The organism is Streptomyces sp. 4F14, assembly GCF_048159485.1.
Classification (GTDB): Bacteria; Actinomycetota; Actinomycetes; order Streptomycetales; family Streptomycetaceae; genus Streptomyces.
Genome location: NZ_JBLRVY010000031.1, coordinates 1 through 57,671 on the forward strand (window position 1 = coordinate 1; position 57,671 = coordinate 57,671).

Here is a 57,671-nt window from a genome sequence, read left to right on the forward strand (position 1 = left end):
CGACACCCGCGGCCTCGGCATCAGGATCGCGGCACGGGGCTCGGCAGCCGGGTCGCTGGCCATGCACCTGCTGGACACGGGCCACTCCGCGTGAGGTGACGGTCGGGGTCGGTTTCCGCGGGCTGGGGCAGGCAAAGGCGCCTAGCGATCGGTCGCCCGGGAAGGCTCGTCCTCCCCGGAGCGGGACGCGGGCTGTGCAGTGGCCTCCTCCGGTGGGCGCAGGACAGGTGCCCGGCGTTGTCTGGCCGCGGCGACCGCGAGGCCGGCTGCGATGAGGGCGGCGCCCACGAGGTGGTAGCCGTGGATGCGTTCGTCGAGGAAGAAGAAGGCCAGCACGGCCCCGAACACCGGCATCAGGTGCAGGAACTGTCCGGCGCGGGCCGCGCCGAGGAGTTCGGCGCCGCGGTTGTAGCAGAAGTAGCAGAGCAGGGAGGGGACCAGGGCGACGTACACCACCGCGGCGACGGAGCCGGCGGTCAGGGGCAGGGAGCGTCCGGAGGCCGCTTCGGCGGCGGCCAGGGGGGCCAGCATGAGGGAGCCCAGGCCGAACAGGACGGTCAGCAGGCTCAGCGGGTGGACCGAGGGGCGCCGGCGCAGCAGTGCGGTGTACAGGGCGTAGCTGATCACGGCGAGGAGGATCCAGCCGAGTCCGCCGCCGAGCGCGAGCGCGCCGGTGTCGAAGGGGCTGCCCTGGGTCACGACCACCCACACGCCGGCCAGGGAGACGACGAGGCCCGCCAGTTGGAGGAGTTGGGGGCGTTCGTGGAAGAGGGCGAAGACGAAGACCAGGATGAGCAGGGGGACGACCGACTGCATGAGCAGGGCGCTGATCGCGGTGGTGGTCTGGAGGCCTTCGTAGACGAGCGTGTTGTAGGCGGCCACGCCGGTGGCCGCCAGCAGCAGTACGGTTCCTTTGTGCTGGACCAGCACCGGCAGGTCGCGCCGGAGCCGGGCGGCGGCGAAGGGGAGCAGGATGAGGGTGGCGGTGAGCCAGCGGAAGAACGCCAGGTTCACTGGGGGAACGGTGGCGTGCGTCAGCCGGCCGACCACGAAGTTGCCGGACCAGCCGGCCGAGGCGAGGCAGAGCAGCAGTACCGGAGACCGGTAGATCCAGGAGAACACCGAACGGACCCTCAGCACTGCCGCCCCTTCCTTGTTCCTTGCCCTGTGTTACGGCTGATCCTCCGCCGGGTCCCCGGGAGCGTCGGCGAGGATCCGTTCGAGTGCCGTAACGCTGTCCCAGACGTCAACATAGCGAACGAACAGCGGCGACAGTCCGAAGCGCAGCAGGTCGGGTACCCGGAGCTCGGCCATGTATCCCTCCGTGGCGAGCCTCTCGACCAGCCGCCGGGCGGCCCGGTGGCGCAGGGCGACGTGGCCTCCCCGGTGGGCCGGGGTGCGTGGGCTCAGTACGGAGCAGCCGTGCGGAGCCAGACGTTCACCGGCGAGTTCGATGAACAGTTCGGTGAGCGCGGAGGACTTGGCGCGTACGAGCGCCGGGTCCGCCCTGGCGGTGAGCGAGATGCCCTCGTCGAGGGCGACGAGGCTGAGCAGGGGTGGGCAGCCGGTGGTCAGCCGGCCGATGCCGGGGGCCGGACGGTAGTCGGCCTCGAAGGAGAACGGGGCCGCGTGCCCAAGCCATCCGGTGATCGGCTGTTGGATGTCGGGCAGGAGCCGGGTGGAGACGTACAGGTAACCCGGCGCCCCGGGGCCTCCGTTGAGGTACTTGTATCCGCAGCCCACGGCGAGGTCGGTGTCGTCGGTGTCCAGGGCGAGGGGGACCACACCGGCGCTGTGGGACAGGTCCCACAGGACGAGCGAGCCGACGGCGTGCGCCCGCTTGTTGATCTCGTTCATGGGCAGGATCCGGCCCGTGCGGTAGTCGACGTGGCTGAGCACCACGACGGCCACGTCCTCGTCGAGGGCGTCCGGGATCGTATCGGCGTCCACTCTGGTGACCTGGGCGCCGGGGTGGACATGGTGGGCGACCCCGTCCGCGATGTAGAGGTCGCTCGGGAAGTTGTCGTGGTCCGTCAGGACGGTTCTCCGGCCGGACTGGAGCTGGAGGGCTCCGCAGAGCAGTTTGAAGAGGTTGACGGAGGTGGACTCGCCGACCACGACCTGGCCCGGCGCCGCGCCGACGAGGTGTCCGATGCGGTCCCCGACCGTGGTGGGCAGGTCGAGCCAGCCGTGGGTCCACCAGGCGGCGTTCATGTCCTGGTGCCATTCCTGGCGCACCGTCCGGGAGAGGCGGTCCCAGGTGGACTTGGGGGGCGCCCCGAGCGAGTTGCCGTTGAGGAAGACCCGGTCGTCGGGGAGGTCGAACTCGTCGCGGAAGGCGGCGAGTTCGTCCTGTGCGTCCAGGGCCTCGTAGAACGGCCGGCCGCGAGTCGTCATGCCGTTCCCGTGAGTTGCTGCATCAGGTCGTACATGTCCTCGTTGTGCCACCACTCGACCAGGAGGTCGTGTTCGAAGCGCATGATGTCGATGCCGGTGAGGGTGACGCGGCGGCCGGTGCCCGGTATCCCCGAGAGCACGCCCAGGTGGGTGCCGGAGGAGTTGTAGCGGGCGACGATCTTGTCGCCCTCGATGATGATGTCCTCGATGACGAACTTGTAGTCGGGGAACGCCTGGTGCCAGTCGAGGGCCATGGAGATGTGGCCGCTCTTGGTGTTGGGGAACGCGTCGATGGGCCGGTGGTCGAAGAAGCCCTCGGCCAGTACCCGGCCTCCCGCGGGGTCGCCCGCGTTCCAGAGTTCTCCGATCCAGATGTCCTCGTAGACGCGCCGCATCAGCTCGTGTCGCGCGTCTTCACCGCGGGTGGGCATGTCTCACCTTTCGGTCAGGTCGGCGGCTTGCAGGGAAAGGGGGTCGGCGGGGTCCAGGGGCCAGCCCGCGGGAAGTTCCGGGCCGTAGTCGCCGGGGGTCGGGATCAGGGCGCCGCGGCCCCGGACGAGTTCCTGGGCGATGATCCGCTCGGGCTGGAACCCGGCCTGGAGCACCGGTATCGCCTTGTTCGGCTCGGCCGCTCCGCACATGAAGAGGTCGACCGCGGCGAACTGGTACTCGGGCCAGCTGTGCACGCTGATGTGGGACTCCGCGAGGACGGCGACGCCGGAGACGCCCCCGCCCCGGCCGAAGTGGTGCACGTGGACGTAGAGGAGGAGGGCCCCCGCCGCCTGTGCGCAGTCGCGCAGCACGGTCTCGGCGTGGGCGGGGTCGTCGAGCCGGCTGGCTCCGACGAGGTCGGCGAGGATGTGGGTGCCGGCGCCTTGTTCCCCGCCGGGAAACGGGGCGGGGGTCACCGGAGGCGGTCCGGGGGGAGTGTGAGGGCTCACCGAGACCTCCTTCGCAGGTCGGTGGTCGGCGCGGGCGTCATCGGGGGTTGAGCGAGAATCCGCAGACGTCGCGCGTGGCGCGGTCGGCGTTCTCGGCGACGAGGACGGGGGTGACGTCGTGCAGGCAGCGCGGGTCCTCGAAGACGACCGTGTCGAGCGGCTCCTCCAGTTCGAGTTCGCGGTAGACGTCGCCGTGGAGATCGGCGAACTTGCTGCGGCCGCCGGTCGCTTCGCTGCGGCGGATGAGCGTGATGGAGGTGAAGGCGTGGCCGTCGTGGTGCATGCCTTCTGGTGCCGGGTAGCCGGGCCGGTCCGGGCCGGCCAGGATCCGCATCAGGTGCACGCCGATCTCCCAGGAGCGGGCGGAGGCGACGCGGTCGGGCGGGAGGACCGCCAGGACGTCCCACATGAGCTGGATCAGGAACGGGTTGGCGCGGGTGCGGACGGCCAGCGGTTCGAACTTGCGGTGTACGCCGCCCGCGTAGGGGTTGAGTTCGGTGTCCTGGAAGAAGGCCCTGTCCTCCAGTGTCTCGACGCGTCGCTCCCGCATGTCCAGCGCGAAGAGACCGAGTCGCCGCTGCCGGAAGACGTAGTCCGTCTTCAGCCACTGGTCGTCGGCGAGGTCCTCGAAGTCCTCGGCGAGTTCGCGCAGGCCACGGCTCAGCGTCTCGCCGATCGCCGCCTGCCCGGACAGCAGGACCACCGGATCGTCGGTGAATCGGTCCGGCGCCAGGGCGCCGAAGAGTTCGGTGTGGGTCGTCATGCTCGTTTCCCCCGGTCGTCAGGGCGTGTAGTCGAGGTAGGTGTCGAAGTCCCATGAGGTGGTGGTGGCCAGGAACCGCTCCCATTCGTCGCTCTTGAGACCTGTGTACGTGGTGTACAGCCGACCCGGCAGAGCGCCGCGTACGACGGGGTCGGCCGCCAGGGCCGCCAGGGCGTCGCCCAGATGCGCGGGCAGCCGGGCCAGGGTGTGGGCACCGGTGCCGGAGGGGCTGTCCGCCACGTCGTAGGCATTCGCCGCGAGCGGCTCGCCGGCGTCCAGTTGCCTGGTCAGTCCGTCGTCCGCCGCCGCCAGGAGCCCCGCCGCCATGAGGTAGGGGTTCGTCATGGCGTCGGCGACCCGGAACTCGAAGCGGTCGGGCGCGGAGACCCTCAGGGCGCAGGTGCGGTTCTGGTAGCCCCAGTGGGCGGTGAACGGTGCCCACAGCCCGGCGTCCCACATCCGGCGGTAGGAGTTGACCGTCGAGCAGGCCAGCGCGGTCAGTGCGGGCAGGTGGGCCACGATGCCGCCGATGGTGTGCCGGCCCACGTCGCTCAGTCCTGTGCCGCCGGCCTCGCGCAGGAGGAGGTTGGTTCCGCCGGTGCGGTGGGTCCGTACCCCCGGTGCGGAGGTGCTCGTGCCGAGGTCGAGTTCCTCGTCCTGCCCGCCTTGCCAGACGGAGAGGTTGTGGTGGCATCCGGAGCCCGAGTAGCCCAGGAAGGGTTTGGCCATGAAGCAGGCGACGAGCCCGAGTTCCCGCGCCACCTGGCGGCAGATCTGCCGGTAGGTGGTCAGCCGGTCGGCGTTGCGCAGCGGGTCGTCGTAGGTGAAGTTGAGTTCGAGCTGTCCCGGGGCGTCCTCGTGATCGCCCTGGATCATGTCCAGTCCCAGCGCCCGGCCGTACTCGACGACGCGGAGCATCACCTCGCGCAGTTCCTCGAACTGGTCGATGTGGTAGCAGTTGGGCTTGGTGACACCGACCAGTGCGCCGTTCTCGCGGCGCAGCCACAGCATCTCCGGCTCGGTGCCGATCCGCAGGTGCATGCCGTGGTGTTCGGTGAACGCGGCATGGGACCTGGCCAGGTTCCCCCGGCAGTCGGCGTCCAGGTAGGCGCCCGGTTCCTCCTCCTCGTCCCTGTTGCGGAACAGGCGGGCGAAGACCCGCGCGGTCCTGCCGTCCCAGGGCAGTTGGGCGAACGTGTCCGGTTCGGGCAGGGCGATCAGTTCGGACGCCTCGGGTCCGTATCCGATGTACCGGCCGACGCGGTTCATCGCGACATTGGCGGTGGAGCCGTAGACGAGTTGTACGCCGCGCTCCGCGACCCTTTCCCAGTGCGCGGCGGGTATCCCCTTTCCGACGACACGGCCGGTGGCGGTGACGTACTGGACATAGATGTACTTGATGCCGAGCGAATCTATGAGTTTGCGTGCATGGCCAATCCCGTCGTCCCTTCCTGGAGCGTTCAGGAAGTCATCGATATCCACGTGGATCGCCTTCCAGGTTCTTCTGGACTCTCGCCGGAGCAGGACCCACTCGGCCGACCGGTGGGCATGGGGAACCGGCGTCTTCAGGCCAGGAGCAGGCTTACACATGACGCCGCTATGACGTGCCTGTGAGGCACTTGGAGACGGGAGCTTCTCGGTGCGTCCCTCTAATTTCGTACCACCAGCCACTCGGTTCCCGTCAACAGCGGTTCACCGGGCGATGCGAAGTTGGCCGGATCGCGTGACGCGGCGGAACGCCTTGACGCGCCGGGCGGGACGGGGCGCATGCAGGGGATTCATGGCGGCCGTGACGTGCGGGCAATAGTCGTTCATGGCCGGTTCTTTTCCCTGACCAGCCGCAGCGGGTTCACTGCCCGGTTTTATTGAACCAGGTACTCCGACCGGTTTTTCACTGTACGGACCGCTGGCCAATTTCGTGGTGCGATGTGAGCCATTCCGTTTCACGGCACCTGCGGGCGGAACAAGGGAATTCGATCTCCCGGCATTCAGCGCCCTTCCTGGGGAAACGCGGTAACTCGGCCGCCGACGGCCGGGAAGATCCAGGCCGGCTCATTCATGGCCGGAAACCCGCAGCCATGCGGAAGCCGATCGACCGGTTCTGCCGCGACAGGCCCCAGGGGCCTGCCTCGGGACCCACTTGTTCCACCAACACCCCGCCCGGGTGCGGTAACACCGCATTTCGGCAGTTCTTCGCACTCGGCAAGTGCCGCGCCGCAGGTGACGGAGCTTCACCGGGACATCGGGGAATGATCGGATTTACGGAAATCACGGCAGAGCCGGCGTGCGGTCGCCGACGGCAATCAGCCAAGGCGGACCTGCAATATTGTCCAAGCCTGACCCAAACACCTAGGCTCACCCCAGCGGGCAGTCCGGTCAAAACCCGAGACCCGCAAGGAAACCCGAAAGATCTGCGCTCAGACTCGGGAGACCCATGAAATCTGCCAATAAGATCACCTTACTCGATGTGACGCTCCGTGACGGCGGATACGTCAACAGCCATTCCTGGACCGTCGGACAAGCGCAAGGGGTGGTCCGTGCCTGCGAAGCGGCGGGGGTACCGTTCACAGAAGTGGGATATCTGCGTCCGTCCCGGCACGGAGATGACACCGCACCCTCCGCCTCCTGTTCTCCCCGGTATCTGGAGGCTCTCCAGAGCGAAGCCGAAACCGGCACCGGACTCGTCGTCATGGCCCACGCCAAGGACACCTCCCCTTCCGACTTGGCAGGGCTGGCACGCTTCGGCGTCCGACTGGTCAGAATGCCGGTCGCGCCCTACAGCGTCCAGGAACTCGCCCCGTACGCCGCAGCGGCACAGGACGCGGGAATGAGATTCTCCGTCAATCTGATCCGCATCAGCGAACTCTCCGAGCAGGACATTCTCTCCGCCGCACTGGAAGCAGAGAAAATATCGGCAGACGTCTTCTATCTCGCCGACTCAAACGGCAGCATGTTCCCGGACGGCGTCTCCGGGATCACCCGGCACGTACGGGACACCGTATCGATCAAACTGGGCTTCCACGCACACGACGGCCTCAGTCTGGGTTTCGCCAACGCTCTCGCCGCAATGGACAACGGCTTCGAGTACATAGACGCCTCCCTCTGCGGGATGGGCAAAGGCGGCGGCAACCTGGCCCTCGAACTCATCTCCGCGCACCTTCGTTTCCGCCAGCTCTGCGATGTCTCGGTCACCCCGCTCGTCGACTCCGCGGTCAGCCTCCTGACCCCATGGAAGGGTGATCAGATCCTGTCCCGATGCGAGTCGATCGTCAGCGGAATACTCGATCTCAATCTGGAGAATCTGGCCGAGATCAGGAGCGCAGGATCAAGCAGCACACTCTTTTCGATGCTCGACAGTGCGGCTGCCCCCTGCTGATTTCCTCCAGCACGGCCCTTCCATGAACACTGAATGCTCATCTCCGAGGAGCAACCATGTCCGACAGCGCATTCGTCGACGAACTCGAAAGCGTCATTGCCGAGCGAAAAAAAATGACCAGTCCGCTCTACCAGACGATCCTCGGTGGCAAAGCCACCCGGCGCCTGCTGGAGACTTTCGTCATCCAGCGCTGGCCGATCAAGAGCTGGTGGACCCGCAACCTCATGGGCGTCGGCATGCGCGCAGACGACCTGGACCTGCGCCGCTCCTTCATCGAGAACGCGTACGAGGAGGAGACCGGCGGCCTGACCCGCTCCAAGCGGCACGTCGAAACCTTCGAAGACTTCGGGAAGGCGGTCGGCGTCGACCCGGCCTCGCTGCCCGCGGCAGAGCTCTTTCCCGAGACTGTCGCGGTCATCGAGCACAACAAGAACGCCTGCAACAACACCAACGTCCACTTCACCGTAGGCGCCGCGTCGGTGCTTCTCCTGATGGAGGGCCAGCCGCCGATCACCAACCCCGCGGGCCACAGCATGATGGCCGTCATGCGGGACGTGTACAAACTTCCGCGCTGGGGCTACGAGTTCTTCGTCCACCACGCGTCCAGCGACGCCGACCAGGAAGGGGTGAGCGAGCTGGAGGACGAGCACACCGAGCCGTTGCGCGAACTGCTGATCCGCTACTGCGACACCCCGCAGCGCAGGCAGGACGCCAAGGACAGCCTGCGCCAGGCCATCGAACTGCGTCACCGTCACTTCGACGCGATCCTCAGCCACGCCTACGACCCCGGCGAGCCGGTCTTCGTCTACTCCGGCGACGAGGGCGACAGCCACTGACGGTCGACTCCCCCGGTACGGGGCGCGACGCCTGAATCCGCACAAGGGCCACAGGACACGTGCCCCGTACCGGGTCGCCCGAGACGCACGCCCGCGGACTTCCGAGCAAAGGCCAGGTGGTAGCAGTCTTTCCGCACGTATTCTTCCGCGACCAGTGGGTCACCCGAGACGAGGCCCAGGTACCGATCGGCAGCCTGGCGATGCGCTACGGCCTGTCCGTGTTCGAGGGCGTCCGTCTCTACGCCCCGGACGGCTCCGGCGCCCCCGAAGGACGTGCCCGGCCGTTTCTTCTCCAGGAACACCTGGACCGCATGGCGACGTCACTACGCCTCATGCGCTTCCCCGACCCCGGCCTGCACCAGCTCCCCGAAGTCATCGACGAGTTGATCGACCGCAACGGCATCGACAGGGACGCGTACGTACGGATCGCGGCCACCCCCCTCAACTCGGGTCAGCTCGCCGACCCGGCTCTGCCCGAACTGAGCGTGACGGCCTCTGCGATGGACCGCAAACGATGGCTGGCGAACAATCTGGGCATGGACCTGTCGATCAGCCGCCGGCAGCGAGGGTCGAGCGAGGTCCACCCGCCGAACGCCAAGAACATCGCCAACTACGCGGGCCCTCGGCTCGCCTGGCAGGAGGCGCGGGAGGCGGGCTTCGACGGCTGCGTCCTGACCAACCGCCATGGCCGGCTGTCCGAGGCACCGACCGCGGCCCTCTTCCTGGTTCACGACGGCGTGCTCAGCACCCCCGCCCTGTCGGAGGACGTGCTCCCCGGCATCACCCGCGCCTGGGTGCTGCGCACCGCATCGGCCCAAGGCGTACCGGTCCGCGAGACCACGCTGTCGGCCGAGGACGCCTACCGCGCGGACGAGGCGTTCCTGTGCGGCACGGGTCTGGAGTTCGCCCCCGTGCATTCCTTCGACCGCCGCTGGTTCTCCCCGCACGGACACCGGCCGGGCCCCATGACCCGGGAACTCGTCGCCGAGTACTTCCTCCAGGCACGCGAGCGGGCGCGGCGACCGCACCGGGAGGTGGCCGATGGCAGCCCCCGCTGAGCCCGGACCGGGGCTGATCGACTGGCGCACCACCCTGGACGTCGGCGCCCGCCTGGCCGCCGTGGCCGAGGACGGCCGGCTCACGGACGCGATCCGGCAGGCCGAGGACAGCATGCCGGTGTTCCGCAACCGCGCCTACCCGCTCTCCCCGTTGCCGCTCTTCGTCCGGGCCGAGGCGGCCACCCGCGTCGCCCGGCGATTGGAGGAGTACGTACACCTGCTGCGCAAGGCTGCCCTGCTGTACCTGGACGACGCCGGGGTGCGGCGCTGGTACGGTCTGCCGCCCGCCGTCGAGGCGCTGATCGACGCCGAGGCACACGGTCGCGGCCCGGAGCGGACCGAGGTGGGTGTCTGCCGGCTCGACGGCTACCTGGAACGCGACGGTGAGCGGCTGCGGATCCTGGAGAACAACGCCGACGCCCCCGCGGGCACGCTCTTCACGCCCCGTATCCACGAAGTCGTACGTTCCGTGCTGGACACGGTCGGGATCGCGGTCCCCGCGCACGCCGGCGGGGCCGTCCCGCGTGACGACGCGCTGCTCGACGCGGTCGCACCGGCGCTCACGGCCGCGCGCCGCCAAGGCCGTACTCCCGTGCTGGCCGTCCTCCAGCCGAGCGGGGCGGCGAACCGGGAGAGCGCGGAGATGGCCGCGGTCTTCCGGAAGCGGGGCATCGACGCCTTCGTCGCCGACCCCCGCCAGGTCTCACCCTCCGGCGGCCGGGCCCGGGTGGGGCAGCAGGCTGTGGATGCCTGCTGGAACAAGGTCAACACCGTCGGCTGGCAGCGCCTCGCGCAGGACGACCCCGGGTTCCTCGACCGCTGGGCGCGGATCCTGCGGGAGACGGACCTCCACCACGTCAACTCCTTCCTCGCCCGGTACGCCGCCGAGAGCAAGCTCACCCTGGCCCTGGTGCAGGAACCGGCCTTCGCCGCACTGTTCGACCCGGCCGAACGGCGGCTCGCCGCGGACCTGCTGCCCTGGAGCCGACGCCTGGAGCCCAGCGGTGGGCCGCTGCCGGAGCAACTCCTGGCCGAGCAGCACGCGTACGTGCTCAAGGAGCTGTACGACATCCGCGGTGACGGCGTGATCATCGGTGCCGCGGTGAGCCGGAGCACCTGGGCCGAAGCGGTCGGCCGGACGGTGAAGCAAGGCGGCGTCGCGCAGCGGTACGTTCCACCCGCCTCGTACCCGGTGATACGCGCCGGCACCGGCCCGCGGGTGGTCACCATGCCCGTCAGCTTCGACACGTACCTCATCCGCGGCACCGTCGCCTTCCACGGCTCGAAGGCGAGTCTCCAGCCGCGGGTCAACATCTTCCAGGGCGGCCAGAAACTGTCGGTCCACGTGACCGCGAGCGAGTAAGGGCTCCGATGAACGATTCGGGTACGAGGGCCACGACGGCAGAACCTCTGGCCATGACCATCGACAGAATCAGGCTCCGGCTGGTGACGGCCCGGCTGGCCCACCCTTTCGAGAACCGGTGGCAGCGCTACCACACCTGGACCAAGCTCCAGGTCGAGGTGGACGGCGGGGGCGAAGGCGCCCAGAGCACTGGGCGGTCCGAGTGCAGCGCGATGGAGACGCCGTTCTACAACTACGAGACGATCGAAACGGCCTGGTACGTCATCGAGCGATACCTCGGTCCGATGCTCCTGGCCGAGGGCGTCAGCGACCCTCGGGCCTGTCTGCGGGTGTGGCGGGAGGTCAACGGCCACGAGGAGGCCAAGGCCGCGGTCGAGACCGCGCTGTGGGACCTCCAGGCCCGGCTGAGGGGTCGTCCGCTCTGCGAGGAGGTGGGCGGAAGCGTGCGGCCGGTCCCGGCCGGCGCGACGGTCGGCATCGAACCGACCGTCGAGGAACTGGTCGAGAGCGTCGCGAGGTCGGCACGGGCCGGGTACCGCCGGGTCCGTCTGAAGATCAGGCCCGGCTGGGACCGGTTGCCGATCCGTGAGGTGGTCCGGGCCTTCCCCGGCCTGCCGGTGATCGCGGACGCGAACGCGGCGTACGACGAGACACACCTGGAGCATCTGACGAGTCTGGAGGAACTGGGCATGCACGCCCTGGAACAGCCCTTCCCACGCCATCTGCTACAGACCACGGCCGAGTTGCAGAAGCGCATGAACACCCCGATCTGCCTGGACGAACAGGTCCACTCGCTTCGAGAGGTACGGCAGGCGGCCGAAGCGGGCGCCTGCCGGATGGTGAACATCAAGGTCGGCCGGGTCGGTGGCATCGGCGAGGCCGTGCGCATCCACGACTTCTGCGCCTCGGCAGGCATCCCCGCCTTCGTCGGCGCCAAGTGGGACCAGGGTGTTGCCCGCTGGACCAACATCGCCGTGGCGACGCTGCCGAACATGACCGAGGCGAGCGACGTCGGCCCCAGTGAAACGTACTACCTCGACGACGGCGCCGAACCCCGGGTGGCCTTCCGCACGCCGGGCTTCGTCCTGCCGGGGACCGGCCCCGGAACGGCCGTCGAGCCGACCGGGACGCTCACGGTGGAACGGCAGACGGAACTGACAGGAGCCGGACGGTGACCGGGGTGGCCGGGGCGGACGTCGAAGCCCTGCGCGTTCACGGCACCAGCGCGGTCAGCGACGCTCTGGACACACTGGGCCAGGGCGGCACCGGACTGCCAGGACTCCTGAGGATGTCCGGCACGGGCCCGGTCGCGGGCCCCGCCTTCACGCTGCGGTACGAACCCGTCGAGCCCGGCGCACCGGGCCCGGCCGGGGAATTCATCGACGACGTCCCGCCTGGCGCGGTGGTCGTCGTGGCGAACGACGGGCGCACCGGCTGCACCGTCTGGGGCGACCTCCTCACCTCCGCGGCCCTGCGGCGCGAGATCGCCGGTACCGTCATCGACGGGGTGTGCCGGGATGTCGGAGCCATCAGGGAGAGCGGCTATCCGCTGTGGAGCCTGGGGAGTTACATGAAGTCCGGCAAGCACCGCGTGCGGCTCACCGCGGCGCAGGAGCCGGTCGTCCTGCGTGGGGTCCGGATCGCACCGGGCGACGTGGTGGTCGCCGACGACGCCGGCGCCCTGATCGTGCCGGCCGCGCTGGCGGGCCCTGTCGCGGAGAAGGCCCTCGGCGTGACGCTGGCCGAGGAGGGGATCCGCGCCGACATCGCGGCCGGCCTGCCTCTGGCCGAGGCCCGCAGGCGGCACCGCTACGACTCCTTCGGGCTGGCGTCCCGGTGAGCCGCCCCGAGCCGCGGGCGGCGGTCGGGGGACTGGTCCACGAGTCCAGCACCTTCATGGTCGACCATCTCGGCACCGCCGGCCTCGCCGACTTCTCCCGGCATCGCGGTGCGGACCTGCTCGCCGAGTTCACCGGCACCGCCACGGTCACCGGCGGGTATCTCGACGCGTGCGCCGCTGCCGGGGCCCGCGTCCGTCCGGCGAGCCACGCCCGCGCCGAGCCGGGCCCGGCGGTCGGCGAGGACGTGTACCGGGAACTGGAAGGGGAACTGCTGGCGGGGCTGCGCACGGCCGGGGACTGCGACGTGGTGCTGCTCGACCTGCATGGTGCGGGGGTCGTCGCCCCGGACCGCTCGATGGACGTGGCGGTGCTGCGCGCCGTACGAACGGTGCTGCCGTATGCCGTGCTGGCCGTCACCATGGACCTGCACGCCAACGTGCCGACGGAGCTGCTGTCCCTCGCGGACGTGGTGACCGGGTTCCACGAGTACCCGCACACCGACGCCGCCGACCGCTCGCGCCTTGCCGGTGAGCTGGCGTTCGACGCCGCCCGGGGGGCCGTCGTGCCGGTACTCGGGCAGCGCAGGCTGCCGATGCTGCTGCCGCCCTCGCCGACCGTCGCCGGGTCGCCCGCCGGTGAACTACGCGACGTGGTGCGGGAGATCGAGCGGCGTTCCGGGGTGCTGGCCTGCACGGTCTTCCACGGCTTCCCTTACGCGGACACCGAGCAGGCCGCCGCAAGCGTAGTCACGGTCACGGACGGCGATCCCTCCCTCGCGCAGAGGTGCTGCGACGAGGTCGCCGACTGGCTGACAGCCCACCGGGAACGGTTTCGCACCACACCCCTCGCGCCCGGCAAGGCCCTGCGCGAAGCGCTCGCGGGTGGCCCCGGCACGGTCGTCGTCGGTGACGGCAGCGACAACCCCGGCTGCGGCGGCACCGGCGACAGCACCTATCTCCTGCGAGAGCTGCTCGAAGTGCCCGAGCCCACCTGCTTCGCCACCTTGTGGGATCCGCAGACCGTGGCAGCGGCAATCGCGGCGGGCGTCGGGGCCACGCTCCCGGTCCGGCTGGGCGGACGCCACGACTGGGCGAGCGGACCGCCGGTGGAGGCCGAGGCGACGGTACGCGCCCTCACCGACGGAGTGATCGTCCAGACCGCGATGCGGCGCGGCAAACGGGCCGACTTCGGCCCCTGCGCCCGGCTCACCGTCGGGACCTGCGACGTCGTCGTCGCCTCTCAGCGCCGCCAGGTCCTGGATCCGGAGATCTTGCTGCTGCACGGCTGCGCCCCGGAGCGCTATCGGATCGTGGCGGTGAAATCCGTCAGCCACTTCCGAGCCGGTTTCGCGGGCGTGACCGACCGGATGCTGGTGGTGGACGCCCCCGGCCCCACCGCCCGCACCATCGAGCACATTCCTCGCCGCGGCCCCACGCGGCTGCTGTGGCCGATGTCGGCATCGCCCGAGGCCACTGCCGCCGGGAGAGATCCATGGACGTGATGACCACGGTACTGACCCGGCGCAGCGTCCTGCGGCTGACCGAGCCGGGGCCGGACGACGGCACTCTCCTCGAACTCGTCGAGGCCGCCTCGACCGCCCCCGACCACGGACGCCTCGCCCCCTGGCGCCTGATCCTGATCCGCGGACAGGGTCGCGAGCGGCTCGGCGCGGCCCTGGCGGAAGGCGCCCGCGACCGCCGGGCCCATGAGCGGGCCCGCGGCAAGCCGCTGCGCGCCCCGCTGCTGGTGACCATCGTCTTCCGCCCCCGGCTGCCGCACCCCAAGGTGCCGGAGTGGGAGCAGCTGGCCGCCACGGTGTCCCTGGTCCAGACCCTGCACCTGCTGCTGCACAGCCGAGGCTGGGGGGTGATGTGGCGCACCGGTACCGCGGTGGACTCGCCGGCTGTGCGCGAGTGCCTCGGCATCAGCGGCGGTGAACGTCTCCTCGGCTGGCTGTACATCGGCACGCCGGACCGCCGGGTGGCCCCCGCCCCGAGGCGCCGGATCGACGTACGGGAGCGGGTCAGCGTCCTCGAACCGGGTGACAACAGCAGGTGTCTCCCGCAGCAGCCTCCGAGAGCCGAGGATGGCGTCCATGAACGCGTACTACGAGGGCGACGATGACCGCGGGTTCCAGCCCACCAAGCACACCCAGGGCCCCTGGGACCCGGAGTTCCAGCACTTCGGGCCTCCCGGGGCGTTGCTGGCCAGGGAGATCGAGCGCTGCGCCGCCGGGACCGGCGGCGAGGGGATGTCCCTGGGACGCATCACGTACGACATCCTGGGACCCCTCTCGCTGCGGGGGCCGCTGACGGTCCGCGCCCGGGTGGAGCGTCCCGGCCGGCGCGTGCTGTTGGTGCGTGGCGAACTCGTCCAGGACGGCCGGCCGGTGGTGTCCGCCGCCGCGTGGGCCCTGAGGCCCGCCCCCGACGACGTCCGGGCCGTCGGCACGCGCGATCACCCGTCACACGCACTGCCCGGCTCCGGCGCCACCGCGGTGCCGCCGGACACCTGGGTGTGCGGCTTCCTCGACTCCGTCGAATGGCGCTTCGTCCGCGGAGGCTACGGCGAGCCCGGCCCGGCCGTCGTCTGGCTGCGGCCCCGGGTTCCTCTGGTCGAGGGCGAGCCGATGTCACCGCTCCAGCGGACCGTGCTGTCCATCGACTCGGCCAACGGGATCAGCGCCGAACTGGACATCGGGACCTGGGGCTTCGTCCCGCCCGAACTCACGGTGCACCTGCTGCGCCCGCCGACCGGGGAATGGGTCTGTCTGGACGCCGCCACCGCCGTGGGGCCAGGACTCCCCGGACTCACCACGGCGACCCTCTACGACGCCCAGGGCCCGATCGCCCGCTCTCACCAGACCCTGCTGATCCACCGCCGCTGACGCCGGGGCCGCCCCTGTCAGCCGCGCACCGAGCGGACGCGGTCGGCCAGCAGGGCCGGGGTGGCCGCCTCGAACAGGTCCTTCGCGGACAACGGCACCCCAAGGGTGTCGGACAGCGCCGCCATGGCTGCGGTCGCCAGCAGGGAGTGACCGCCGAGCGCGACGAACTGGTCGTGCGCCCCGATCCCGCTGACACCGAGCACGAGTTCCCACTCGGCGACGACGGCCCGCTCAAGGTCGTCGCGCGGCGCGACGTACGGCGTGAGGAGGTGGGGCCTGTCCTCGGGGACGGTGACGGCGCGCAGGGCGGCCCGATCGGTCTTGCCCCCCGGGGTCAACGGGAGCTGGTCATGGGCGAGGAAGACGGACGGGATCATGTGCTCCGGGAGCCGTTCGCCGAGGAAGACGCGCAGTTCCTCGACGGACAGGGGGTCCGTCCCGGTCACGGCGATGTGCGCCACCAGCCGCTGATCGCCTCGCGACGCCTCGTCCGCGCGCGCCTCGACCACGGCGTCCCGCACCCGGTCGTGCCGGACGAGCGACGCCTCGATCTCCCCCGTCTCGATCCGGAAGCCGCGCACCTTGACCTGGTGGTCCAGGCGTCCCAGGAACTCCACCGTGCCCTCCGGGAGATGCCGCACCCGGTCCCCGGTGCGGTACATCCTCGCGTCGGGGGTCTGCGCGAACGGGTCGGGCAGGAATCGCCGCGCGGTCAGTTCGGGCCGGTTCCAGTACCCCGCGCCGACACCCGCGCCGCCGATGTACAGCTCCCCGGGCACGCCCGGCGGCACCGGCTCACCGCGCTCGTCGAGCACGTACATCCGCTGGCCGGGCAGCGGTTTGCCCCACGGCACCGTGGTGCGCAGGGTGTCGTCCTCGGTCACCGGGTGGGCGGTGGTGGTGAAGGACGCCTCGGTCATCCCGGCGAAGTTGAAGGCCCGGCTGCCGGGCGCGAGGTCGGCCAGCATCCCGGGGACCTCGGGCGGGAACCGGTCGCCGCCGAGCCCGATCGTGCGCAGCCCCGGCGGCAGCCCGCGTCCGGTGGTGTACGCCTCGTCCAGCGCGCCCCGGAACAGCGCGGGGGTGGAGCTCCAGACGGTGAGGCCGGCGCGGTGCGCGAGGTCGAGCAGCCGGGCCGGATCGGTCGCCTCGTCCTGCTCGGGGATCACCAGGCAGCCGCCGGAGATCAGGGTGGCGAGCACATCGAACGCCGACATGTCGAAGGTGGGCGACGACGCCTGGAGCAGCCGTGTGGCCGAATCCAGCCGCAGCCTGCTCACCAGTGATCGCATGGTGTTCAGTACGCCGCGGTGGGTGTTGACGGCGCCCTTCGGCAGCCCGGTGGACCCGGAGGTGTAGATGATGTAGCACGGCGAGTCCGGGGTGGTTCCGGCATCGAACGGCTCGACGTCGTCGCCGCCTCGCCCGGCGTCCAGTGGCAGCGTCGTTGCCGGGCCGCTGCCCAGCAGCTTCGCGGAGTGCTCGTCGGTCAGCACCACGGGCGCCCCGGCGTCGGAGAGCATGAACGCCAGCCGTTCCGCCGGGTATGCCGGGTCCAGCGGCACCCAGGCCGAGCCCGCCTTGAGCACGGCGAGGACACCGACGACGACGTCCACCGAACGACGCGCGCAGATGCCGACGACCTGCCCCGGCCCCGCCTGATGATCCGTCAGCGTCCTGGCAAGGTGCTCGGCGCGGCGGTCCAGCTCGCCGTAGGTGAGGAGAGTGCCGCCGCAGAGTGCGGCGGGGGCATCCGGCGCGATGCGTGCCTGCTGGGCGATCACGTGATGCAGGCAGTCCTCGGTGGACGCGATCGGTCCCGTGCGGTTCCACTCCTGGAGCACCAGGTGGCGTTCCGTCGCGGTGAGCAGCGGCAGGTGCGACAACGGGGTGGCGGGGTCGGTGGTGGCAGCGGCGAGCAGGAGAGGGTAGCGGGCCGCCAGCCGCTCGGCGGTGATCGGTTCGAACAGCTCCGGGGCGTACTCCAGGACGCCGTCGAGACCGCCGTCCGGCCGGGGTTCCAGCACCAGCCGCAGTTCGTGGGGCGAAGCGGCATGGGGCAGCCGGAGCGCGGTCAGCGGGAGGGTGCCCAGCGCGTCCGGCAGCAGCCGTCGTTCGCGGACGGTCAGGGCCACCGCGGCGGATGATCCAGGGTCTGTGTCCAACGCTCGTAACAAGGTACGGAACCCGGGGTCCGTCCCGGTGTCCGCACGGCTCGTCCAGGATCCGCAGGCCACCGTGGTGACGGCTCCGGCGCCGAGCCGGGACAACAGGGCGTGCAGCCCGGCCAGCAGCACGGCATGCTCGTCGGTGCCGGCCTCCTCGGCCAGGGCCCGCAGGGCGGACACCGTGCCGGGCGGGACGTCGAACGGCACGGTGGCGGCGATGCCCGTGAGTGCCGACGGGCGGGGCCAGTCCGTGGGCAGCGTGCCGGACGGCACTGCGGCAGGCCCCGCCTCCGTGGGCGGCGGCGCCGAACGAACGGGGCGCCGGTCGGGACGGCCATAAGCGGCGCACAGGTCACGCAGGAGCAGCCCGAACGAGGTCTCGTCCCACTGTGCCCGAGACGCGGCGGCGGTCAGCACGGTGCCGTCCGGCACCAGCAGCAGCCGTAGCCTCAGCAGGCCGCCGTCACCCGGGCCACCCGACTCCTCCGCGAGGATGTGCCGCACCGCCTCCTCGCGTTCGGCAGCGAGGACACCTCGCAGGTCGAGGACGGACAGGCGGGCGTCGGCGGCGCAGGCACGCAGCGCCGCCGGGTCGACCGGTCCGGGCACGCGGCCGGCTGCGGCCCATACGCCGTACGGCATGGGAGAGGACGAGGGCGCGGGGGCGGCGGCTGGCATCCGGAACATCCCTTCTCCCACCGCGATCGTCGGCGGGCCCTGGCTGGTCGAGGAAGGCGGGCGGGCCATGCGGGCCTACGGGCGGGCCGCGTCGGAGGGGGCCTGAGTGAACTCGGCCGTCAGCCGGGCCAGGTAGGGCCGTTCGCGCCCGCGGAAGAAGAAGTGGCCGCCGGGCAGCCGGTGCAGCCGGAAGTCCTGGGGGTTCTCCCGCCGCCAGGACGCCAGCCCCGCCGGTGTCGTCGAGGTGTCGGCGGCGCCCGCATAGACCCGGACCGGGCACTCCAGCGGCCGTCCGGCCCCGTACCGGTACCCGGCGAGCAGCGTCAGGTCGGAACGCAGGACCGGCAGGACAGCCTCCATCAGCGGGCGGTCCGCGAGCGCCTGCTCGTCCATGCCGCCGAGCCTGCGCAGTACGTCGACCAGTTCGTCGCCCTTCAGGTCGTCCCGCTGGACGGCGGTCGCCGTCGGGGCATCCCAGGACGACACCACCAGCGCGATCGGCGGACGGCCGTCGCGGGTCAGCGTGCGCGCGATCTCCAGGGCGCTCACCGAGCCCATGCTGTGCCCGTACACGGCGGTCGGCCGCTCCGGCAGCCCGCCCAGAGCGGCCGTCACCTCGTCGTGGACCTCGTCGAGCGAGGCCGCGAACGGCTCCCCGTAGCGGGTGCCGTGGCCCGGCGGCTCGACGGCGGCCAACTCCGCGTACGGCGGCAGCAGAGCAGCCCAGGGCCGGTAGAACGCGGCAGAGCCGCCCGCCGGCGGCAGGCACAGCAGGCGTATCCGGGCGGCGGGCCGCAGACACCAGACGCGCAGCGGGCCGCCCCCGGTCTCCCGGCTACGCACGAACGGCTTCCGCTCCGGCCAGGTCACGCACGATCGCGTCGATCTCCTCGTCGGAGTCGGTCCGATCGGTGCCCAGCCCCTTGATCACCAGACGGGTGGCGGTCCGGGTGAACCGGATGATCTCCGCCATGCTCATCCCCTGCGACAACAGATAGGGGATGCACCAGATGCTCAGCCCGTACAGCGGCATGAGCGCCGGCCCTTGGACCCTGCGGATCAGTTCGGTCTTCCACTCGGCTGCTTCCTGCCAGCTCATGGTGGCGTGCCGCCAGGAGTAGCCGCTGCCCTCGATGCCGTACTGCTCCCGCTGTTTCTCGATCGGGGCGAGGACGTCGTGGTAGTAGAGCTGGACGTTGTAGAAAGTGGGCTGGGTCCGGTTGAGGAAGTCGATGGTGTTGGTGACGCTCTCCTCGTTCTCGCCCGGGAAGCCCAGCACGATGGAGGCGAGGGTGACGATGCCGCGCCGGGTGAGTTCCCTGATCCCGTACTCGTAGCGGTCGGTCCGCGCGAACTTCGTCATGTTCTTGAGGATCCGCTGGTCGCCGGACTCGATGCCGAGGAAGACCCCGACGCATCCGGCCTCGGCCATCAGGTCGAACGCCTCGTCGTCGGCGTTGGAGCAGCGGAAGAAGGACACCCAGCTCAGATCGAACCTGTTCTCGATCATCATCCGGCAGATCTTCTTGAACCGGGGCAGGGGCACGTTGAAGGTGTCGTCCACGAAGATGATGTTGCGCAGGCCGTGGTCGCACAGGTAGCGCAGTTCGGCCTCGATGGTGGAGACATCACTCAAGGTCAGCGGCCCGGCCATGGCCGGGTAGTTGCAGAAGGCGCAGCCGAAGGAGCAGCTGCGGGAGGTGCGCATGTAGGTGGTCGGCGTGTAGTAGTCGGAATCGAACAGCGACCAGTCGACGGCGTTCTCGTCGAGATCGTTGCTCTCGACCATGGGCAGTGTGCGCAGCATGCGTCCGCGTGGCTGCTCCGGGTCGCGGTAGATGAGGTTGGGGGTGCGGCTCAGGTCACCGTTCTTGTCGCGCAGCGCGGCCAGTACGGAGGCCAGGGTGTCCTCCCCCTGGGCGGAGTCGATGTAGATGTCCGCGCCGATCGCCCGGAGCAGGACGTCCTGGACCCGTTCGGGCTGCCCTGCGCAGAGGTTGTGGACCCGCGGCCCGCCCACGACGACCGGAACGTCCGGGTTGTGCTCCCGTACGAACCTGATGATCTGCCGGATCGGTTCGTCATCGACGTAGTAGGTCGTGGTGATCGCCACGGCCCGGGGCGAGCGGGCGAGCAGCTCGGCCAGTTGTTCCTTGCCCGTGTTGAAGAAGTTGATGATGTCGACGCCGAAACCCCTGCGGCGCAGGAAGCTGGCGAGGTAGGCCACCCCGAGGCTGGGCATCTCGAACGCCGTCAGATGCGAGGGCCGGCCTGTCATGCGCTCCCGTACGGCGTTGAGCAGGTCCATGTAGGTTCTGCGCCGGTCGCCGAGGAGGACGGAGTTGGTCAGCAGCTCCTGATACGAGCCGGAGGTCGTTTCGAACGCCTTCTGCGCGTAGGCGAAGTCACCGAAATCGACCTCGTTGAAACCGATCAGAATGCAGTCCGGACTGTCTGCATGTGTCACCTGGGTCTCCTGCGTCTGTGGTCCCTGGTGGTGCGTGATGACACGCGGTCGACCGGCGGACGCAGGTCGACGGCGAGACAGCTACGCCGCCGGCCTGCGGCATCGGATCGGACAGGTCTGGACGCCTGATGGTTTCGCGTCGGGCGCCGGACTCGTCAGGAATGCAGGGAAGCGCCCTTGACGACCTTGTCGACCGCCCGGCGGTCGCCGCGCATGGCGAGACCGACCAGATTGAGCTTCTCGGAGGGAACAGCCCGGACCTGCGCCCGGTTGTCCTCGTCGTTGTTGGTGGTGAACAGTTCCTCGGTGTAGACGGCGACCGGGATCTCGCGGCGCAGCGCACGTTCGTGGATCTGACGGAGTTTCTCGCCGTCGGCGGCGAACACCAGCACCGGCTGACGGAACATCGGCAGATACGTCACGCCCGAACCGTCCTCGTACGGCTCACCGGTCACGTCCTCGACCGTGGCAGCGATACCACTGATGGTGAACGCGGTGACGTTGAGCCTCTGCCATGTTTCGAGATCGTCTCGCAGAACCACGGCGATCTTCGTCTCCCAGACCACCGGCGTCGGCGGGTTCTCGTCAGTCATGCGGTGATGCCTCCTCAGATCGTGCAGTGCGGTGCGCATAGGGCTCGGCGCAACACGCACCATGATTCTCTCGGCTCACCGAGCGCGATGTCTTGTACGTTCTTGCCCTTTCGCCGGTCCGCCGGTCACCCCTGGGACGCCGCGTCGGCCAACCGCCGGGCGGCGGCGGCCAGCAGTTCCTCGTTCTTGCAGAACGCCAGCCGCACGAGGTGCCGCCCGGCGGCCTTGTTGTCGTACAGGGCGACGCTGGGGATCGCCGCCACCCCCGTCTCCGCCACCAGCATGCGGCACAGAGCCTGCCCGTCCTCGCTGCCGAAGGAGCGGGCGTCCATCTGGACGAAGTAGGTGCCCTGGCTCGGATACGTCGTGATGCCACCGGCACGCAGACCCGCGACCAGCAGATCACGGCGGTGCTCCAGGCTCTCCCTCAGCCCGTCCACCCAAGGCATGCAGTCGGTCAGCGCCACGGCGACCGCGGCCTGGAGCGGGGTGCCGGTGCCAAAGGTCAGATACTGCTTGACGGTACGGACCGCGGAGACCAGCCGGGCGGGGCCGCAGGCCCAGCCCACCTTCCAGCCCGTTGCGCTGAACGTCTTGCCCGCCGAGGAGACCGACAGCACGCGCTCGCGCATGCCCGGCAGCGCGGCGAGCGGGACGTGGCGCAAGCCGTCGTACACCAGGTATTCGTAGACCTCGTCCGTGACGGCGATCAAGTCGTGCTCGACGCACAGTCGGGCGACGAACTCCAGTTCCTCCTGGTCGAAGACCTTGCCCGTCGGGTTGTGCGGGGTGTTGAGGAGCAGCACCTTGGTGCGCGGGCCGACAGCGCGGCGCAGCGCGTCGGGGTCGAAGGTGAAGCGTGTGCCGTCGTACTCCAGCAGGACCGGTGACCGCCGCACTTGTGCCATGGCCAGGCAGGCACTGTAGGAGTCGTACAGCGGGTCGAAGACGACGACCTCGTCGTCCGGGTCGCACAAGCCGATCAGCGCGGCGGCGATGGCCTCCGTCGCCCCTGCCGTCACGACGACCTCCGTGTCCGGGTCGTAGCTCACACCATGGTCGTCCGCACGCCGCTCGGCGATCGCGGACCGCAGCGCGGGCAAGCCGGTGGCCGGCGGGTACTGGTTCATCCCCCGCGCGATCGCCGAGCGGGCGGCCTCAAGAAGTTCGGGCGGGCCGTCGCTGTCCGGGAACCCCTGCCCGAGGTTGAGCGCCCCGGCGCGCTGCGCCAGGCCGGTCATCTCACTGAAGATCGTCGGGCCGGCGAACTCGCGAAGCCTCGCGGCGATGAACGTGTCGGTCACGGTGCCTCCGATGGCTGTTCAGCGTGCCTTCACAGCGTGGTCTTCCTCGGACGTGGCGACAACCGCCCGCTCACCGCGAGCAGCGCGCCGATCAGCATCAGCAGTGCCCCGGCGCCCTGGGTCCAGTTCAGCTTCTCGTCCAGGAACAGCGCGGCACCGCCCGCGCCGAACACGGGCGACAGGAACATCATCACCGAGGCCGTGGAAGGTCCCACCGCCTGAACGCCGCGGTAGTAGAAGACGTACGCCACGGCCGTCGGCCCTATGGCCAAATAGGCCACCATCACCCAGAAGCCTCCGGACAGACCGCCCCACGCGACCGCGGACATCGAGGGCACCGCGACGACGGCGAGCATCATCGAGCCGCTGACCGTCGCCAGAGCAGTCGCCTGCACCGGGTCCCCCGTGAGCATCCGCTTGGACACCAGGGTGTAGGCCGCCCAGCACATCGCCGCTGCCAGGTAGATCAGGTCGCCCAGGAGCCGCTTGCCGTCCGCGAGGCCGCCGACGCCGAGCAAGAAGACCACCGCCCCGCCGATGCCCAGGGCCAGACCGGCGTTCCGGGCCGTCGAACTGCGCTCCCGCTGGATCAGCACGGTGAAGGCGGTGGTCAGGACAGGCGCGAAGACCGGCACGATGATGCTGCCGTCGATCGACGGCGCCAGTGAAAGTCCCCAGAAGAAGAGCGTGTTGTAGCCGAAGACGCCCAGCGCGCCGGCGAACGCGGTCTTGGCCAGGTCCTTGCCGGTGAGGGAGATACGACTGCGGGTGACGAGCAGCCACCCGAGGAGGGCCAGACCACCGAAACCGAACCTCAGCAGCGCGGCGACCTGATGCGGGACGGTGTCGACGGCCGCCTTCGACAAGGGGAAGGCGCTGCCCCACAAAGCCATGTTGAGGGTGAGCATGGCATAGACCGAGGCACCCCCCTCCGGCCGGCTCCCGTCAGCCGCTGCGCCCTTGTCCGGCGGGCCGTCGGCGGCCTGCGGGTCCGGTGTGCCCTGGGCACGGGTACGTCGTAACACGTAGTTCTTCACTCCTTGTCCTGTGCGGAACCGGTACGCCGAGGCTGAGGCGCGTGGGACCGGGTGCACCCGCTGTCCGCCGTCGTGGACCACGCGTCCTGCGATCTCGGCGTGGTCCCTGTCGGGAGGGCGGGGCGTCCGCCACCGCGCCGCACGCCCAGGTGGTGCCGTTAGCGCTGTCCCCTGGCGCCGACCTTGAACTGATGGGGGGTCACCCCGGTGTAGCGCTTGAACACGCGGTTCAGATGGGCCTGGTCGTAGAAGCCGACTTCACGTGCGATGGTCACCGCACGGGCCCCGTCGGCCAGCAACTGCCGGGCCCGCTTGACCCGCAGCAGGTTCTGGAAGGCGTGCGGCGGCATCCCCAGCTCGGCGTTGAACAGCCGGGACAGCCGGAACGGGCTGACGCAGACGACCCCCGCGAGTTCGGTCAACGAGACCTTCTCCGCGAGCCGGGACTCCAAGTACTCCCGGGCGACGGACACCGCCCGGTTCCCGTCTCTGCGTACCGTCTCGGCCCCCGCCGGGACCGGTTCCGTGTACCGCTCGTACAGCACCTTCGCGAGTTCTGCGAGCAACTCCCCCTGAAGCAGCCCGCCATCGTTGTCCGGCTTCAGCGCGTTGTGCGTACGGTCCAGCAGCGACGCCAGCCGGTCATCCCTGACGAGGGTCTCCCGGAACGTGAGCGGACGGCTCCCCTGGCCTTTTTTCCCGGGCTCTTCGTCATGGAACTGCTCCAGGGCGCCCGCCCCCAGGTACAACACCCTGTACCGATAGCCTTCCGGGTGCGCCAGCCAACCGGTGTGCACCTCACCCGGGTTGATCAGGAACACATCATTCGCCGCAGCGGTATGCGTCTCGCCCCGGTAGAAGAACGAGGCCGCACCGCTGTCCATGAGCGCGACAGTGGCGGCCTCGTGCGTGTGCCGCGGATACTGATGCTGCCTGAAGTGAGCGTGCAGCACCTCGACTCCGTCAACAGGTGGCATCCAGAACATTGATAAGTCCTTGGGTTTGCCCATGAGGCCGACTATAGCGGCACGCCTGCTTCACCTCGCACGACACAAATCCAGCCCTGCGAACCGGCCGAGGCCGCGGCGGGCCGCCCCGCCCGCAACCACCTGCTGTGGCCGGCCCACTCGCAGGGCGTGCCGTCCCTGATGCTCTTCTTCACCCGGGCCAGGACCGCCGGCCTGATCCCGGTACGTCTGTGCCGCGGCCGAAGAAGTCGACGATCGCCGCGTTCACCGCGTCCGGGTTCTCCAAGTGGCCGTAGTGGCCGCAGCCGGTGATTTCCCGGTAGGTGCCGCGGGGGATGGTCTCGGCGACCTCTCGGCCGAGGTGCGGTGGGGTCACCACGTCGTCCGAGAAGGCGAGGATCAGGCACTCGGGCTCGATGCGGCGGTAGTCGTGCAGGCGGCCCGGCAGCAGGTCCATCGCCAGCTGGGAGCGGCTCAGCGACTCGCTGGGCGGGGACATCTCGAAGATGTCCAGCCAGTCGCGGACCGCCTGGTCGTCGCGCAGGGTGCGCGGGGAGAACCAGCGCAGCAGGCTGACGGCCGCCTCGTAGCGGGGCGGCAGCTTGACACCCTGGTCGTAGCGCTCCAGTTCGGCCGCGGCCAGCGCCGCATTCAGGGCGTCCGTACGGCCGCGCGTGCCCATCAGCACGGCCTGGTCGATCAGGTCCGGGCGGGCCAGCGCGACTTCCTGCGCGATGATCGCCCCCAGGGAGAAGCCGACGAGCCGGCAGGGGCCGACGTCGAGGTGCTCGATGAGTCCCACGACGTCGGCGGTCATGTCGGCCAGCGTGAACCCCTCCGGGCACACGTCGGTCGGCGGCACTCCCCGGTTGTCCAGGGTGATCGCGCGGTAGCCGGCGCGGGTGAGCGCGGGCACCTGGTGCGCCCGGAAGGTCCGGCCGCGCGAGCCCGTGCCGGCGATGAGCACGACCGGGTCCCCGGCGCCGTACTTCTCGTAACTGAGGTGGATCCCGTTGATCACGCTGATCGGCATCGGCCGTCCTTCGTCTGGCGCCGGGGACGGCGCGGGTCATGCTGCGGCGCGGGTCATACCGTGCGCAGTGCCTCGGTGGGCTGCATCCGGGCCGCACGGATCGCCGGGAGCAGTCCGGCGATGGCGCCGATGGCCAGCGCCGATCCGACGCCGCCCATCCACGCCTCGGGGGGAACCACGACCGTCCAGCCCTTGACGGAGGCGTAGACGACCGTGGCCGCGACTCCGCAGAAGACGCCCACCGCGCCGCCGATCCCGGCGAGCAGCACCGCTTCGGAGAAGAACTGGGTGCGGATGTGTCCGCGGGTCGCGCCCAGTGCGCGCCGCAGCCCGATCTCCGACCGGCGTTCCAGGACCGAGATGACCATGGTGTTGGCGACCCCCACCCCGCCGACCAGCAGTGCCACCGCGCCCAGGCCGAGGAAGAGGCCGTTGAGCGCCGACTTCGCGGCCGCCCGGGCGACCAGCGCGTCGGACGGGTTGCTGACCGTGGCGTTCGCCGGGTCCTGCGGGTTGGCGGTCTGCGCCAGCACCGAGTGCACGTCGTTCACGTAGTCGGTCTGCGACCTGACGTAGATGGTGGTGGGGTGGCCGCTGTAGTTGAGATAGCGCTCTGCGGCCGGGTATCCGACGAGTACGGAGGCGTCGATCTCCGGGGCGAGGGCCGCCTTCTCCAGAATGCCGATCACGTAGAACCACTGGCCGCCGAGCCAGATCCGCTGCCCGGTGCGGACCCGGTCGATCCCGAGGCGGTTGGCCGCGTCGTAGCCGAGCACCGCGGTCGGCTGGGTCGCGGTGGCCTTGTTCAGGAACGCGCCGTGGGCGACCTTGGTGCGTACCGTCGCGGGCAGGGCCAGGCTGGTCGCCTGGACCTTGAGTCCGTTGGTGTTGAGCGCCGGGACCAACGGACTGCGGTACACCCGGGCCTTGGTGGCGCCGGTGTTCTCCACCTGCTCCACCGGGCCGATACGGGAGATCATCCCCGGGGCCGCCTTGGGGAGTTTCACCTCGTTGCCCTGGATGTCTCTGCCGGGGGTCACGGTGAGCATGTTGGTGCCGAGCCGGTCGATCTCGGCCAGCAGTCCGGCCTGCGAGGAGGCGGACAGTCCGAGTACGGCCACGATCGAGGCCACCCCGATCGCGATGCCCAGCGCCGACAGGGCCGCCCGCAGCCGCCGGGTGCGCAGCCCGACGCTGCCCGTGCGGGTGAGGTCGACGAACCCCAGATGTCCGGGGCGGTAGGTCACGGTCACTGGCTCCAGGCCCCCTTCCGGGGCGCGTTGTCGGCGACCACCCGGCCGTCCAGCATCTCGATGCGGCGGGGCAGTTGGGCGGCCATCTCCCGGTCGTGCGTGATCACGACGATGGTGGCGCCCTGCTGGTTCAGCTCGGTCAGCAGGGACAGGATCGCCGAGCCGTTGACGCTGTCGAGGTTGCCGGTGGGCTCGTCGGCGAGCACGATCGCGGGGCTGCCGACCAGCGCGCGGGCGATCGCGACCCGCTGCCGTTCACCGCCGGACAGCTTGGACGGCCGGAACTCGGCGCGGTTCGACAGCCCGACCCGGTCCAGGGCCTCGGCCGCCGCCCGGCGCCGGGCCGCCCGGCCCACGCCCGCGTACAGGAGCCCGTCGGCGACGTTCTCCAGGGAACTGGTGTGGTCGGCCAGGAAGAACTGCTGGAACACGAAGCCGATCTCGGTGGCCCGCACCGCCGCCAGCTGACGGTCGCTCATCTGCGCGACGTCGGTGCCGGCGATACGCATGACGCCGGCGGTCGGCCGGTCCAGCGTGCCCATGACGTTGAGGAGTGTGGACTTGCCGGAACCCGACGGGCCGACGATCGCGACCAGTTCGCCGCGGTTGACGGTGAAGCTCACCCCGCCGAGGGCCACCACGGGCGACGTGCCGCCCGGGAAGAGGCGGGTCACCCCGTCCAGTTCCAGCACCGGGGACCCGGCGCCGCCCTCCGGCGCTTCGGCCACCACCGCGGTATCGCCCGCGCGGGCGCTGAGTTCGCTCATGACGTCGGCACCACAATCCGCTGTCCGGCCTGCAGACCGGCCCCGGTGACCTCGACGATCCCGCTGTCCTGGTCGAACATCCCCAGCTGGACCGGCACCAGCCGGCGCTCGCCGGCGGAGCCGACCACCTCGACGCCGTAGCCGCCGTCGAGCAGCGCCAGCAGGGAGTTCACCGGGACGTTCAGCGCGTCCTTGGCGCTGTCGGTGATGATCGACACCTGTACGGGGGCCTGGTCGAGACTGCCGGTGGCCTTGGGGTCGTCGGGCTCGATGCCCACCGTGATCTTGGCGCCCTGGTTGTCACTGCCCGACTCGGCGATCCGGCCCACCGACGTCACCTTGCCCTGCGTCGTCTTCAGGTCCGGCAGCGTGATCGTCACCTTGTCACCGCGCTTCACCTGCGACTGGTAGGCGGTGTCGATCTGCACCGAGATCCACCGGCGCAGCGAGCTGCCGGTCAGCACCGCCATCCCCGGCTGGGCCTGGGCACCCAGCTTGACGTTCACCTTGGTCACCTTGATCGTGTCCTGCGGTATGTACACGACCTCGCTCATCGACAGTTCCCCGTCCTCCTCCAGGCCGAAGTGGTCCTGCATCCTCTTGACGGCGGCCTTGGTCAGGTAGCTGTAGTAGCGGGAGGTCGGGCTCAGGTAGCTGCTGTAACCGAGCTTGACCAGCGCGGCGTTGAGCTGTTTGACGTCGGCGCCCTTGTCGCCCTGCTTCAGGTCCCGGAACACCGGGATGGATCCCTTCAGGAAGATGACCGGCTCGCCGTTGACCTCGTACAGGACCTGGCCCGCGCGGCGCTGGTCGCCTGCCCGGGGCACCTTGGTGACCACGCCGCTCGCCCGGCCGACGGCCTCGTAGCTGCCGGCGTAGGCCAGTGTGCCGTTGACCGAGGTGCGAGCGGAGATCGTGCCCCGCTTCACGGTCGCCGTACTGACGGGCGTCTTGTCGGCGGTGTCGTCGGCCTTGGCCTCCTGGTTGAAGGGGACGACCAGGTAGGCGGCGACGGCCGCTCCCGCGGTGCCGATCACCAGGATCGTCACGATCGTCCACCGGCGGCCCTTGCGTCGCCCGGTCTCCGTGGCCGCGGGCTCCGTGTCCGTGCTCTGTGTAGGGGAGGGCAGCACGCTCACCGTCCGTCACCGCCCAGCCGCCGCGCCTGGCCGTCTTCCTGTACGCGCATACCCGTCTCCTTCGACCGACCTTCGTCAGCTGCTTATTTGCCTGCTGGTTTTGTTCTACGGGAGCGGCGGTTTCAGGACGGTATCGCCCGCCGCCGAATTCCCGGGGCCTCGGCCGTGGCCACTTCCGCGCCCGCCGCGGGCGTGCCGGGCGGGGCGATCGGGCAGTACCGGAACGGCCGGATGAAACCCCGCCGCAACCGTCCGGTCGCTAGCATGGGAATACGGCAGGGGCTTATTCACTGTGGGCCGAAATCTTTTCCCCGGGGGGAGAACAAGGTGCGCGTTCTTATCGTCGAGGACGACGAGGAAGTTGCCCACGCGGTGGCGGTGGGGCTGCGCCGGCAGCGGATGGCGGTCGACGTCGCGCTGGACGGGCTGTCCGGTCTGGAACGCGCCCTTGTCAACGACTACGACGTGATCCTCCTCGACCGGGACCTGCCCGGAATGGACGGCGACACGTTGTGCGCCAAGCTCGTCGCCGCGGACTGCCGCAGCCGGGTGCTGATGCTGACCGCGGCCGCGACCACCGAGGACCTGGTGGACGGGCTGAACCTCGGCGCCGACGACTATCTGTCCAAACCGTTCGACTTCCGCGTGCTGACGGCCCGGATCGTCGCGCTGGCCCGGCGGGCGCATCCCGCGGTGCCTCCGGTGCTGCAGCACGGCGACATCGAACTGGACGCGGCGCAGCGCCGGGTGACCCGGGGCGGCGAGCCGCTCGACCTGGCTCCCAAGGAGTTCGGCGTGCTGGAGCTGCTGCTCGCCGCCCAGGGCCGGGTGGTCTCGGCGGAGGAGCTCCTCGAACGGGTGTGGGACGAATCGGCCGACCCGTTCACCAAGTCCGTCAAGGTCACCATCAGCCGGCTGCGCGCCAAGCTCGGCGACCCACCGGTGATCCACACCGTGGCCAAGTCCGGCTACCGCATCTGAGGGCAGCCCATGCGCACCGTCTTCCGCATGCCCCGCAACACCGTCCGGTTCCGCCTGACGCTGCTGTACGGCGGGGTCTTCCTCGTGTCCGGCGTGGCACTGCTCGCGATGACCTTCTTCCTGGTCGACCGGGCCAACCCGGGCCTCTACGTGTACAACGGCCAGGGCAGCACGGCCACGGTCAAGGAGGTGGCGAAGCCGCCGGCCAAACGCGGCCCGCAGGAACTCAGCAACGAGGGCAACGACCTGCCCGCGCCGGATCCCGGAGAGAGCGAAGCGCTCATCGAACTGGCGCAGCGGCAGAAGGACGAGCGGCGGCACACGCTGCTGGTCCAGGGCGGCACCGCACTGGGCATCATGGCGGTCGTCTCGGCAGGTCTCGGCTGGGTGCTGGCCGGGCGCGTGCTGCGGCGTCTGAGCACGATCACCCGCACGGCCCGGGAGATCTCCGCGACCAACCTGCACGCACGGCTGGCCCTGCCGGGGCCCGCCGACGAACTCAAGGACCTCGGCGACACCTTCGACGAGTTGCTGGCCCGGCTGGAGGCCGCCTTCGAGGCACAGCGCCGGTTCGTGGCCAACGCCTCGCACGAGCTGCGGACTCCCATGACGCGGCAGCGCACCCTCGGGCAGGTCGCCCTGTCGGATCCGGACGCGAGCGTGGAGTCGCTGCGGGAGGCCCACCTGCGGATCCTCGCCGCCGGCCGCGAGCAGGAGCGGTTGATCACGTCGCTGCTGACCCTGGCCAGGGGGCAGGCCGGCCTTGAGCGGTGGGTGCCGTTCGACCTCCAGCAGCTGGCCGGGAAGGTCGTGGCGGCCCGTGCCGAGGAGGCCGGGCGGCGCAGCGTGTCGTGGCGCACGACGCTGGATCCGGCCGTCGCGGTCGGTGGCCCGGGCCTGGCGGAACGCCTGGTGATCAATCTGGTGGACAACGCGCTGAGCTACAACACTCCCGACGGGTGGGTCGAGGTCGCCACCCGCGCCGAGGACGGCCGGGCCGTGCTGACCGTGAGCAACTCGGGCCCGGTCGTCGCCGCCGACGACCTGGACCGGCTGTTCCAGCCGTTCCAGCGGGTCGGCACCGCCCGCACCCACCACCGTGAGGGGCTCGGTCTCGGGCTGTCGATCGTCAGCGCCATCGCCACCGCCCATCACGCCGAACTCGACGCCGTGCCCCGGCCGGACGGTGGTCTGACCATGACGGTGCGCTTCCCCCGCGCCGCGGCGGACACGGCCGTGGGGCCGGCCGCCGTCGAACCCGTCTAGCGACGGCGGGGCAGCGGCCGGGGGCACCCGGAGCGCTGTCCCACGGGACGTCGCGGTCATCCGCCCTGCGTGTTCTTGGCGCCCTCTTCCGCGCCCTTTCCGCCGTTCCTCAGGACCTCTTTGCACTTCTCGTCGGCCTTCTTGAACACGGGACCGGTGATGTCGACACCGAGCGCGCCCCGGTCGATGTCCGTCCCGCCCTCGGCGTTGGGGTCCGGGAACTTGGGCACGCCCGTCTCGCGCATGCATTTGGCGTACGCCAGTGCGGCTTCTCGGTCCGGAGCCGCCTCGGGCGGCGGCGCGGCGTTGTACTGCTTGCACTTCTCCGCGGCCTTTTCGTACGCCGGCGTGCCCAGCCCGACTTTGTCGCCCTCGATCTTGAGACCGCCGTTGGCGTCCGGGTCCGGGAAATTGGTCACGCCGTTGTCCCGCATGCACTTCGAGTAGGCGAGGGGGCCTTTCTTCTCGGAACCACCGCCGCCCGGCTTCGCGCTCTCGCTGGTGCTGGGGCTGGCCGCGGCGACTCCGCCGCCACCACCACCGTCACCGCCGTCGTCGCCGCCGCACGCGGTCACCAGCAGGCCGACGGCGGCGATCGCCACGACCAGGGTGACGCGCGGCCGGATGCGACGCGGCACCGCTACGGTCTTCCGTTCCTCGCGTTCAGCCGTATTTTTCGGCATGCTTCCGCACCTCTTTCGAATAGCTCCTGAGAAAGTTCTATCGGACGGACGGTTGCGGGAAGGTATCAGCGAAAAGGGAGGGTCCTTCGCCGCTTTCCGCCGGTTATCCGGACCCTTGCTCCGCACGGCATTGCGTGGTGTTGAGCGTGAAGGAAGAGGGGGCGGTGTCGCGTCCCCTCCAGGCACCGGTGAGTTTGATCTCACGGGTCTGTCCCGGGGCGATCACACCGCCGGTCCGGGGATTCGTGAGGGAGACATCCGTGCCGTTCTGCGCGACGACGGCACCCTCCGCCCCGGTGATCTCCTGCTCGTCCGCGTACCGGAACCGCAGTGCCCAGGCGTCGACCGGTCGCTTCGTGGTGTTCGTGAGGCGAACGGTCGCCTCGTACGTGCCGGAGTCCGTTCCGGTCCGCGCCGTCGTGCGGTAACCGGCCCGGCAGGTTTCCGGCGGCACCTGCCCCTTGGCGAAGAAGACATTGCCGGCCAGGTCCGACCGTTTCACATCGGTATTGCGGGCGATGAGGTCACCCAGGTTCTGCCGGAAGTCGATGCCATAGCGTTTCTTGATGAGTTCGAGCGCCGGCAGCTGGTTGCCGTAGAAGAAACGGTCGCCGTCACGCAGCCGTTTGAATTCGCGGTTCCACATCGCCCGCTGGAGTTCGCCGAACTCTGGTCCTGAATGCTTTTCCGCGAGCATTCCCACATAGGCGTCGAGCTTGTCGACCGAGCCGTACAGCGCCTTCAGGCGCGCGGCCAGCGGGGTGCGCCGCTCGAACGAGACGGCGCTGGTGTCCTCCGGATCGTTCTCCGCAGAGACCTGGCTGCCGAACAGGTTGGTGATGCGGGTGAAGTCGACGCTGTCGGGGTCGTTGATCTCGTCGCCGGGAGTGAGCAGCGGATCGGTGGGGAACGTCTCGGTGTTCTCCCCGGTGATGTCCTTGAACGAGTTCTTGGCCGGCAGGCCGTAGGCGCGGCGCATCTCGTTGTAACCGGGCATGCCGTGGTCGCGGCCCCGCTCCAGGTCCAGCGCGCCGAGGTCGAACACGCACTTGGGGTTGGCGTCGGGGGCCGAGCACAGCACGTCGCGGATCTCGCGCTCGATCTGCTCGTCGTTGTGGTACTGCGCCTTGGAGCCGAGGCCCTGGAGGAACGGCCCGAGCCCGACCATCGGCAGGACCATCGGGTTGTCCCGCGCCTGCGCCAGCACGAACTGGATCTTGACCTTGGCGGGGTCGTCGCTCGGATCGATGTTGAAGCCCATCTCGCGGAACTTCTGCATCTGCGCGTCGGTGTACCGGGAGCGTTCGGTCTCCATCGGGAACCCGCTGTGGATCATGCTGTGGATGCGGTACCCGACGGTCGAGAACTCATTGCTGAGGGTGGCGTTCACCGACGGGTCGTAGCCGCGGTACGCGGGGAGCCAGACGCCGTGCGCCGGAAGGAACTCGTTGTAGGTGATGTACTGCACCTCGGCGATGACGACCCGGCGGGCGATCTCGAACTTCTCCTGCTCGCTCAGCGACGCGGGCAGCAGGTCGACGATCCGGTTGTGCTCGCGCGCGATGAGCGTCTCCACCGCTGTGACACCGGTGTTGTTGTTGGCCCGCACGTCCCCCGTGACAACCGCCTGGCCCGGGTTGGCGATCAGCTCTCCGCCCAGCTCCACCTCGGGGGCGCCGGCGGTGTCGCCGCGCGCGTCCCTGCGCGGCAGGTACGCGTCCGGCATCAGCAGCTTGGCGCCGTTGTTGGCCAGGTTCCCGTCGACGGGCCCCACCCGCAGCCACTCCAGGCGCCGGTCGTCCGTCGAGTAGACGGCCGAGGCGTCGAGATAGGAGCTGACGTTGTTGATCTGCTCACGGGGAGTGGTCGTCCCGGTCCCCGGCGCGGGCGTCGAACGCGTGAACCTGAGCGCGGCCGGATCCCCCCGCGTCTCCAGCGGATCCCGGCCGTTCACGGGGACGTCGGCCCGCTCGCCCTGCGGGTCGCTGCGCAGCACGCCGCTGCGCAATCCGAACTCGTGGTCGACGAACTGACCCCAGACCCACGACCACTGGCTGAGCTGCCGCTCGGAGAAGATGTTCACCGAGAAGCCGAGACCGTTCTCGTCCACGAACTCGTCGTTGAAGATCCGGTTGCTGACCGTGCGTGCGTTCGGCCCGCTGACGGGCGTGCTGAGGCCGTCAACGTAGCGGGCGCCCGTGACCCGGGAGTAGTTCGTCCCGGCGCGGCCCCAGTCGGGACGCAGGACGTTGTTGCCGCGCCCGTCGAGGCTCTGGCCCCACACCCCGGCGGACCCCAGCGCGCTCGGCGCCGCGGGACCGACGAGCCCGCTCCCGGCGAACAACGCGGTGAGCCCCGCTGCGAGCGCTACCCGGCCCCGGGTGACACGTAATCGTCTGTTTCCGTGCCACGGGGCGGCGCTTCTCGATAACATCCGTGCTCCTTTCGGCGTATCAGTCCCGGACGGCTTCGATCAGGCTGAGGGCATAGGGCAGTTCGACCACTCGCTCGACGCTCAGCCCCGCCTTGCCCAGCAGCGCCAGGTACTCCTGCTCGCCGCGCTCGCGGCCACCGTCGTAGAGCGCCAGCAGCCGCATGTCCATCTCCTTGCCGAGGTGCGGCGCGTCCCCCTCGGGGAGCAGCATGTCCAGCAGCAGCACCCGGCCGTGCTCGGGCAGTTCGCGGCGGATGTTGCCGAGAAGGCGCAGCGCGTCGTCGTCGTCCCAGTTGTGCACGATGTTCGACAGCAGGTAGGCGTCCGCCTTCGGCACCGCCTGGAAGAAGTCGCCGACGACGAATTCGCACCGGTCGGCCATGCCCTGCGCGGCCATGAACTCACGGGCACCGGCCATCACCGGCTCCAGGTCGAGCAACAGCCCCCGCATACCGGGCGTGGCGCCCAGCGCCGTCGCGAGCACCGTGCCCTTGCCGCCGCCGATGTCGGCGAGCGTCCCGATGCCCGAGAGGTCGACCGCCGCCACGGCGGCCTCGGCGATGGCCCGCGACCGCGTGGTCATGAAGATGTCGAAGTGCTTCCGGGACTCGGGGCTGGTCGCGAGCCAGCCGTAGAACGAACCGAACCGTGCCGCGAACGAAGAACAGCCGTCCCGGACGGCGGCGGCGAGCGAACCCATCGCGTCCAGCAGGTCGGGTGCCCCCTGCAACAGGCTGACCGACCGCATCGAGCCGGGAGCGTCGGCGCACAGCGACTCGCCCGCGGGGGTCAGCCGGTAGCGCCGGATGCCGGCCACGTCCTCGGACCGCACCACGCCGAGCGCCGCGACAGTACGCAGCAGCCGGCCCAGCGCGACCCGGTCCACACCGAGCTTCTCGGCCAGCTTCGGTACCGTCAGCGGTCCGTCGTACAGGGCGCCGGCCACGTCGAGGTCCACGAACGCGTACAGCGCGGAGAACCGCCACTGCCCTCGCAGCAGGTCCCAGATGAGCGCCCGCGGATCGGAGTCGTCCACGACGTCCTTCGCCCGCCCGGACGAGTCCACGGTGCTTGTCTCTGACATTCCGCCTCCTGGCGTTAGATGTGCCGGTCGTCGGTTCCGCGGAGCTTCGCGGTCAGCAGCTCACCGATGCGCGCCGCCGGATCCGCCGTGAGCAGCCGATGGTGGTCGGCCTCCACCAGATGGTGTTCGATGGCGCCGTCCACGTACGGCTCCCAGATCTCCACGGCCCGCTCCACCGGCAGGCTCTCCGGCCGCGCCTGGGTCGCGACGACGAGGAGCAGGTCGCCGTGGAAGGCGCGCGGAGTGTGCTCCATGACGAGCCGGACGTTGTTGTCCGCGACGCGCTGGACCGCCTCCAGGGCCGGGACATCGGCCGGCCTCGGGCGGCGCGGGCCTGCCGGTCGCCTTGCCTGCGGCTCGTCCTCGGACTCCTCGTCGCCCTCGTCATACGGGTATCCGTCGAGGATCGCCAGCAGGGCGATCGTCTCGCCCGCGTCCTGCAGCCGGGCCGCGACGGCCTGCGCGACCACCCCGCCGAACGACCAGCCCACCAGGTGGTAGGGGCCGTCCGGTTGCACGGCCCGGATCTGCTCCACGTAGTCGGCCGCCATCTCCTCGATGCTCGCGGGCAGCTCCTCGACCCGCTCCAGACCGCGCGCCTGGACGCCGTAGAGGGGGCGCCCCAGCGGGAGGTGAGCGGCCAACGCCGCGTAGTTCCAGGCCAGTCCGCCCCCGGAGTGGAGGAAGAACAGCGGTGCGCCGTCGCCGCCGGAGCGGAGCGGAAGGAGCCGGTCGAAGTCGCCGGTGGGGCCGCCCTCGTCGAGTGCCTCCGCGACCGCCGCGACTGTGGGTGCGGCGAGCAGGGAGCGGATACTGACCTCGGCATCGAGAACGGATCGGATGCGGGCGAGCAGCCTCATGGCGAGGAGGGAGTCGCCGCCGAGGGTGAAGAAGGAGTCGTCGGCGCCGACCTGTTCCAGACCGAGGATCTCGGCGAACAGGCCGCAGAGGATCTCCTCGATGGGGGTGGCGGGGGCGCGGCCGGTGGTCAGGCCCGCAAGGTCCGGGGCGGGGAGGGCGGCCCGGTCCAGCTTGCCGTTCCTGGTCAGCGGGATCGCGTCCACAGTCACGAACGCCGACGGCACCATGTAGTCCGGCAGTTGCTCGGCCGCGAAGTCCCGCAGTGCGGGCTCGTCCACGTCGCCGACGAGGTAGGCGACCAGGCGCTTGACGCCGGGCTGGTCCTCGCGGGCGATCACCGCCGTCTGATGCACACGCTCGTGCGCGGTCAATACGGCCTCGACTTCGGCCGGTTCGATCCGGAAGCCCCGGATCTTGACCTGCTCGTCGACCCGTCCGGCGAACTCCAGCACGCCGTCCGTATTCCAGCGGGCCAGGTCTCCGGTGCGATACATCCGGCCATCGGTGAACGGGCAGGCCACGAACCGCTCCGCCGTCAGCCCCGGACGGCCTGCATACCCACGGGCCACACCTTCGCCCGCGAGATACAACTCGCCGGTCACACCCGGCGCCACCGGACGCAGGAACTCATCCAGCACGTAGGTACGGGTGTTGTCCATCGGGCGACCGATCGGGACCGCCGCCGGTATCTCGTCGCCTGCCGTGTACGGCAAGTGCGTCGTGAACGCAGTCGTCTCCGTCGGCCCGTACGTGGTGCGCACCACCAGACCCGGATGGGCCGCGAGCAGGTTCCGGATCGCGGTCGCGGAGACCACGTCACCGCCCGTGGACACTTCCCGTACCCCGGCAAAGATCTCCGGCGACTGCTCCGCCAACACCCGGAACAACCCCGCCGTCGCATGCACATTCGTCACGCCATGCTCCGCGATCAGCGCACCCCGCTCCGCCGCGTCCAGATCTCCGGCCGGGGCGACCACCAGCCGCCCGCCCCGCAGCAGCGGCGCCCAGATCTCGTACGTCGAGGCATCGAACGCGTGGTTCGCCTGGAACAGCACGCACTCGACCACATCCGCACGCCACGCGTCGTCCAGGCAGAACGCGACCACATTGCCGTGTGTGACCGCCACACCCTTCGGCACCCCGGAGGAACCAGACGTGTACATCACGTACGCAAGGTTCTCCGGCCCCGGCCTCACCTCAGGGTTCTCAGCCACCGGGGCAACATCCTCACCTCCGGTGAGCGTCACCACGACCCCCGCCTCAGCCGCGATCACTTCCCGCCTTGATCGCGGCAGCCCGAGATCCAACGGCACATACGCCGCGCCCGCCTTGAGCACACCGAGGAGCGTGGGCACCAGGTCCGCCGATCGTTCCGCACGGACACCGACCAGGCTTTCGACGCCCACGCCCTGGCCCCTGAGGTGGTGAGCCAGACCGTTGGCCCGCGCGTTCACCTCCGCGTACGTCAGTCGCGTCTCCCCGGCCACCACCGCCATCGCGTCCGGCGTCCGCGCGGTCTGCGCCTCGAACAGGGCGACCAGGGACTGTTCCGGCACCGGACGGGCGGTGTCGTTCCACTCCGCCACCACCTGGTGCCGCTCGTCGGCGGACAGTACGTCGATCGCGCCGACTCGTATGTCCGGAGCCGCGGCCACCTGCTCCAGGACACGGGTCAGCCGTACCGCGAGGGCCTCGGCGGTGTCCGGGTCGAACAGGTCGGTGGCGTACTGGATACCGCCCTGGAGTCCGGCCGGTGCCCCCTGCTCGTCGCGGTGCTCGGTCAGGCTGACCGAGAGGTCGAACTTGGCGACCTGCGTCTGCTCCTGGCCCTCGTCGAGCGGCTGCGCGCGCAGGCCGGCGAGCCTGAGGCCCGCGTCGCCCTGCGGCAGGTTCTGCAGGGTGAGCATGACCTGGAAGAGGGGGTGGCGGGCCAGGGAGCGCGCGGGGTTCAGGTCCTCCACCAGTCGCTCGAACGGCACGTCCTGGTGCGCGTACGCGGCCAGGTCCGTCTCCCGCACCCGCCCCAGCAACTCCACGAACGACGGATCACCGCTGACATCCGTACGCAGCACCAACGTGTTGACGAAGAACCCGGCGAGGCCGTCAAGAGCGGCGTCGCCACGACCCGCCACCGCCGTGCCGAGCGGGATGTCCGTGCCCGCGCCCACCTTCGACAGCAGCACCGCCAGCGCGGCCTGCACCACCATGAACATCGTCACGCCGTGCCGCCGCGCCACCTCCGACAACAGCGCGTGCACCTCGGCATCCGTCTCCACCCGGACCGCTCCGCCCCGGAAGGACGACTCCGACGGCCGCGGGCGGTCGGTCGGCAGCGCCAGTTCCTCCGGCAGTTCGGCCAACACCGCACGCCAGTGGTCGAGTTGGGCGGAGACCAGGCTGTCGGGGTCGTCGAGGTCGCCCAGCAACTCGCGCTGCCACAGCGCGTAGTCCGCGTACTGGACGGGCAGCGGCTCCCACGCCGGGGCGGCACCGCGGCACCTCGCCTCGTACGCGAAGCTCAGATCGCGCAGCAGGACGCCCATCGACCAGCCGTCCACCGCGATGTGATGCGCCACGACGATCAACACGGACTCGGACGGGGACAGCACCAGGCACCGGGCCCGCCACGGCAGCTCACGGGTCAGGTCGAAGCCGCGCGCCATCTCGTCGCCGGCGACGGCGGGCACGTCGTCCTCCGCCACCTCGTCCATCCGCAGGACCAGGCGACCCCGCTCACCCTGGAGCACCTCCTGCCGGGCAACGCCTGCGGCCTCGGGGAAGACCGTACGGAGGCTCTCCTGCCGGTCCGCCACATCGCGCAGCGCTGCCTCAAGGGCCGGGACATCCAGCTCGCCGGTCAGCCGCAGCGCCAGCGGCACGTTGTAGCCCGCCCCCACGCCGGCTTCCTCCAGCCGGTTGAGGAACCACATCCGCTGCTGCGCGTACGACAACGGCACGACCCTCGGCCGCTCGCGCGCCGCCAGCGCCAGGCGGGGGCCGCCTGCCCGGCCGTCGGCCATGAGCCGGGCGATGGCCTCGACCGTGGGCGAGGTGAATACGTCACGGATGCTGATCTCGGCGTTCAACACTGCCTGGACGCGGGCGATGAGCCGCATGGCGAGGAGCGAGTCGCCGCCGAGGGTGAAGAAGGAGTCGTCGGCGCCGACCCGGTCCAGGCCGAGGATCTCGGCGAACAGGCCGCAGAGAATCTCCTCGGTGAGGGTGGCGGGGGCGCGGCCGGTGGTCAGGCCCGCAAGGTCCGGGGCGGGGAGGGCGGCGCGGTCGAGTTTGCCGTTCCTGGTGAGGGGGATCGCGTCCACGGTGACGAACGCGGCCGGGACCATGTATTCGGGGAGCTTGTCCGCGACGTGTCGGCGAAGCTCCGCCTCGTCCACATCGCCGACGACGTAGGCGACCAGGCGCTTGACGCCGGGCTGATCCTCGCGGGCGATCACCGCCGTCTGATGCACACGCTCGTGCGTGGTCAGTACGGCCTCGACTTCGGCCGGTTCGATCCGGAAGCCCCGGATCTTGACCTGCTCGTCGACCCGTCCGGCGAACTCCAGCACGCCGTCCGCGTTCCAGCGGGCCAGGTCTCCGGTGCGATACATCCGGCCATCACTGAACGGGCACGCCACGAACCGCTCCGCCGTCAGCCCCGGACGACCCGCATACCCACGCGCCACACCCTCGCCCGCGAGGTACAACTCACCGACCACACCCGGCGGTACGAGACGCAGCGCGCCGTCCAGGACGTAGGTACGGGTGTTATCCATCGGACGGCCGATCGGGACCGCCGCCGGTATCACGTCCCCTGCCGTGTACGGCAAGTGTGTCGTGAACGCCGTGTTCTCCGTCGGCCCGTACGTGGTGCGTACCACCAGGTCCGGGTGGGTCGTGAGCAGGTTCCGGATCGCCGACGCGGAGACCACGTCACCGCCCGTGGACACCTCCCGCACCCCGGCAAAGATCTCCGGCGACTGCTCCGCCAACACCCGGAACAACCCCGCCGTCGCATGCACATTCGTCACCCCATGCGCGGCAATCAGAGCACCCCGCTCCGCCGCGTCCAGATCCCCGGCCGGAGCCACCACCAGCCGGCCACCGCGCAACAACGGCACCCAGATCTCGTACGTCGAGGCATCGAAGGCATGGTTCGCCTGGAACAGCACGCACTCGACCATGTCGTCCGTCCAGGCGTCGTCCAGACAGAACGCCACCACGTTGCGGTGCGTGACCGCCACACCCTTCGGCACCCCCGACGAACCCGACGTGTACATCACGTACGCGAGGTTCTCCGGACCCGGCCTCACCTCAGGGTTCTCGGCCACCGGCTCGAACACATCGGCATCGGTGAGAACCACCGACACTCCCGACTCTGCCACGATCGACGCCAACCGCTCCTCCGGATGCGCGACGTCCAACGGCACATACGCCGCCCCCGCCTTGAGCACACCCAGCAGCATGGGCAGCAACTCCGCCGACCGCTCCAACCGCACCCCCACCAACGCCTCCGGAGCAACCCCCCGCCCGATCAACGCCCGCGCCACTCCATTGGCCCGCGCATTCAGCTCCCCATACGTCAACCGCGTCTCCCCAGACATGACCGCGACGGCATCCGGCGTCCGTGCCACCTGCGCCTCGAACCGGTCCACGAGGGTGCCGTCGGGCACGGCACGGCGGGTGTCGTTCCACCCGTGCAGGAGCATCCGGCGTTCCGCGTCCGACAGCACCTCGATGTCCCCGACCCGCACACTCGGGTCCGCAGCCACCTGCTCCAACACCGTGACAAGGCGTCGGGCGAGGGAGTCCACGGTGCTTGCGTCGAACAGGTCGGTGGCGTATTGGATACCGCCCTCGATCCCGGCCGGTGCACCCGTCTCGTCCCGCCGTTCCATGAGGGTGACGGACAGGTCGAACTTGGCCGTCACTGCCTCGTCCGAGGCCAGCGGCCTCACCTGGAGGCCCGGCAACTTCAGGGGCGCGTCGGAATCGGGAACGTTCTGGAAAGCCAGCATCACCTGGAAGAGGGGGTGCCGGGACAGCGAGCGCGCGGGGTTCAGGTCCTCGACCAGTCGCTCGAACGGCACGTCCTGGTGCGCGTACGCAGCCAGGTCCGTCTCCCGCACCCGCCCCAGCAACTCCACGAACGACGGATCACCACTCACATCCGTACGCAGCACCAACGTGTTCAGGAAGAAACCGACAAGGTCGTCCAACTCCGCGTCGCCACGCCCCGCGACCGGCGTGCCGAGCGGGATGTCGTCACCCGCACCCGACTTCGACAGCAGCACCGCCAGTGCGGCCTGCACCAGCATGAACATCGTCACGCCGTGCCGCCGCGCCACCTCCGACAGTCCTGCGTGGATGTGGCCGTCCACCCGCACGGGAACATCGGCACCGCTGAACGACGCCGTCGCCCCACGCGGCCGGTCGACCGGCAACGCGAGTTCCTGCGGCGCTCCGGCCAACGCCGAACGCCAGTGGTCGAGTTGGGCGGAGATCAGGCTGTCGGGGTCGTCGAGGTCGCCCAGCAACTCGCGTTGCCACAGCGCGTAGTCGGCGTACTGGACGGGCAGCGGCTCCCACGCCGGGGCGGCACCGCGTACCCGGGCGGCATACGCCGTCTCCAGATCCCGGGCCAGGATGCCCATCGACCAGCCGTCCACCGCGATGTGATGCGCCACGATCACCAACACCGACTCCGTCGGCGCGAGCACCAACAGCGAAGCCCGCCACGGCAGTTCCTCCGCCAGGTCGAAACGCCGGCCGAGTTCGTCGCCGACGGCCTCGGACAGGTCCGCTTCGGTGGTCTCCCGCGTCTTCAGCAAGGGGTGCGACTCCTCGCCGTGGAGGATCCGCTGGTGGGGCAGCCCGTCGGTCTCGGGGAAGAGCGTGCGTAGGCCCTCGTGCCGGTCGGCTACGTCGCCCAGCGCGGCCTTCAGGGCCGGGACATCCAGTTCGCCGGTCAGCCGCAGGGCGAGCGGCACGTTGTAGCCCGCCCCCACGCCGGCTTCCTCCAGCCGGTTGAGGAACCACATCCGCTGCTGCGCGTACGACAACGGCACGGTGTCCGGGCGCTGTTGAGGTTCGAGTGCCAGACGCCGGTCCGTCCCACGGGCGGTCTCGGCGAACCGGGCCAGCCCTTGGACCGTGGGGGCGGTGAACAGGTCGCGGATGCTGACCTCGGCGTCGAGCACCGACCGGATGCGGGCGATGAGCCGCATGGCGAGGAGTGAGTCGCCGCCGAGGGTGAAGAAGGAGTCGTCCGTCCCGACGCGGTCCAGACCGAGGACTTCGGCGAACAGGCCGCACAGCACCTCTTCGGTGGGGGTGGCGGGGGCGCGGCCGGTGGTCAGACCCGCAAGGTCCGGGGCGGGGAGGGCGGCCCGGTCGAGCTTGCCGTTCCTGGTGAGGGGGATCGCGTCCACGGTGACGAACGCGGCCGGGACCATGTATTCGGGGAGCTTGTCCGCGACGTGTCGGCGAAGCTCCGCCTCGTCCACGTCGCCGACGACGTAGGCGACCAGGCGCTTGACGCCGGGCTGGTCCTCGCGGGCGATCACCGCCGTCTGATGCACATGCTCGTGCGTGGTCAGTACGGCCTCGACCTCGGCCGGTTCGATACGGAAGCCCCGGATCTTCACCTGCTCGTCGACCCGCCCGGCGAACTCCAGCACACCGTCCGCATTCCAGCGGGCCAGGTCCCCGGTGCGATACATCCGGCCCTCACCGAACGGGCACGCCACGAACCGCTCCGCCGTCAGCCCCGGACGACCCGCATACCCACGCGCCACACCCTCACCCGCGAGGTACAACTCACCGACCACACCCGGCGCCACCGGACGCAGGAACCCATCCAGGACGTAGGTGTGGGTGTTGTCCATCGGGCGACCGATCGGCACCGTCGCCGGCACCTCGTCTCCCGCCGTGTACGGCAAGTGCGTCGTGAACGCCGTGTTCTCCGTCGGCCCGTAGGTCGTGCGCACCACCAGATCCGGATGGGACGCGAGCAGGGTCCGGATCGCCGACGCGGAGACCACGTCGCCGCCCGTGGACACCTCCCGCACCCCGGCGAAGATCTCCGGCGACTGCTCCGCCAACACCCGGAACAACCCCGCCGTCGCATGCACATTCGTCACCCCATGCCCAGCGATCAACGCACCACGCTCAGCCGCGTCCAGATCCCCAGCCGGAGCCACCACCAGCCGGCCACCACGCAACAACGGCACCCAGATCTCGTACGTCGAGGCGTCGAACGCGTGGTTCGCCTGGAACAGCACACACTCGACCAGGTCCTCGGCCCAGGCACTGTCCAGGCAGAACGCCACCACGTTGCGGTGCGTGACCGCCACACCCTTCGGCACCCCGGACGAGCCGGACGTGTACATCACATACGTCAACGCCCCCGACGACACCCTCACACCCGGGTTCTCAGCCACCGGCTCGAACACATCGGCATCGGTGAGCGTCACCACGACCCCCGCCTCAGCCGCTATCGCCTCCCGCCTTGATCGCGGCAGCCCGAGATCCAACGGCACATACGCCGCCCCCGCCTTGAGCACACCGAGCAGCATGGGCAGCAACTCCGCCGACCGCTCCAACCGCACCCCCACCAAGTCCTCGCACCCAACCCCCCGGCCCATGAGCCCGTACGCGACACCGTTCGCCCGCGCATTCAGCTCCCCATACGTCAACCTCGTCTCCCCAGACACCACCGCGACAGCATTCGGAGTCCGCGCCACCTGCGCCTCGAACAACTCCACCAACGACCCACCCGGCACCACCCGCCGAGTGTCGTTCCACCCATGCAGGACCAACCGACGCTCAGCGTCCGAGACCACTTCAACGTCCCCGACCCGCATCTCCGGATCCGCAGCCACCTGCTCCAGCACCCGGATAAACCGATCCGCCAGCCCCCTGGCGGTCGTCTCGTCGAACAGGTCGGCCGCGTACTGGATCTCCCCGCCCAGTCCGCCCGGTGAGCCCTCGGCGTCGCGGAGTTCGGAGAGCTCGACGGAGAGGTCGAAGCGGGCAGTTGCCGTCTCCTCCGGCCGGATGGGGTGCACCTGGAGGCCGGGGAGGCCCCAGTCCCACTCACCCTGGTCCGGGGGAGCGCTCTGTAGGCTGAACATCACCTGGAAGAGGGGGTGGCGGGCCAGCGAGCGGGCCGGGTTCAGGTCCTCCACGAGCCGCTCGAACGGCACGTCCTGGTGCGCGTAGGCAGACAGGTCCGTCTCCCGCACCCGCCCCAGCAACTCCACGAACGACGGATCACCACTCACATCCGTACGCAGCACCAACGTATTGACGAAGAACCCGACCATGCTCTCGACCTCGGCGTCACCACGCCCCGCCACCGCCGTACCGAGCGGGATGTCGGTGCCCGCGCCCACCTTCGACAACAGCACCGCCAGCGCCGCCTGCACCACCATGAACATCGTCACGCCATGCCGCCGCGCCAGCTCCGACAGACGCGCGTGCACCTCGGCATCCGTCCGCACGGGGACCGCACCGCCCCGGAAGGACGCCACGGCCGGACGCGGATGGTCCATGGGCAGGGACAGTTCCTCGGGGAGGTCCGCGAGAGCGTGGCGCCAGTGGTCGAGTTGCCCGGTGAGGCGGCTGTCGGGGTCGCCGAGGTCGCCGAGCACCTCGCGCTGCCAGAGCGCGTAGTCGGCGTACTGCACCGGCAGCGGCTCCCACTCGGGCACCTCACCCCGCACCCGGGCCGTGTATCCCGTGCCCAGGTCACGGGTGAGCAGGCCCATGGACACGCCGTCGACCGCGATGTGATGCGCCACGATCACCAGCACCGAATCCACCGGCGACACCGTCAACAGCCGCACCCGCCACGGCACGTCCGTGGCCAGGTCGAATCCGCGCCCCGTCTCTTCCGCGACCACCCCTTCGAGGTCCGTCGCCGCGACCATGTCGACCCGCAGCACCGGACGGTCGGCGGTGATCAGCTGGTGCGGCTCCCCTTCGGTCTCGGGGAAGACGGTGCGCAGGGTCTCGTGCCGGTCGGCGAGGTCACCGAGCGCGGCCTCCAGCGCGGCGACATCCACCTCGCCCGACAGGCGCATGCCCATGGACACGTTGTACGCCGCGCCCGCACCAGCGCCCTCCAGGCGGTTGAGGAACCACATCCGCTGCTGTGCGTACGACAGCGGCACCCGCTCCGGGCGTTCCCGAGGCGTCAGCGGGATGCGTGCCGCGCCGCGGCCCTGGTCCACCAGCCGGGCGAGGCCGGCGACGGTCGGGGCTTCGAAGAGTTCCCGGATGCTGATCTCGGCGGCCAGCGCCGACCGCACCCGGGCGATGAGCCGCATCGCCAGCAGGGAGTCACCGCCGAGTTCGAAGAACGAGTCCTCCACCCCGACCCGCTCCAGTCCGAGGCTGTCCGCGAACAGCCCGCACAGCACCTCCTCGACGGCGGTCTCGGGCCCGCGGCTGCTGGTCAGGCTCGCGAAGTCCGGGGCGGGAAGGGCGGAGCGGTCGAGCTTGCCGTTCTCGGTCACCGGGAGCGCGTCGAGCGGGATCACCGCGGCCGGGACCATGTGCTCCGGCAGCCGCCCGGCCGCGAACGACCGCAGCTCCACCGGGTCCAGGGCCGCGCCGGGCTCGGGGACGACGTACGCGACCAGGCGCCCGTCGCGGGCCACGACAACCGCATGACCGACGTCCTCGTGCGCGCTCAGCACCGCCTCGATCTCACCCGGCTCCACCCGGAACCCACGGACTTTCACCTGCTCGTCCGCACGCCCCGCGAACACCAGCTCACCGTCGACGGTCCAACGGACCAGGTCCCCGGTGCGATACATCCGGCCATCGGTGAACGGGCAGGCCACGAACCGCTCCGCCGTCAGTCCGGCACGGCCCACATAGCCATGCGCCAGACCACGACCCGCGACATACAACTCACCCACCACACCCGGTGCGACCGGACGCAGCGAGCCGTCCAGCACGTAGACCTGGATGTTGTCGATGGGACGGCCGATCGGTACCACCGCGCCCGACGCCACCTCGGCGGACAACGGCTGCGTCATCGTCGCGCACACCGTCGTCTCCGTCGGCCCGTACGCATTCACCATCCGCCGGCCGGCAGCGAACCGCTCCACCAGTTCCGGCCCGCACGCCTCCCCCGCCACCACCAACGACACCAACCCGGCAGGCAGTTCGTCCTCGGTGGCCAGGAGAGAAGGCGGCACCGTCACGTGCGACACCCCCAACTCCGCCACCACCTCACCCAGACGACGACGCGGCGGCATGTCCCCGGCCTCCGCCAGCACCAGCGTCGCCCCCGACAACAACGCCATGCACAGCTCCCAGACCACCGCATCGAACCCCAACGCCGCGAACTGCAACACCCGCGACCCCACACCCACCCCGAACCGCTCGACCTGCGCCCCCGCCAGACTCCCGATCCCGCCATGCCCGACGACCACACCCTTGGGCCGCCCCGTCGACCCCGACGTATAGATCACATACGCCGCATGTTCCACCCGCAACGGCACCCCCCGCTCCCCATCCGTCAGCGCCGCCACCGACCGCCCCGCCACACCCGGATCGTCACAGAGCACACGCCCCACACCCATGTCAGGCAACAGGCCGTCCGTGGCACCGGAGCACACCACCACCGCGACATCCGCGTCCGCCAGCACCAACGCGATCCGCTCGGACGGATACGCCGGATCCACCGGCACGAACGCCGCGCCTGCTTTCACCACACCCAGCACCACCGCCGCCCACTCCGACGAACGCTCCAACACCACCCCCACCCGATCCCCCGGCTTCACACCACGGGCGATCAACTCACGCGCCCACCGGTTCGCCCGCTGCTCCAACTCCCCGTATGTCCACCCCACGCCCTCGAACTCCACCGCGACCGCATCCGGCGTCCGCGCAACTTGCGCCTCGAACAACTCCGGCAACGTCCCCTCCGACACCACCCGCCCCGTGTCGTTCCACCCCTCCACCACCAACCGCCGCTCAACCTCCGACAACACCTCCACCTCACCGACCCGCAACCCCGCATCAACCGCCATCCACTCCAACACCCGCCCCAGACGGACAGCGAACCCCTCCACCGTGCCCCGGTCGAACAGATCCGAGGCGTACTGGACACTCCCCACGATCCCGGCCGGAGCGCCGTCGGCGTCCCGCTTCTCGGCCAGAGTGAACGACAGGTCGAACTTGGCCGCGCCCGCCTCCGCGTCCGTCCCGTCCGAACCCGCTGCCCTCGCCAGCAGGCTCGTGCGCAGACCGGGCAGGTCGAGGGTTTCCGCTTCCTGCGGGATGTTCTGGAAGGTGATCATCACCTGGAACAGCGGATGGCGGGCCAGCGAACGTGCGGGGTTCAGCTCGTCGACGAGGCGTTCGAAGGGCAGGTCCTGGTGGGCGTACGCGGCCAGGTCCGTGTCGCGGACGCGGGCCAGCAGTTCCGGGAGGGTCGGATCGCCGCTGACGTCCGTACGCAGCACGAGCGTGTTGACGAAGAACCCGGCCAGGTTCTCCAGCGCCGCATCGTCGCGTCCCGCGAGGGCCGTGCCGAGGGGGATGTCGGTGCCCGCGCCGAGCTTCGACAGCAGCAGCGCGACAGCCGCCTGCGTCACCATGAACATCGTGACGCCCTGCTGGTTCGCCAGCTGAGTGAGGCGCCGGTGGGTATCGGCATCCACGTGCACCGGCACGAAGCCGCCCCGGTACGAGGCCCGTACGGGACGGGGCCGGTCGGTGGGCAGGGACAGTTCTTGGGGGAGGTCGGCCAGCGCCGAACGCCAGTGGGCGAGTTGGGCGGAGAAGCGGCTGTCGGGGTCGTCCACGTCGCCCAGGGCCTCGCGCTGCCACAGGGCGTAGTCCGCGTACTGGACGGGCAACGGCTCCCACCCCGGGGCGGCACCGCGTACCCGGGCGGCATACGCCGTCTTCAGATCCCTCGCCAGGATGCCCATCGACCAGCCGTCCACAGCGATGTGATGCGCCACGATCACCAACACCGAATCCACCGGCGACACCGTCAACAGCCGCACCCGCCACGGCAGTTCCACCGCCAGGTCGAAACGCCGTCGCATCTCCCCGTCGACGATCTCCCATATCTGGGACTCGTCGATGCCCTCCTGGATCCCGAGGCCCGGATGCCCGGGGCGGCCACGCAGGACCCGCTGGTAGGGCACTCCCTCGACCTCCGGGAAGAGGGTGCGGAGCGTCTCGTGCCGGTCGGCGACATCGGCCAGCGCCAGTTCCAGGGCTGTCACGTCCAGTTCGCCCGACAAACGCAGTGACAAGGGCACGTTGTAGCCCGCGCCGGCGCCGGCCTCCTCCAGCCGGTTGAGGAACCACATCCGCTGCTGCGCGTACGACAACGGCACGCTCTCGGGTCGTTCCCGCACCGTCAGGGCCGTCCGTCGGCCGTCCGGGCCGTCGGCATCCACCAGCCTCGACAGGGCGGCGACGGTGGGGTCCGTGAACAGGGCACGGATGCTGACCTCGGTGTCGAGCACGGATCGGATGCGGGCGATGAGCCGCATGGCGAGGAGGGAGTCGCCGCCGAGGGTGAAGAAGGAGTCGTCGGCGCCGACTAGTTCCAGGCCGAGGATCTCGGCGAACAGGCCGCAGAGGAGTTCCTCGGTGGGGGTGGCGGGGGCTCGGCCGGTCGTCAGGCCCGCCAGATCCGGGGCGGGCAGCGCTGCCCGGTCCAGCTTGCCGTTCCGGGTCAGCGGGATCGCGTCCACCGTCACGAACGCGGCCGGGACCATGTAGTCGGGGAGGCGGTCGGCCGCGAACTCCCGCAGCGCGGGCTCGTCCATATCGCCGACGAGGTAGGCGACCAGGCGCTTGACGCCGGGCTGGTCCTCCCGGGCGATCACTGCCGCCTGCCTGATGCTCCTGTGCGCGGCCAACACGGCCTCGACCTCGGCCGGTTCGATCCGGAAGCCCCGGATCTTGACCTGCTCGTCGACCCGTCCGGCGAACTCCAGCACACCGTGCGCGGTCCAGCGGGCCAGGTCCCCGGTGCGATACATACGACCATCACTGAACGGGCAGGCCACGAACCGCTCCGCGCTCAGCCCCGGTCGGCCGGCATAGCCACGGGCCACACCTTCGCCCGCGAGGTACAACTCGCCGGTCACACCCGGCGCCACCGGACGCAGGAACTCATCCAGCACGTAGGTACGGGTGTTGTCCATCGGGCGACCGATCGGGACCGCCGCCGGTATCTCGTCCCCGGCGGTGAACGGGACCTGCGTGGCGAAGGCAGTCGTCTCCGTGGGGCCGTAGGTGGTGCGCACCACCAGATCCGGGTGTTCCCTGAGCAGGGTCCGGATCGCGGTCGCGGAGACCACGTCACCGCCGGTCAGCACCTCCCGCACCCCGGCGAAGATCTCCGGCGACTGCTCCGCCAACACCCGGAACAACCCCGCCGGAGCCACCACATGCGTCACCCCATGCTCAGCGATCAGCGCACCCCGCTCAGCCGCGCCCAGATCCCCCGCCGGAGCCACCACCAACCGGCCACCACGCAACAACGGCGCCCAGATCTCGTACGTCGAGGCATCAAACGCATGGTTCGCCTGCACCAACACCCGCTCCAGCACATCCGCACGCCACGCCTCATCCGCACAGAACGCCACCACATTGCGATGCGTGACCGCCACACCCTTCGGCACCCCCGACGAACCCGACGTATACATCACATACGCCAACGCCCCTGACGACACCCTCACACCCGGGTTGTCGTCCACCGGCTCGAACACATCGGCATCAGTGAGAACCACCGACACCCCCGCCGCGATCGACACCAACCGCCCCTCCGGAAGCCCGGCATCCAACGGCACATACGCCGCACCCGCCTTCAACACACCGAGCAGCACCGGAATCAGCCCAGCCGACCGCTCCAACCGCACCCCCACCAACGCCCCCGGACCAACTCCCCGCCCGATCAACGCCCGTGCCACTCCATTGGCCCGCGCGTTCACCTCCGCATACGTCCATGACCCACCCTGCCCGACCACCGCGACAGCATCCGGCGTCCGCGCCACCTGAGCCTCGAACAACTCCACCAACGACCCACCCGGCACCACCCGAGCAGTGTCGTTCCACTCCCCCACCACCAACCGACGCTCCACCTCCGACAACACCTCGACATCCCCGACCCGCACCTCCGGGTCCACAGCCACCTGCTCCAACACCCGAGCAAAGCGATCCGCCAGCCCCCTGGCCGTCACCTCGTCGAACAGGTCGACCGCGTACTGGATCTCCCCGCCCATACCCGCCGGAGCACCATCGTCGGCACGCCGCTCGGCGAGGGCGACCGACAGGTCGAACCGGGCCACGGCGGTGTGATCCAGCGGCTCGGGGAGGACAGTCAGGTCCGGCAGTTGCCAGGGATCTTGCACGTCGGTCACGTTCTCGACCGCGAGCATGACCTGGAAGAGGGGGTGGCGGGACAGCGAGCGGGCCGGGTTCAGGTCCTCCACGAGCCGCTCGAACGGCACGTCCTGGTGCGCGTACGCGGCCAAGTCCGTCTCCCGCACCCGCCCCAGCAACTCCACGAACGACGGATCACCACTCACATCCGTACGCAGCACCAACGTGTTGACGAAGAACCCCGCCAGCTCCTCCAGCGCCACGTCGTCCCGGCCCGCTACCGCCGTTCCCAGCGGGATGTCGGTGCCCGCGCCCACCTTCGACAACAGCACCGCCAGCGCCGCCTGCGCGACCATGAACATGGTCACCCCGTGCCGCCGCGCCACCTCCGACAGGCGTGCGTGCACCTCGGCGCCCACCTCGACCGACACCGTTCCGGCTTCGAAGGACGGCTCCGAGGAGCGGGCTCGGTCCACGGGCAACGCGAGTTCTTCCGGCGCTGCCGCCAACGCCTCTCGCCAGTAGCCGAGTTGTTCGCTGATCAGGCTGTCCGTGTCGTCGAGGTCGCCGAGGACCTCGCGCTGCCACAGCGCGTAGTCCGCGTACTGCGCCGAAAGGGGCTCCCAGCCCGGCGCCTCGCCGTGGCTGCGCGCGGCATACGCGCTGCCGAGGTCGTGCATGAGGACGCCCATGGACCAGCCGTCGACCGCGATGTGGTGCGCGACGATCACCAACACCGACTCCGTCGGCGACACCGTCAACAGCCGTACGCGCCACGGCAGTTCCCGGGACAGATCGAAGCGGTGCCGTGTCTCGGCGGCGACGGTTCGCGGCACGTCGCGCTCACCGACCTCGCTGATCCGGAACTCGGGTCGGCCGGCCGCGCCTTCCAGGAGGTGCTGACGGGGCAGGCCGTCGGCGTCGGGGAAGACGGTGCGCAGGCTCTCGTGCCGGTCGGCGACGTCGCCCAACGCCGACTCAAGGGCCGCCACGTCCAGCTCGCCGGTCAGGCGGAGGGTGAGCGGCAGGTTGTAGGCGGCTCCGGCGCCCGCCTCCTCCAGTTGGTTGAGGAACCACATCCGCTGCTGTGCGTACGACAGGGGCAGGACTTCCGGGCGCTCACGCGCGCTCAGCGACACCCGGGCCGCGCCCCGCAACCGGGCCACGCCCGCCACCGTGGGCGAAGCGAACAGCTCACGGATGCCGACCTCGACGCCCAGGACGGACCGGACACGGGCGATGAGCCGCATCGCCAGCAGGGAGTCACCGCCGAGTTCGAAGAACGAGTCCTCCACCCCGACCCGCTCCACACCCAGAACCTCGGCGAACAACCCACACAGCAGCTCCTCAGCGGGAGTCACGGGGGCACGACCGCCCACCTGCGCGACAAAGTCCGGAGCGGGGAGGGCGGAGCGGTTCAGCTTGCCGTTCTCGGTCACCGGGAACGCGTCGAGCGGGATCACGGCGGCCGGGACCATGTGCTCCGGAAGGCGCCCGGCCACGAACGACCGCAACCCCGCCGGGTCCAGGACCGCACCATGGTCGAGAACGACATACGCGACCAGCCGCTTCACGCCCGGCTGGTCCTCCCGCGCGATCACCACGACCTGCCGGACCGACTCGTGCCCGCTCAGCACCGCCTCGACCTCACCCGGCTCCACCCGGAACCCACGGATCTTGATCTGCGCGTCCGCACGCCCCGCGAACACCAACTCGCCGTCGGCCGTCCAGCGCACCAGGTCACCGGTCCGGTACATCCGCTCACCCGAGCCACCGAACGGGCACGCCACGAACCGCCCCGCGCTCAGCCCCGGACGACCGGAATACCCACGCGCCACACCACGGCCCGCGACATACAACTCACCGGTCACACCCGGCGGTACGAGACGCAGGAACTCATCCAGCACGTAGACCCGGGTGTTGTCGATGGGACGGCCGATCGGTACCACCGCGCCCGACGTGATGTCAGCGGACAACGGCTGCGTCATCGTCGCGCACACCGTCGTCTCCGTCGGCCCGTACGCATTCACCATCCGCCGACCGGCAGCGAACCGCCCCACCAACTCCGGCCCGCACGCCTCCCCCGCCACCACCAACGTCACCAGCCCAGCCGGCAGTTCGTCCTCCGTCGCCAGGAGAGAGGGCGGCACGGTCACGTGCGACACCCCCAGCTCCGCCACCACCTCACCCAGACGACGACGCGGCGGCATGTCCCCGGCCTCTGCCAGCACGAGCGTGGCTCCCGACAGCAACGCCATGCACAACTCCGAAACCACCGCATCGAACCCCAACGCCGCAAACTGCAACACCCTCGACCCCACACCCACCCCGAACCGCTCGATCTGCGCCCCCGCCAGACTCCCGATCCCGCCATGCCCGACGACCACACCCTTGGGCCGCCCCGTCGACCCCGACGTATAAATCACATACGCCGCATGCCCCAGCCGCAACGGCACCCTCCTCTCCCCATCCACCAACGCCACCCCCGGATCGACACCGACCACACACTCCACACCCGCATCAGGCAACAGACCGGCTGTGGCACCGGAGCACACCACCACCGCGACCTCCGCGTCCGCCAGCACCAGAGCGATCCGCTCCGCCGGATACGCCGGATCCACCGGCACAAAGGCAGCGCCCGCCTTCACCACACCCAGCACCACCGCCACCCACTCCGCCGAACGCTCCAACACCACCCCCACCCGATCCCCCAGCCCCACACCACGCGCCATCAGCTCACGCGCCCACCGGTTCGCCCTCTCCTCCAACTCCCCATACGTCCACCCCACACCCCCGAACTCCACCGCCACCGCATCCGGCGTCCGCGCCACCTGCGCCTCGAACAACTCCGGCAACGTCCCCTCCGACACCACCCGCCCCGTGTCGTTCCACCCCTCCACCACCAACCGCCGCTCAACCTCCGACAACACCTCCACCTCACCGACCCGCAACCCCGGATCCGCAGAAATCTGCTCCAACACCCGCCCCAAACGAACAGCGAACCCCTCCACCGTGCCCCGGTCGAACAGATCCGAGGCGTACTGGACACTCCCCACGATCCCGGCCGGAGCCCCGCCCTCGGCACGGTGCTCCGCCAGGGTCAGCGTCAGGTCGAACTGCACAGTGATCGCCTGGTCCGGCACAGGAAGGGGGCTTACCTCCAGTCCCTCCAGCTCCACGGGCCGCTCCGCCTGCGGGACGTTCTGGAGGGTCAGCAGCACCTGGAACAGCGGGTGGCGCGACGGTGACCGGTCCGGGTTCAGGGCCTCCACCAGCCGCTCGAACGGCAGATCCTGGTGGGCGTACGCGGCCAGGTCGGCGTCGCGGACGCGGGCCAGCAGCTCGGTGAGAGTCGGGTTGCCGCTGAGGTCCGTACGCAGGACGAGGGTGTTGGCGAAGAATCCGGCGAGCCCTTCAAGCGCCGGGTCGTCGCGTCCCGCGATGGGCGCACCCGTCGGGATGTCGACGCCGGCGCCCATGCGGGACAGCAGGATGGCGAGCGCCGCCTGCGCCACCATGAACATCGTCACGCCGTTCCGCTGCGCCAGGCCGGTCAGGCGCCCGTGAAGCTCCGTACCGATCTCGATGGGCACCATGCCGCCCTGGCGGCTCCGCTCCATGAGCCGGGGGCGGTCCACCGGGAGCGCCAGTTCATCGGGGAGTCCGGCCAACGCCGTACGCCAGTGGGCGAGTTGGGCGAAAAGGCGGCTGTCGGGGTCGTCGACGTCACCCAGGACCTCGCGCTGCCACAGGGCGTAGTCGGCGTACTGCACCGGCAGCGGCTCCCACCCTGGGGCAGCACCGCGTACCCGGGCGGCATAGGCCGTCTCCAGGTCCCGGGCCAGGATGCCCATCGACCAGCCGTCCACCGCGATGTGATGCGCCACGATCACCAACACCGACTCCACCGGCGAAAGCACCAACAGCGAAGCCCGCCACGGCAGTTCCACCGCCAGGTCGAAACCCCGGCCGAGTTCGTCGACGACGGCCGTGTCCAGCGCGGCTTCCTCGATCTGATCGATCCGGAGCGCGGGATGGCCCGCAGTCCCCCGCAACACCTCCTGGTAGGGGTTTCCGTCCACGGCGGGGAAGCGGGTACGCAGGCCCTCGTGCCGGTCGGCGATGTCACCCAACGCCAACTCCAGCGCCGCGATGTCGAGTTCGCCCGCGAGTCGTACCGTCAGCGGCACGCTGTAACCCGAGCCGGATTCCAACCCGTTGAGGAACCACATCCGCTGCTGCGCGTACGACAACGGCACGGTGTCCGGGCGCTGCCGGACAACGAGCGCGGGGCGCTCGCCAGCGCCGCGCGCCTGGTCGGCGATTCGGGCCAGGGCGGCGACGGTGGGGTCCGTGAACAGGTCGCGGATGCTGACCTCGGCGTCCAGCACCGACCGCACCCGCGCGATCAGCCGCATCGCGACCAGTGAGTCACCGCCGAGGGTGAAGAAGGAGTCGTCGGCGCCGACGCGGTCCAGGCCGAGGACTTCGGCGAACAGACCGCACAGCACCTCCTCGGTGGGGGTGGCGGGGGCTCGGCCGGTGGTTCGGGCTGCCAGGTCGGGGGCGGGGAGTGCGGCACGGTCGAGCTTGCCGTTCCGGGTCAGCGGGATCGCGTCGAGCGCCAGGAACGCCGACGGCACCATGTACTCCGGCAGCCTGTCCGCGGCGTACCGGCGAAGCTCCGTCTCGTCCACGTCGCCGACGACATAGGCGATCAGCCGTTTCACGCCGGGCTGGTCCTCGCGGGCGATCACCGCCGCCTGCCTGATGTTCCCGTGCGCACTCAACACGGTCTCGACCTCGCCGGGTTCGATCCGGAAGCCCCGGATCTTCACCTGTTCATCGATCCGTCCGGCGAACTCCAGGACGCCGTCCACGCTCCAGCGGGCCAGGTCCCCAGTGCGATACATCCGGCCCTCGCCAAACGGGCACGCCACGAACCGCTCCGCACTCAACCCCGGACGACCCGCATAACCACGCGCCACACCCTCACCCGCGACATACAACTCACCCACCACACCCGGCGCCACCGGACGCAGGAACTCATCCAGGACATAGGTGCGGGTGTTGTCCATCGGGCGACCGATCGGCACGACAGAGGGCACCTCATCCCCTGCCGCGTACGGCAAGTGCGTCGTGAACGCCGTGTTCTCCGTCGGCCCGTACGTCGTACGCACCACCAGACCCGGGTGGGACGCGAGCAAGGTCCGGATCGCCGATGCGGACACCACGTCACCGCCGGTCAGCACCTCCCGCACCCCGGCGAAGATCTCCGGCGACTGCTCCGCCAACACCCGGAACAACCCCGCCGGAGCCACCACATGCGTCACCCGGTGCTCAGCGATCAGCGCACCCCGCTCCGCCGCATCCAGATCCCCCGCCGGAGCCACCACCAGCCGACCACCACGCAACAACGGCACCCAGATCTCGTACGTCGAGGCATCGAACGCATGGTTCGCCTGCACCAGCACCCGCTCCAGCACATCCGCACGCCACGCCTCATCCGCACAGAACGCCACCACATTGCGGTGCGTGACCGCCACACCCTTCGGCACCCCCGACGAACCCGACGTATACATCACATACGCCAACGCCCCTGACGACACCCTCACACCCGGGTTCTCGGCCACCGGCTCGAACACATCGGCATCAGTGAGAACCACCGACACCCCCGCCGCGATCGACACCAACCGCCCCTCCGGAAGCCCGGCATCCAACGGCACATACGCCGCACCCGCCTTCAACACACCAAGCAGCACCGGAATCAGCCCAGCCGACCGCTCCAACCGCACCCCCACCAAGTCCCCGCACCCAACCCCCCGCCCCATGAGCCCGTACGCCACACCGTTCGCCCACGCATTCAGCTCCCCGTACGTCAACCGCGTCTCCCCAAACACCACTGCCACCGCATCCGGCGACCGCACCACCTGATCCTCGAACATCTCCACCAACGACCCACCCGACACCACACGACGAGTGTCGTTCCACCCATGGAGAACCAACCGCCGCTCCACCTCCGACAACACCTCAACGCCCCCGACCCGCACCCCCGGATCCCCAGCCACCCGCTCCAACACCCGCACCAGCCGCTCCGCGAGAGCCCGAGCCGTCCCCTCGTCGAACAGGTCCACCGCGTACTGGATCTCTCCGCCCATACCCGCCGGAGCGCCGTCGTCGGTGTGTCGCTCGGCGAGGGTCACGGCCAGGTCGAACCGGGCCACGGCCGTGTCGCCCATGGCCTCCGGTGTCACCCGCAGCCCGGGCAGGTCCCAGTCGTCCTCTGTGTCGGCGTCGATGGCGTGCTCCACGGCCAGCATCACCTGGAAGAGGGGGTGCCGGGACAGTGAGCGAGCCGGGTTCAGGTCCTCCACGAGTCGCTCGAACGGCACGTCCTGGTGTGCGTAGGCGATCAGGTCCGTCTCCCGCACCCGCCCCAGCAACTCCACGAACGACGGATCGCCACTGACATCCGTACGCAGCACGAGCGTGTTGAGGAAGAAGCCGACGATGTCCTCGACCGCGGCGTCGTCGCGGCCGACGACGGCGGTGCCCAGGGGGATGTCGGTGCCCGCGCCGACCTTCGACAGGAGCAGGGCCAGTGCGGCCTGGGCCACCATGAACATGGTGACGCCGTTGTCCCGGGCCAGCCCGACGAGGCGGGCATGGGTCTCGGCGTCCGTTCGCAGGGGTACCACGCCGGCCCGGAACGAGGATTCCGTGGGGCGGGGACGGTCGAGGGGCAGCGGTAGTTCCTCCGGCAGGCCGGCGAGGGTGTCGCGCCAGTGCCTGAGCTGTCCGGCGATCACGCTGTCCTCGTCGGAGAGTTCACCGAGCGCCTCGCGCTGCCACAGCGCGTAGTCCGCGTACTGGACCGGCAGCCGTTCCCAGCCGGGCGCGTCGCCCTCCCTCCGGGCGGCGTAGGCCGTGCGCAGGTCGCGGCTGAGCAGGCCGGTGGACCAGCCGTCGACCGCGATGTGATGGGCAACGACCACGAGCACGGCGTCGGCCGGTCCGAGGGTCAACAGCCGAGCCCGCCAGGGCAGTTCGCGGCTCAGGTCGAAGCGGCGGTCGAGTACGGCGGCCACGGCGGCCGGCAGTTCCCGCTCGGTGACGTCGGCGG

At 70.1% G+C, this 57,671-nt stretch carries 33 protein-coding genes (1 of these 33 running past the window's edge); 12 read left to right on the top strand and 21 right to left on the bottom strand.

The annotated features are described in order from the left end of the window. Positions 1-141: 141 nt before the first annotated feature. From ACLZOT_RS39270 to ACLZOT_RS39295, 6 genes are read right to left on the bottom strand one after another with little or no spacing between them, the layout of a single operon-like run. Positions 142-1,140 (bottom strand): DMT family transporter, encoded by a 999-nt coding sequence (locus ACLZOT_RS39270; RefSeq protein ID WP_416973962.1) that lies wholly within the window; start codon positions 1,138-1,140, stop codon positions 142-144. 30 nt (positions 1,141-1,170) lie between these two features. Further along, the gene (gene kynU / locus ACLZOT_RS39275) at positions 1,171-2,397 is read right to left on the bottom strand and encodes a kynureninase (RefSeq protein ID WP_416973963.1); all 1,227 of its coding nucleotides are present in this window, start codon (positions 2,395-2,397) and stop codon (positions 1,171-1,173) included. Continuing rightward, entirely contained in the window at positions 2,394-2,828 is a 435-nt protein-coding gene (locus ACLZOT_RS39280; protein ID WP_416973964.1) for an ester cyclase, read from the bottom strand. The genes kynU and ACLZOT_RS39280 overlap by 4 nt, the downstream gene beginning before the upstream one ends. Before the next feature lie 3 nt (positions 2,829-2,831). Beyond that, positions 2,832-3,338: an adenosylmethionine decarboxylase gene (speD, locus tag ACLZOT_RS39285; RefSeq protein WP_416973965.1), complete on the bottom strand. Its 507-nt coding sequence runs from the start codon at positions 3,336-3,338 to the stop codon at positions 2,832-2,834. Between the two features lie 37 nt (positions 3,339-3,375). Then, complete coding sequence (locus tag ACLZOT_RS39290; protein WP_416973966.1) at positions 3,376-4,101, bottom strand: 2OG-Fe dioxygenase family protein; 726 nt, start codon at positions 4,099-4,101, stop codon at positions 3,376-3,378. Positions 4,102-4,119: 18 nt separating this feature from the next. Further along, a complete protein-coding gene (locus ACLZOT_RS39295; RefSeq protein WP_416973967.1) occupies positions 4,120-5,583 on the bottom strand; it encodes a glutamine synthetase family protein in 1,464 nt (487 codons plus the stop codon). Positions 5,584-6,535: 952 nt separating this feature from the next. On the opposite strand from ACLZOT_RS39295, the gene ACLZOT_RS39300 reads away from it, so the two are divergent. The 9 genes from ACLZOT_RS39300 to ACLZOT_RS39340 all read left to right on the top strand — a co-directional run bounded on the left by ACLZOT_RS39300 (position 6,536) and on the right by ACLZOT_RS39340 (position 15,462). Then, positions 6,536-7,477 (top strand): hypothetical protein, encoded by a 942-nt coding sequence (locus ACLZOT_RS39300; RefSeq protein WP_416973968.1) that lies wholly within the window; start codon positions 6,536-6,538, stop codon positions 7,475-7,477. 56 nt (positions 7,478-7,533) lie between these two features. Next, complete coding sequence (locus ACLZOT_RS39305) at positions 7,534-8,313, top strand: TenA family transcriptional regulator (RefSeq protein WP_416973969.1); 780 nt, start codon at positions 7,534-7,536, stop codon at positions 8,311-8,313. 116 nt (positions 8,314-8,429) lie between these two features. Beyond that, positions 8,430-9,371: an aminotransferase class IV gene (locus tag ACLZOT_RS39310; RefSeq protein ID WP_416973970.1), complete on the top strand. Its 942-nt coding sequence runs from the start codon at positions 8,430-8,432 to the stop codon at positions 9,369-9,371. Further along, the gene (locus tag ACLZOT_RS39315; RefSeq protein ID WP_416973971.1) at positions 9,355-10,734 is read left to right on the top strand and encodes a hypothetical protein; all 1,380 of its coding nucleotides are present in this window, start codon (positions 9,355-9,357) and stop codon (positions 10,732-10,734) included. The genes ACLZOT_RS39310 and ACLZOT_RS39315 overlap by 17 nt, the downstream gene beginning before the upstream one ends. A 53-nt stretch (positions 10,735-10,787) precedes the next feature. Beyond that, entirely contained in the window at positions 10,788-11,909 is a 1,122-nt protein-coding gene (menC, locus tag ACLZOT_RS39320; RefSeq protein ID WP_416973972.1) for an o-succinylbenzoate synthase, read from the top strand. Beyond that, on the top strand, positions 11,906-12,574 hold the full coding sequence (locus tag ACLZOT_RS39325) for an RraA family protein (RefSeq protein ID WP_416973973.1): 669 nt from the start codon (positions 11,906-11,908) through the stop codon (positions 12,572-12,574). The genes menC and ACLZOT_RS39325 overlap by 4 nt, the downstream gene beginning before the upstream one ends. Then, the gene (locus ACLZOT_RS39330; RefSeq protein ID WP_416973974.1) at positions 12,571-14,076 is read left to right on the top strand and encodes a M81 family metallopeptidase; all 1,506 of its coding nucleotides are present in this window, start codon (positions 12,571-12,573) and stop codon (positions 14,074-14,076) included. Before ACLZOT_RS39325 ends, ACLZOT_RS39330 begins: the two co-directional genes overlap by 4 nt. Further along, positions 14,067-14,699, top strand: coding sequence for a nitroreductase (locus ACLZOT_RS39335; RefSeq protein ID WP_416973975.1), 633 nt, complete (start codon positions 14,067-14,069; stop codon positions 14,697-14,699). The genes ACLZOT_RS39330 and ACLZOT_RS39335 overlap by 10 nt, the downstream gene beginning before the upstream one ends. Further along, positions 14,671-15,462, top strand: coding sequence for a thioesterase family protein (locus ACLZOT_RS39340; RefSeq protein ID WP_416973976.1), 792 nt, complete (start codon positions 14,671-14,673; stop codon positions 15,460-15,462). Before ACLZOT_RS39335 ends, ACLZOT_RS39340 begins: the two co-directional genes overlap by 29 nt. A 17-nt stretch (positions 15,463-15,479) precedes the next feature. Here the strand turns inward: ACLZOT_RS39340 and ACLZOT_RS39345 are convergent, their stop codons facing one another. After that, positions 15,480-18,272 carry a non-ribosomal peptide synthetase gene (locus tag ACLZOT_RS39345; RefSeq protein WP_416973977.1) on the bottom strand — a complete coding sequence of 931 codons (2,793 nt, stop codon included), beginning with the start codon at positions 18,270-18,272 and terminating at the stop codon, positions 15,480-15,482. On the opposite strand from ACLZOT_RS39345, the gene ACLZOT_RS39350 reads away from it, so the two are divergent. Next, complete coding sequence (locus ACLZOT_RS39350) at positions 18,271-18,414, top strand: hypothetical protein (RefSeq protein ID WP_416973978.1); 144 nt, start codon at positions 18,271-18,273, stop codon at positions 18,412-18,414. The genes ACLZOT_RS39345 and ACLZOT_RS39350 overlap by 2 nt on opposite strands. On the opposite strand, the gene ACLZOT_RS39355 is transcribed toward ACLZOT_RS39350, so the two are convergent. The 10 genes from ACLZOT_RS39355 to ACLZOT_RS39400 all read right to left on the bottom strand — a co-directional run bounded on the left by ACLZOT_RS39355 (position 18,384) and on the right by ACLZOT_RS39400 (position 28,869). Next, complete coding sequence (locus ACLZOT_RS39355) at positions 18,384-19,151, bottom strand: thioesterase II family protein (protein ID WP_416973979.1); 768 nt, start codon at positions 19,149-19,151, stop codon at positions 18,384-18,386. The two genes, ACLZOT_RS39350 and ACLZOT_RS39355, sit on opposite strands and share 31 nt — an antisense overlap. Next, complete coding sequence (locus ACLZOT_RS39360) at positions 19,144-20,775, bottom strand: PhpK family radical SAM P-methyltransferase (RefSeq protein ID WP_416973980.1); 1,632 nt, start codon at positions 20,773-20,775, stop codon at positions 19,144-19,146. The genes ACLZOT_RS39355 and ACLZOT_RS39360 overlap by 8 nt, the downstream gene beginning before the upstream one ends. Positions 20,776-20,930: 155 nt before the next feature. Then, on the bottom strand, positions 20,931-21,368 hold the full coding sequence (locus tag ACLZOT_RS39365) for a DUF2000 family protein (RefSeq protein ID WP_416973981.1): 438 nt from the start codon (positions 21,366-21,368) through the stop codon (positions 20,931-20,933). Between the two features lie 125 nt (positions 21,369-21,493). Beyond that, entirely contained in the window at positions 21,494-22,672 is a 1,179-nt protein-coding gene (locus ACLZOT_RS39370; RefSeq protein ID WP_416973982.1) for a pyridoxal phosphate-dependent aminotransferase, read from the bottom strand. A gap of 29 nt (positions 22,673-22,701) precedes the next feature. Next, positions 22,702-23,697 carry a DMT family transporter gene (locus tag ACLZOT_RS39375; protein ID WP_416973983.1) on the bottom strand — a complete coding sequence of 332 codons (996 nt, stop codon included), beginning with the start codon at positions 23,695-23,697 and terminating at the stop codon, positions 22,702-22,704. A gap of 170 nt (positions 23,698-23,867) precedes the next feature. Continuing rightward, positions 23,868-24,719 (bottom strand): helix-turn-helix domain-containing protein, encoded by an 852-nt coding sequence (locus tag ACLZOT_RS39380; RefSeq protein ID WP_416973984.1) that lies wholly within the window; start codon positions 24,717-24,719, stop codon positions 23,868-23,870. Positions 24,720-24,867: 148 nt separating this feature from the next. After that, complete coding sequence (locus ACLZOT_RS39385) at positions 24,868-25,710, bottom strand: alpha/beta fold hydrolase (RefSeq protein WP_416973985.1); 843 nt, start codon at positions 25,708-25,710, stop codon at positions 24,868-24,870. Between the two features lie 53 nt (positions 25,711-25,763). Continuing rightward, positions 25,764-26,957 (bottom strand): ABC transporter permease, encoded by a 1,194-nt coding sequence (locus ACLZOT_RS39390; RefSeq protein ID WP_416973986.1) that lies wholly within the window; start codon positions 26,955-26,957, stop codon positions 25,764-25,766. A gap of 2 nt (positions 26,958-26,959) precedes the next feature. After that, positions 26,960-27,730, bottom strand: a complete 771-nt coding sequence (locus ACLZOT_RS39395) for an ABC transporter ATP-binding protein (RefSeq protein WP_416973987.1) — start codon at positions 27,728-27,730, stop codon at positions 26,960-26,962. Next, a complete protein-coding gene (locus ACLZOT_RS39400) occupies positions 27,727-28,869 on the bottom strand; it encodes an efflux RND transporter periplasmic adaptor subunit (protein ID WP_416973988.1) in 1,143 nt (380 codons plus the stop codon). The genes ACLZOT_RS39395 and ACLZOT_RS39400 overlap by 4 nt, the downstream gene beginning before the upstream one ends. Positions 28,870-29,196: 327 nt before the next feature. Between ACLZOT_RS39400 and ACLZOT_RS39405 the strand changes: the two genes are divergently transcribed. Next, positions 29,197-29,850, top strand: coding sequence for a response regulator transcription factor (locus tag ACLZOT_RS39405; RefSeq protein ID WP_416973989.1), 654 nt, complete (start codon positions 29,197-29,199; stop codon positions 29,848-29,850). Between the two features lie 27 nt (positions 29,851-29,877). Further along, on the top strand, positions 29,878-31,116 hold the full coding sequence (locus tag ACLZOT_RS39410) for a sensor histidine kinase (protein WP_416973990.1): 1,239 nt from the start codon (positions 29,878-29,880) through the stop codon (positions 31,114-31,116). Between the two features lie 56 nt (positions 31,117-31,172). Here ACLZOT_RS39410 and ACLZOT_RS39415 read toward each other — a convergent pair whose 3' ends face one another. From ACLZOT_RS39415 to ACLZOT_RS39430, 4 genes are all read right to left on the bottom strand, one after another. After that, positions 31,173-31,754, bottom strand: coding sequence for a hypothetical protein (locus ACLZOT_RS39415; protein WP_416973991.1), 582 nt, complete (start codon positions 31,752-31,754; stop codon positions 31,173-31,175). A 148-nt stretch (positions 31,755-31,902) separates the two neighbouring features. Further along, positions 31,903-34,233, bottom strand: a complete 2,331-nt coding sequence (locus ACLZOT_RS39420; RefSeq protein ID WP_416973992.1) for a peroxidase family protein — start codon at positions 34,231-34,233, stop codon at positions 31,903-31,905. A gap of 19 nt (positions 34,234-34,252) precedes the next feature. Then, positions 34,253-35,317, bottom strand: a complete 1,065-nt coding sequence (locus ACLZOT_RS39425) for a methyltransferase (protein ID WP_416973993.1) — start codon at positions 35,315-35,317, stop codon at positions 34,253-34,255. Between the two features lie 14 nt (positions 35,318-35,331). Then, a protein-coding gene (locus tag ACLZOT_RS39430) for a non-ribosomal peptide synthase/polyketide synthase (RefSeq protein WP_416973994.1) crosses the window boundary here: on the bottom strand, positions 35,332-57,671 show its 3' portion. It continues 6,427 nt past the right edge of the window; the window shows 22,340 of its 28,767 coding nt (coding positions 6,428-28,767); its start codon lies off the right edge, out of view — the gene reads right to left on this strand; the stop codon is at positions 35,332-35,334.

What these genes read in the sequence shown, in the direction of transcription:
- kynU (WP_416973963.1), bottom strand. Translation starts at nt 2,397, where the DNA reads ATGACGACTCGCGGCCGGCCGTTCTACGAGGCCCTGGACGCACAGGAC.
- ACLZOT_RS39280 (WP_416973964.1), bottom strand. Translation starts at nt 2,828, where the DNA reads ATGCCCACCCGCGGTGAAGACGCGCGACACGAGCTGATGCGGCGCGTC.
- ACLZOT_RS39290 (WP_416973966.1), bottom strand. Translation starts at nt 4,101, where the DNA reads ATGACGACCCACACCGAACTCTTCGGCGCCCTGGCGCCGGACCGATTC.
- ACLZOT_RS39300 (WP_416973968.1), top strand. Translation starts at nt 6,536, where the DNA reads ATGAAATCTGCCAATAAGATCACCTTACTCGATGTGACGCTCCGTGAC.
- ACLZOT_RS39305 (WP_416973969.1), top strand. Translation starts at nt 7,534, where the DNA reads ATGTCCGACAGCGCATTCGTCGACGAACTCGAAAGCGTCATTGCCGAG.
- ACLZOT_RS39315 (WP_416973971.1), top strand. Translation starts at nt 9,355, where the DNA reads ATGGCAGCCCCCGCTGAGCCCGGACCGGGGCTGATCGACTGGCGCACC.
- menC (WP_416973972.1), top strand. Translation starts at nt 10,788, where the DNA reads ATGACCATCGACAGAATCAGGCTCCGGCTGGTGACGGCCCGGCTGGCC.
- ACLZOT_RS39335 (WP_416973975.1), top strand. Translation starts at nt 14,067, where the DNA reads ATGGACGTGATGACCACGGTACTGACCCGGCGCAGCGTCCTGCGGCTG.
- ACLZOT_RS39340 (WP_416973976.1), top strand. Translation starts at nt 14,671, where the DNA reads ATGAACGCGTACTACGAGGGCGACGATGACCGCGGGTTCCAGCCCACC.
- ACLZOT_RS39350 (WP_416973978.1), top strand. Translation starts at nt 18,271, where the DNA reads ATGGGAGAGGACGAGGGCGCGGGGGCGGCGGCTGGCATCCGGAACATC.
- ACLZOT_RS39345 (WP_416973977.1), bottom strand. Translation starts at nt 18,272, where the DNA reads ATGCCGTACGGCGTATGGGCCGCAGCCGGCCGCGTGCCCGGACCGGTC.
- ACLZOT_RS39365 (WP_416973981.1), bottom strand. Translation starts at nt 21,368, where the DNA reads ATGACTGACGAGAACCCGCCGACGCCGGTGGTCTGGGAGACGAAGATC.
- ACLZOT_RS39380 (WP_416973984.1), bottom strand. Translation starts at nt 24,719, where the DNA reads ATGGGCAAACCCAAGGACTTATCAATGTTCTGGATGCCACCTGTTGAC.
- ACLZOT_RS39385 (WP_416973985.1), bottom strand. Translation starts at nt 25,710, where the DNA reads ATGCCGATCAGCGTGATCAACGGGATCCACCTCAGTTACGAGAAGTAC.
- ACLZOT_RS39395 (WP_416973987.1), bottom strand. Translation starts at nt 27,730, where the DNA reads ATGAGCGAACTCAGCGCCCGCGCGGGCGATACCGCGGTGGTGGCCGAA.
- ACLZOT_RS39410 (WP_416973990.1), top strand. Translation starts at nt 29,878, where the DNA reads ATGCCCCGCAACACCGTCCGGTTCCGCCTGACGCTGCTGTACGGCGGG.
- ACLZOT_RS39420 (WP_416973992.1), bottom strand. Translation starts at nt 34,233, where the DNA reads ATGTTATCGAGAAGCGCCGCCCCGTGGCACGGAAACAGACGATTACGT.
- ACLZOT_RS39425 (WP_416973993.1), bottom strand. Translation starts at nt 35,317, where the DNA reads ATGTCAGAGACAAGCACCGTGGACTCGTCCGGGCGGGCGAAGGACGTC.